At 62.6% G+C, this 53857-nt stretch carries 49 protein-coding genes; 26 read left to right on the forward strand and 23 right to left on the reverse strand.

The features are described 5' to 3' along the window. The first annotated feature begins 243 nt into the window (after positions 1–243). The 9 genes from ACQZ2L_RS23930 to ACQZ2L_RS23970 all read left to right on the forward strand — a co-directional run bounded on the left by ACQZ2L_RS23930 (position 244) and on the right by ACQZ2L_RS23970 (position 11715). Positions 244–1887: an acetolactate synthase large subunit gene (locus ACQZ2L_RS23930; RefSeq protein ID WP_101321786.1), complete on the forward strand. Its 1644-nt coding sequence runs from the start codon at positions 244–246 to the stop codon at positions 1885–1887. 231 nt (positions 1888–2118) lie between these two features. Next, positions 2119–4056: a flavin monoamine oxidase family protein gene (locus ACQZ2L_RS23935; protein WP_430328136.1), complete on the forward strand. Its 1938-nt coding sequence runs from the start codon at positions 2119–2121 to the stop codon at positions 4054–4056. Positions 4057–4200: 144 nt separating this feature from the next. Beyond that, positions 4201–5097 (forward strand): nitrilase family protein, encoded by an 897-nt coding sequence (locus tag ACQZ2L_RS23940; protein ID WP_430328137.1) that lies wholly within the window; start codon positions 4201–4203, stop codon positions 5095–5097. A gap of 9 nt (positions 5098–5106) precedes the next feature. After that, positions 5107–6267, forward strand: a complete 1161-nt coding sequence (locus tag ACQZ2L_RS23945; RefSeq protein WP_430328138.1) for a hypothetical protein — start codon at positions 5107–5109, stop codon at positions 6265–6267. Beyond that, positions 6264–7256: an asparaginase gene (locus tag ACQZ2L_RS23950; protein WP_430328139.1), complete on the forward strand. Its 993-nt coding sequence runs from the start codon at positions 6264–6266 to the stop codon at positions 7254–7256. The genes ACQZ2L_RS23945 and ACQZ2L_RS23950 overlap by 4 nt, the downstream gene beginning before the upstream one ends. A 100-nt stretch (positions 7257–7356) precedes the next feature. Then, positions 7357–7911, forward strand: a complete 555-nt coding sequence (locus ACQZ2L_RS23955) for a UPF0149 family protein (protein WP_103438313.1) — start codon at positions 7357–7359, stop codon at positions 7909–7911. A 144-nt stretch (positions 7912–8055) separates the two neighbouring features. Further along, on the forward strand, positions 8056–8685 hold the full coding sequence (locus ACQZ2L_RS23960; RefSeq protein WP_430328140.1) for a glutathione S-transferase family protein: 630 nt from the start codon (positions 8056–8058) through the stop codon (positions 8683–8685). A gap of 30 nt (positions 8686–8715) precedes the next feature. Next, positions 8716–10746, forward strand: coding sequence for a pyridoxamine 5'-phosphate oxidase family protein (locus ACQZ2L_RS23965; protein ID WP_430328141.1), 2031 nt, complete (start codon positions 8716–8718; stop codon positions 10744–10746). Positions 10747–10815: 69 nt separating this feature from the next. Continuing rightward, entirely contained in the window at positions 10816–11715 is a 900-nt protein-coding gene (locus ACQZ2L_RS23970; RefSeq protein ID WP_430328142.1) for a LysR family transcriptional regulator, read from the forward strand. Here ACQZ2L_RS23970 and ACQZ2L_RS23975 read toward each other — a convergent pair. The 10 genes from ACQZ2L_RS23975 to ACQZ2L_RS24020 all read right to left on the reverse strand — a co-directional run bounded on the left by ACQZ2L_RS23975 (position 11708) and on the right by ACQZ2L_RS24020 (position 24913). Beyond that, positions 11708–12580, reverse strand: a complete 873-nt coding sequence (locus tag ACQZ2L_RS23975; RefSeq protein ID WP_430328143.1) for an aldose 1-epimerase — start codon at positions 12578–12580, stop codon at positions 11708–11710. The two genes, ACQZ2L_RS23970 and ACQZ2L_RS23975, sit on opposite strands and share 8 nt — an antisense overlap. A gap of 29 nt (positions 12581–12609) precedes the next feature. Continuing rightward, positions 12610–13536: an EamA family transporter gene (locus ACQZ2L_RS23980; RefSeq protein WP_430328144.1), complete on the reverse strand. Its 927-nt coding sequence runs from the start codon at positions 13534–13536 to the stop codon at positions 12610–12612. Between the two features lie 54 nt (positions 13537–13590). Further along, positions 13591–14871 carry a TRAP transporter large permease gene (locus ACQZ2L_RS23985; RefSeq protein ID WP_101321779.1) on the reverse strand — a complete coding sequence of 427 codons (1281 nt, stop codon included), beginning with the start codon at positions 14869–14871 and terminating at the stop codon, positions 13591–13593. After that, positions 14872–15399 (reverse strand): TRAP transporter small permease, encoded by a 528-nt coding sequence (locus ACQZ2L_RS23990; protein WP_314876267.1) that lies wholly within the window; start codon positions 15397–15399, stop codon positions 14872–14874. 62 nt (positions 15400–15461) lie between these two features. Continuing rightward, positions 15462–16433 carry a TRAP transporter substrate-binding protein gene (locus ACQZ2L_RS23995; RefSeq protein ID WP_430328145.1) on the reverse strand — a complete coding sequence of 324 codons (972 nt, stop codon included), beginning with the start codon at positions 16431–16433 and terminating at the stop codon, positions 15462–15464. 56 nt (positions 16434–16489) lie between these two features. Beyond that, positions 16490–17374 carry a glucurono-1,5-lactonase gene (locus tag ACQZ2L_RS24000; RefSeq protein ID WP_430328146.1) on the reverse strand — a complete coding sequence of 295 codons (885 nt, stop codon included), beginning with the start codon at positions 17372–17374 and terminating at the stop codon, positions 16490–16492. Positions 17375–17402: 28 nt separating this feature from the next. Beyond that, positions 17403–18209, reverse strand: coding sequence for an NAD-dependent epimerase/dehydratase family protein (locus tag ACQZ2L_RS24005; protein ID WP_430328147.1), 807 nt, complete (start codon positions 18207–18209; stop codon positions 17403–17405). Positions 18210–18392: 183 nt separating this feature from the next. Next, positions 18393–19631 (reverse strand): OprD family porin, encoded by a 1239-nt coding sequence (locus ACQZ2L_RS24010; protein WP_430328148.1) that lies wholly within the window; start codon positions 19629–19631, stop codon positions 18393–18395. A 574-nt stretch (positions 19632–20205) separates the two neighbouring features. After that, the gene (locus ACQZ2L_RS24015; RefSeq protein WP_181108957.1) at positions 20206–21456 is read right to left on the reverse strand and encodes a ribonucleotide-diphosphate reductase subunit beta; all 1251 of its coding nucleotides are present in this window, start codon (positions 21454–21456) and stop codon (positions 20206–20208) included. Positions 21457–22033: 577 nt separating this feature from the next. Then, positions 22034–24913: a ribonucleoside-diphosphate reductase subunit alpha gene (locus tag ACQZ2L_RS24020; RefSeq protein ID WP_430328149.1), complete on the reverse strand. Its 2880-nt coding sequence runs from the start codon at positions 24911–24913 to the stop codon at positions 22034–22036. A 731-nt stretch (positions 24914–25644) separates the two neighbouring features. On the opposite strand from ACQZ2L_RS24020, the gene ACQZ2L_RS24025 reads away from it, so the two are divergent. Both ACQZ2L_RS24025 and ACQZ2L_RS24030 read left to right on the forward strand, forming a co-directional pair. Further along, positions 25645–26349 (forward strand): response regulator transcription factor, encoded by a 705-nt coding sequence (locus tag ACQZ2L_RS24025; protein ID WP_103438301.1) that lies wholly within the window; start codon positions 25645–25647, stop codon positions 26347–26349. Then, the gene (locus ACQZ2L_RS24030; RefSeq protein WP_430328168.1) at positions 26346–27956 is read left to right on the forward strand and encodes an ATP-binding protein; all 1611 of its coding nucleotides are present in this window, start codon (positions 26346–26348) and stop codon (positions 27954–27956) included. Before ACQZ2L_RS24025 ends, ACQZ2L_RS24030 begins: the two co-directional genes overlap by 4 nt. Here ACQZ2L_RS24030 and ACQZ2L_RS24035 read toward each other — a convergent pair. Then, positions 27953–28654, reverse strand: coding sequence for a 4'-phosphopantetheinyl transferase family protein (locus ACQZ2L_RS24035; protein WP_430328150.1), 702 nt, complete (start codon positions 28652–28654; stop codon positions 27953–27955). The genes ACQZ2L_RS24030 and ACQZ2L_RS24035 overlap by 4 nt on opposite strands. A 40-nt stretch (positions 28655–28694) precedes the next feature. Beyond that, on the reverse strand, positions 28695–29486 hold the full coding sequence (locus ACQZ2L_RS24040) for a dienelactone hydrolase family protein (RefSeq protein WP_430328151.1): 792 nt from the start codon (positions 29484–29486) through the stop codon (positions 28695–28697). 135 nt (positions 29487–29621) lie between these two features. On the opposite strand from ACQZ2L_RS24040, the gene ACQZ2L_RS24045 reads away from it, so the two are divergent. The 4 genes from ACQZ2L_RS24045 (at position 29622) to ACQZ2L_RS24060 (ending at position 33987) form a co-directional block, all read left to right on the forward strand. Beyond that, complete coding sequence (locus ACQZ2L_RS24045) at positions 29622–30227, forward strand: outer membrane protein (RefSeq protein ID WP_314876256.1); 606 nt, start codon at positions 29622–29624, stop codon at positions 30225–30227. Between the two features lie 121 nt (positions 30228–30348). Further along, positions 30349–31026, forward strand: coding sequence for a response regulator (locus ACQZ2L_RS24050; protein ID WP_101321766.1), 678 nt, complete (start codon positions 30349–30351; stop codon positions 31024–31026). Further along, positions 31023–32369, forward strand: a complete 1347-nt coding sequence (locus tag ACQZ2L_RS24055) for an ATP-binding protein (protein ID WP_430328152.1) — start codon at positions 31023–31025, stop codon at positions 32367–32369. Before ACQZ2L_RS24050 ends, ACQZ2L_RS24055 begins: the two co-directional genes overlap by 4 nt. 292 nt (positions 32370–32661) lie before the next feature. Then, positions 32662–33987 (forward strand): dicarboxylate/amino acid:cation symporter, encoded by a 1326-nt coding sequence (locus ACQZ2L_RS24060; protein ID WP_430328153.1) that lies wholly within the window; start codon positions 32662–32664, stop codon positions 33985–33987. Positions 33988–34160: 173 nt separating this feature from the next. Here the strand turns inward: ACQZ2L_RS24060 and ACQZ2L_RS24065 are convergent, their stop codons facing one another. Both ACQZ2L_RS24065 and ACQZ2L_RS24070 read right to left on the reverse strand, forming a co-directional pair. Next, positions 34161–34664: a SprT family zinc-dependent metalloprotease gene (locus tag ACQZ2L_RS24065; RefSeq protein ID WP_430328154.1), complete on the reverse strand. Its 504-nt coding sequence runs from the start codon at positions 34662–34664 to the stop codon at positions 34161–34163. A gap of 121 nt (positions 34665–34785) precedes the next feature. Beyond that, entirely contained in the window at positions 34786–35385 is a 600-nt protein-coding gene (locus tag ACQZ2L_RS24070; protein WP_101321762.1) for a Yip1 family protein, read from the reverse strand. Positions 35386–35670: 285 nt separating this feature from the next. Here ACQZ2L_RS24070 and ttcA point away from each other — a divergent pair, with 285 nt between their 5' ends. Further along, positions 35671–36495, forward strand: a complete 825-nt coding sequence (ttcA, locus tag ACQZ2L_RS24075; RefSeq protein ID WP_101321761.1) for a tRNA 2-thiocytidine(32) synthetase TtcA — start codon at positions 35671–35673, stop codon at positions 36493–36495. Between the two features lie 3 nt (positions 36496–36498). After that, positions 36499–37170, forward strand: a complete 672-nt coding sequence (locus ACQZ2L_RS24080; RefSeq protein WP_314876251.1) for a DNA-3-methyladenine glycosylase I — start codon at positions 36499–36501, stop codon at positions 37168–37170. A gap of 159 nt (positions 37171–37329) precedes the next feature. Here the strand turns inward: ACQZ2L_RS24080 and ACQZ2L_RS24085 are convergent, their stop codons facing one another. Genes ACQZ2L_RS24085 through arsC form a run of 3 tightly spaced genes read right to left on the reverse strand, consistent with a single transcriptional unit; the run spans position 37330 to position 38688 of the window. Next, positions 37330–37740: a DUF2069 domain-containing protein gene (locus ACQZ2L_RS24085; RefSeq protein WP_430328155.1), complete on the reverse strand. Its 411-nt coding sequence runs from the start codon at positions 37738–37740 to the stop codon at positions 37330–37332. Further along, positions 37733–38338: an NAD(P)H:quinone oxidoreductase gene (wrbA, locus tag ACQZ2L_RS24090; protein WP_430328156.1), complete on the reverse strand. Its 606-nt coding sequence runs from the start codon at positions 38336–38338 to the stop codon at positions 37733–37735. The genes ACQZ2L_RS24085 and wrbA overlap by 8 nt, the downstream gene beginning before the upstream one ends. Beyond that, positions 38335–38688, reverse strand: a complete 354-nt coding sequence (gene arsC, locus ACQZ2L_RS24095) for an arsenate reductase (glutaredoxin) (protein WP_430328157.1) — start codon at positions 38686–38688, stop codon at positions 38335–38337. The genes wrbA and arsC overlap by 4 nt, the downstream gene beginning before the upstream one ends. Before the next feature lie 87 nt (positions 38689–38775). On the opposite strand from arsC, the gene ACQZ2L_RS24100 reads away from it, so the two are divergent. Continuing rightward, positions 38776–39243: a TlpA disulfide reductase family protein gene (locus ACQZ2L_RS24100; RefSeq protein ID WP_101321757.1), complete on the forward strand. Its 468-nt coding sequence runs from the start codon at positions 38776–38778 to the stop codon at positions 39241–39243. 72 nt (positions 39244–39315) lie between these two features. Here the strand turns inward: ACQZ2L_RS24100 and ACQZ2L_RS24105 are convergent, their stop codons facing one another. From ACQZ2L_RS24105 to ACQZ2L_RS24125, 5 genes are all read right to left on the reverse strand, one after another. Next, on the reverse strand, positions 39316–39549 hold the full coding sequence (locus ACQZ2L_RS24105) for a ubiquitin-like protein (protein WP_430328158.1): 234 nt from the start codon (positions 39547–39549) through the stop codon (positions 39316–39318). Between the two features lie 108 nt (positions 39550–39657). Further along, positions 39658–40062: an META domain-containing protein gene (locus ACQZ2L_RS24110; RefSeq protein WP_430328159.1), complete on the reverse strand. Its 405-nt coding sequence runs from the start codon at positions 40060–40062 to the stop codon at positions 39658–39660. Beyond that, positions 40059–40496 (reverse strand): hypothetical protein, encoded by a 438-nt coding sequence (locus ACQZ2L_RS24115; RefSeq protein WP_430328160.1) that lies wholly within the window; start codon positions 40494–40496, stop codon positions 40059–40061. Before ACQZ2L_RS24115 ends, ACQZ2L_RS24110 begins: the two co-directional genes overlap by 4 nt. Before the next feature lie 31 nt (positions 40497–40527). Beyond that, positions 40528–41517 (reverse strand): 2-hydroxyacid dehydrogenase, encoded by a 990-nt coding sequence (locus tag ACQZ2L_RS24120; protein ID WP_430328161.1) that lies wholly within the window; start codon positions 41515–41517, stop codon positions 40528–40530. Positions 41518–41602: 85 nt separating this feature from the next. Beyond that, positions 41603–44359 (reverse strand): response regulator, encoded by a 2757-nt coding sequence (locus ACQZ2L_RS24125; RefSeq protein WP_430328162.1) that lies wholly within the window; start codon positions 44357–44359, stop codon positions 41603–41605. Positions 44360–44580: 221 nt separating this feature from the next. On the opposite strand from ACQZ2L_RS24125, the gene ACQZ2L_RS24130 reads away from it, so the two are divergent. From ACQZ2L_RS24130 to ACQZ2L_RS24160, 7 genes are all read left to right on the forward strand, one after another. Continuing rightward, positions 44581–45294: a response regulator transcription factor gene (locus tag ACQZ2L_RS24130; protein WP_430328163.1), complete on the forward strand. Its 714-nt coding sequence runs from the start codon at positions 44581–44583 to the stop codon at positions 45292–45294. Between the two features lie 2 nt (positions 45295–45296). Continuing rightward, entirely contained in the window at positions 45297–46679 is a 1383-nt protein-coding gene (locus ACQZ2L_RS24135) for a HAMP domain-containing sensor histidine kinase (RefSeq protein ID WP_430328164.1), read from the forward strand. A gap of 90 nt (positions 46680–46769) precedes the next feature. After that, complete coding sequence (gene cysM / locus ACQZ2L_RS24140) at positions 46770–47669, forward strand: cysteine synthase CysM (protein WP_430328165.1); 900 nt, start codon at positions 46770–46772, stop codon at positions 47667–47669. Further along, positions 47666–49024 carry a 23S rRNA (uracil(1939)-C(5))-methyltransferase RlmD gene (rlmD, locus tag ACQZ2L_RS24145; RefSeq protein WP_430328169.1) on the forward strand — a complete coding sequence of 453 codons (1359 nt, stop codon included), beginning with the start codon at positions 47666–47668 and terminating at the stop codon, positions 49022–49024. Before cysM ends, rlmD begins: the two co-directional genes overlap by 4 nt. 99 nt (positions 49025–49123) lie before the next feature. Further along, positions 49124–51364, forward strand: coding sequence for a GTP diphosphokinase (relA, locus tag ACQZ2L_RS24150; RefSeq protein WP_101321749.1), 2241 nt, complete (start codon positions 49124–49126; stop codon positions 51362–51364). Between the two features lie 102 nt (positions 51365–51466). After that, positions 51467–52300 (forward strand): nucleoside triphosphate pyrophosphohydrolase, encoded by an 834-nt coding sequence (mazG, locus tag ACQZ2L_RS24155; RefSeq protein ID WP_430328166.1) that lies wholly within the window; start codon positions 51467–51469, stop codon positions 52298–52300. 26 nt (positions 52301–52326) lie between these two features. Then, the gene (locus ACQZ2L_RS24160) at positions 52327–52866 is read left to right on the forward strand and encodes a DUF2058 domain-containing protein (protein ID WP_101321747.1); all 540 of its coding nucleotides are present in this window, start codon (positions 52327–52329) and stop codon (positions 52864–52866) included. Positions 52867–52970: 104 nt separating this feature from the next. On the opposite strand, the gene ACQZ2L_RS24165 is transcribed toward ACQZ2L_RS24160, so the two are convergent. Then, entirely contained in the window at positions 52971–53150 is a 180-nt protein-coding gene (locus tag ACQZ2L_RS24165; protein ID WP_101321746.1) for a hypothetical protein, read from the reverse strand. Positions 53151–53464: 314 nt separating this feature from the next. On the opposite strand from ACQZ2L_RS24165, the gene ACQZ2L_RS24170 reads away from it, so the two are divergent. Next, positions 53465–53857, forward strand: a 393-nt coding sequence (locus tag ACQZ2L_RS24170; RefSeq protein WP_430328167.1) for a toxin VasX, incomplete at its 3' end; no start/stop codon positions are given.

Consider the following 53857-nt stretch of genomic DNA (forward strand, 5'->3'; position numbering starts at 1 on the left):
CGGTCGGAAAGGGCCGCAACGCGGCCCCAGCAATCTCAAATCCGCACGCAAATCCCGCCCCCTCGACATCCCCCACCACCAAGGTGCGACAATATTGCACTTTGATGACGTGACTTTCCCCTGCACCCTCAACGTCAAGACTTAACCCACGGGCACCTTGCGCCTGTGCAAAGACTCTTTCAGCACCCCTGTGCTGACCGTCCTGGATGTCCCTGCGTCCAATTACTTGAGGTAACAAGCAAGATGGCTAAGGCCGCCGATGTCGTTGTGCAATGCCTGGAAAACGAAGGTGTCGAGTATGTATTCGGCATCCCTGGTGAGGAAAACCTCGACCTGCTCGAATCCCTGCGCAAGTCGAAGATCAAGCTGGTACTGACTCGCCACGAGCAATCCGCAGGCTTCATGGCCGCCACCTATGGCCGTCTGACCGGCAAGACCGGCGTCAGCCTGTCGACCCTTGGCCCAGGCGCGACCAACCTGGTGACCGCCAGTGCCTACGCCTACCTCGGCGGTATGCCGATGATGATGATCACCGGCCAAAAGCCGATCAAGAAGTCCAAACAGGGCCGCTTCCAGATCATCGATGTGTGCGGCATGATGGCGCCCATCACCAAGTACACCCATCAGTTCGCCTCGGCCGACAACATCCCTGCACGCATGCGTGAAGCCTTCCGCCTGGCGGAAGAAGAAAAGCCCGGCGCAGTGCACCTTGAGCTGCCAGAAGACATCGCTGCCGAGCAAACCGACAGCATGCCGATCCCGCCAAGCCTGAGCCGCCGTCCACTGGCTGAGCACAAGGCCGTGGAAGCCGCTGTCGAGAAGCTGCAGAACGCGCGCAGCCCGATCCTGGTGATCGGCGCCGGCGCCAACCGCAAGATGACCGCCAAGGTCCTCAAGCAACTGATCGACAAGACCGGCATCCCGTTCATCACCACTCAAATGGGCAAAGGCGTGGTCGACGAGCGCCACCCACGCTTCCTCGGCAACGCCGCGCTGTCGTCCGGCGACTTCGTCCATCGCGCCGTCGAAGCTGCCGACCTGATCATCAACATCGGCCACGACGTCATCGAGAAGCCACCGTTCTTCATGGTCCGTGGCGGCACCGAGGTCATCCACATCAACTTCCGTTCTGCCGAAGTCGATGCGGTGTACTTCCCGCAGATCGAAGTGATCGGCGACATCGCCAACGCCGTCTGGCAGATCGGCGAAGCTTTGACCGATACCAGCCACTGGGACTTCACCCGTCTGCTGACCATCCGCGAAGCCAACGAAGCACAGATCGCCGAAGGCGCCGACGACGACCGCTTCCCGGTCTACCCGCAGCGCCTGGTTGCCGACATCCGCCGCGCGCTGCCGTCCGAAGGCATCGTCGCCCTCGACAACGGCATCTACAAGATCTGGTTTGCCCGCAACTACAAGGCGCACAAGCCCAACACCGTCCTGCTCGACAACGCCCTGGCAACCATGGGCGCCGGCCTGCCATCGGCGATGGCCTCGCACCTGGTCTACCCGGATCGCCCGGTGATTTCTGTGTGCGGCGACGGCGGCTTCATGATGAACAGCCAGGAACTGGAAACCGCAGTACGCCTGGGCATGCACATCACCGTGGTGATCCTGCGTGACGACGGCTACGGCATGATCCGCTGGAAGCAGGCCAACATGGGCTTCACTGACTACGGCCTGGACTACGGCAATCCCGACTTCGTCAAATACGCCGAAGCCTACGGTGCCAATGGCCACCGCGTAGAAAGCGCCGAAGGCTTCCTGCCGCTGCTCGAGCACTGCATCAAGACCCCAGGCGTGCACGTGATCGACTGCCCAGTCGATTACAGCGAGAACGACCGCATCCTCAACAGCGAGCTGCGTGAGCGCGCGCTGGCGGTGTAACGCTTAGGTCAAATCAGGGCCTATATGTGCAAGGCCGCTTCTGCTGAGTAAGTGCAGCCCAACAGCTGTATTTATCTTTGCAGGAGCGGCTTTGTGCTGATCTTAGCTTGCAGCTTAAATCGCACCCCCAGGCCCCACTATAAAATGCTGACCGCGTAGTAATTACATCCCGCCAAGTAACGCCGCTCTAGCCTCAAGCTTGCCCTTCAATTACTTCGAAGGACTGAGGCAATGACCATTGGATCTACTCACAACCATCCCGCAGATCTTGCCGTAGAGCCAGCGCTCCCAGCTCAACCCTGGGCTGCACGCTTCCCCAATCCACCAGACCTGTGTTTTGACTATCGCCGATTGGTTGAGCAGCACGGGGGTGTCGCTCAGGCAACGGCGAAGGATCAGCGCATTTGTATCGTCGGTGCAGGCGTCACCGGGCTCACCGTGGCCAGAGAGCTGCTGCGCTGCGGCTTCAGCAATATCACACTGATCGAACAGGCCCAGCGCGTCGGTGGCAGGCACTTGACGTTACCCAGTGCGACTGAGGCAAACCCGCGACCCTCGACCCCTTTCGAAATGGGTGCCATGCGCATGCCATTCTTCAACCGCACCGGTGAGTCGCCCAAAGACGGCCGTTCGCTAATGGCGTACTACTCCAGTCTGTTCGATCTGCATCTCTCGGACTTTCCAAATCCGGGCACTCCCTGGGTAACGGGTACAGGTATTTACCTGGAAGAAGGGCAGTTTGACGGCAGTGCTGAGCCAACGTTGTTGGTCTGGCGCAACCCAACCGGCGAATCGCCGCCCCCTACTGCTCGCTTGCAAATTGTCCACGGCAAGTGGAAGCGTTTTGCCGAGCAACTGGCCGAGCGCGTTGCCCAGGTTTACGGGACCGTCGCCTGGGAAGAATTCTGGGCTGCAACTGTTGCTCGCTACCATAAACTGTCCTTTCGGGATCTGGTTCGGCTGCCAGCTTTGGAGCTATGGCGTGAAGATAACCCAGGGGACTTTGGCGGGCTGGGCATGGATGCCGATGAGTCGGCGATCTTCTATTCCATCGGTATCGGCGATGGCAGCTGGGGCGCGTTTTATGACGTCTGCTGCCTGTACCCGTTACGCACAGCCATCTTTGGCTTTAGTAGCCACCTCCAATTAGTTCACGGTCGGGTAGATGAACAGGGTGTACCTCTTGCTGCGCCTTGGTTGGGCCGGCCCGCACTGCCCGACAGCAGCGAGCTGATGTTTCAGGGGCCGCGCTATCTCGGCTTGGCGGCGCTGGATGAGTGTCTGTTGTTCATGCCCATCGAGCAGTCCGATAAATCCTTATATACCCATCTCGCTGCGCGTGAGGATGGCCTGCTTACCGACAGCGCCGTCTGTGGGCTGAGCAAGTTGGCTAATGGCCGCATCAGAGTCGATTACCGCTGGCATCACAGCAGCCCTCAAAACGAGCAGTTACGAAGCGGTGACCATGACACCGTGATCGTTACCCTTCCGTCATGGTTGATCGAGACCAATATCAAACTCCAGGGGTTCAGCTCTGCAGAGTTACCCCAGCGCATCATCAAGGCCTGGAAGACTGCTCACTGGGAGACCAGTTGCAAGGTCTACGCGCCACTGAGTAAGCGCTTCTTCGACGAGGGCTGCAAGATCCCACAGATCCTGGTCACCGACAGCTTCGTCCACGATGTCTACGCATATCGCTACAACGCTCACTACGCTCAGGACTGCATTCTGCTGAGCTACACCTGGGAGGACGATGCTACCAAATTGGCGGCTTTCACCGATGTTGAGCTTGGGCACAAGTGCCTGGCCGAGCCCGACAGAATTCTGATGCGCTGCACAAATATCCAGCAGCTGATATCGCCCTACGTTGACGCCAGCAACATTCAGATTCAGCGTTGGGTAACAGATCGTAACGCGCTGGGCTGCGCCAAGCTGTACCGCGCCGGCACCTACTACGACGCAGTTAGCTTGATGAAGTACAACCGCGACCTTGCTGCTGGTTCCGGGCTGTATCTGGTCGGGGAATCGTTTTCGGTCGATGCCGGCTGGACTGAACCATGCCTGCGCACTGCCATCGACGCGGTGATCAATATCTGCGAACGCAGCGGTGCAGTATTCAACGGAGGCTTCACCCTGGCGGATTATCCGCATTACCAACTGCAAAAATGAGCCGGAGCGGGGCAGGGACCCTGTCTGCTTCCTGCCTACGCTGTGGATTTTTCCTACCTTTTTGCCGGAGCCGGCTGGCTGTCGGAAACTTTGCTATCCCCGCTTTACTGGCCTCCTTCCCATAACCACAACAAGGAAGCCACCATGCCCCATACCCCGAATGCCGTCAGCCCGGTACGCATCGCTGTGATCCAGTACGACCCGCAAGTGGGTCTCGAACACTGTGACGGCAACTTGAGCAAAGGCCTGGCGTTGGCTCGCCAGGCCGTGCGCGAGGGTGCCAATCTCATCGTGCTGCCTGAGCTGGCCAACACTGGCTACACCTTCCATAGCCGTGCCGAGGCCTATGCCCATGCCGAGCCGCTGGACGGCGGTCGTAGCCTTGACGCATGGAGCAGCTTCGCCCACGAGCATCAGGTCTATTTGGCTGCAGGCTTCGCCGAGCGTGATGGCCTCAAGCTGTATGACAGCGCCGTGCTGTTCGGCCCCGATGGCCTACTCGGGCACTACCGCAAGGCGCACCTGTGGAATCAGGAGAAGCTCTGGTTCACCCCGGGGAACCTCGGCTTCCCGGTATTCGAGACCCCTATCGGCCGCATCGGCTTGATGATCTGCTGGGATATCTGGTTCCCTGAAGTGCCCAGGCTCATGGCGCAGCAGGGCGCGGATATCATCTGCAGCCTGAACAACTGGGTGTGGACGCCGCCGCCGTTGTTCGATGATGCCGGGCGCTGCATGGCGTCCTACCTGACCATGACCGCAGCCCACGTCAACAACGTCTATATCGCCGCGGCCAACCGCATCGGCAAAGAGCGTGGCGGGCGATTCCTCGGTTGTTCGTTGATTGCCGGCACCAACGGCTGGCCCATCGGCCAGGTTGCCGATGCCGAGGCTGAGTGCATCGTCTATGCCGACGTCGACCTGAGTACTGCGCGTAGTGCGCCGATCTGGAACAGCCTCAACGACCTGCCTCGCGACCGCCGTACCGACCTCTACGATGCGACTCTCGGTTATCGCCTGCATCCAGCGCTGCCGCGCTGAGGAGGGGTGATGAACCGTACTCTATCGGCATCGCCCAGCGGTGCCCTGGAACTACTGCTGATCGGGCTGGCCGGCACCTTGGCGACCCTGTTGGTGATCGGCGAGTGGCCCGCTTACGCGCAGGTTGCGTCGACCCTAGAGCAGCCCATCAGTTACCTGCGCTGGATTGTCGGCGACATCAGTGAAGTCGCTTTCTACAAGCATGAGTTGCCAGCGCTTGGCCTGTTGCTCGGTGCCGGCATTGGTCATTGGGCTCACCGAGACGGGCGCCGCTGGCAGGGTTTCGCCATCTGCTACGGCACCGGTTTATGGCCATGGCTGCTGCTCAGTTCGCTGCTGGGGTTGCTGCTGAGCCATGTGCTGTGGGGGTGGACGCTGGCCAGCGGCGACTGGCAACCCACCTTCGTCGCCTTTGTCTCTTTGCCGGCGGCGATGGTGCTGCTGTTCGGGGGTGGTTGGCGGGTAGCGCTCAGTGGCGCACTGCTGGGCGCGGTGTTGGTCACGCCTGCCAGCCTGCTGCTGGTGAACTATGTCTGTTACCCGCTGCAGTTGCCGGTGGTGGTAGGCAACGTGCTTGGCATGGCGCTGGCCAGCGTAGGGGCGTTTGTCCTGTACAAACGCTTCCCGCGCCTGCTGGGCGAACGCCGCGATTCTGCTCTGAGCGATGCTCCGACAATCAGCGCAAAACCCGACCATGGCGTGCTCTGGACGCTGCGCCGGGTGCTGGCTGATTTCAGCGAAGCACCGTTCTTCGGCAATGAGTGGGCCAGCCTTGGCCTGCTGCTTGGGGTTCTGCTGGCTCATGTACTGGCGCCCGCAGCCGCGGCGTATGGCTCACTGCTGGTATTGGAAATGGTCGCAGCCCAGGCGCTGGCGTCGCTGCTGGGCGTGTTGCTCTGGCGGCGACAGTGGATGACACGCGGCTGGTATCCGACCTACATTCCTATTGTCTCGGTGGTGCCAGCCGCGCTGCTGACTCTGGGCGGTAGCTGGCAGGTCATGCTGCTCAGCGCCAGCCTCGGCGCACTTTTCGCGCCGCCGCTGGCGGTCGCGATCAGTGCTCGGTTGCCGAGCCATATGCACGGCTATATCGGTAACGTGCTGTCGATGGCGATCTGCACGTTGGCGATAGTGCCGTTGCTCAGTTTGATTGCAGGAGAAGCAGGATGACTCACATCAGCAAGCGAGCTTTACTCTCGATTGGCAGCCTGGGGGGCACCGTCAGCATGCAGGCGGCGGCACCTGGGCAAGGCGTCACGCCAACGCTCGACTGCCTGGGCCTGTTGGCCGCAGTCCCGCAATTGGCGGAGCTGGCCGAGCTGCGAACGGCCACCCTGTGCTTGCTGCCAAGCGCGTCACTGGGCTTTGCGCAGCTGTTCGGAGTGCTCGCCTGGGCGCAAGCTGAGGTAGAGCAGGGCGCCCAGGCCGTGGTCATTACCCAAGGCACCGATACGCTTGAGGAGACGGCTTATTTCCTCCACCTGCTGTGGTCATCGCCAACCCCGCTGGTGCTGACCGGCGCGATGCGCTCGGCCAGCCAGCCGGGCGCCGATGGGCCAGCCAATCTGCTCGCGGCAGCTCAGGTCGGGTTGGCAACAAGCAGTCGCGGGCGCGGTGTGCTGGTGGTCATCAATGATGAAATCCACAGCGCCGCCAAAGTCCGCAAGGTCGCCAGCGTGGCGATGGCGGCCTTTGCCTCGCCCGGTGATGGTTGTGATGGTTATCTGCTGGAAGGCAAGCCGGTCTATCGCCAGCCTGGTGCTGCCCGTAGTGTCTTGCCGTTACCCACCAATCGTGACCATACCGTCGCGCTGCTGGAAGCGAGCCTGGATGCTGATACTCGTCTGTTGGAGGCGCTCCCCAAGCTCGGCTATGCAGGGTTGGTGGTAGCCGGCTTCGGCGCCGGACATGTGTCGGCAAGCTGGGCCGAGGCGCTGCAGAGGATCGCCGAACAGATACCGGTGGTGATCGCCACGCGCACCGGCAGCGGGCCGACGGCCACTGCCACCTATGGCTTTGTCGGCGGCGAGATTGACCTGCGCGGCAAAGGGATGCTGATGGCAGGGCGCTTGTGCCCGCGCAAATGCCGGATTCTGCTCTGGCTGTTACTCGGCTGTGGTCTTGAACAAACCCTCGAGGAGCATCTGAGTCAGTACTGAGCGACGCCGGCTGTGGCGGCACTCACTGCAACCTGCCACGAAAGCCGGCTAGCTATGCTAGGGTGCCTGCATATCCCGTAGTGCAGGAATTCGCCGAACCATGCTGCCCCGTCTTGAAGAAAAAGAACTCGCCCGCCTCGAAGATTTGCTGATCACCTACGGCAACGATTTCTCGGTACTGAACCTGGCCGAACTCAATGGTTTTTTCACCGCGCTGGCCAGTTCCCCGGTCAAGGTCAACCCCGAGCAATGGTTGCCCGCAGTCAGCGGTGGCAAGGTGCCGAAGTTTAAGCGTCCTGCTCATGAAGAAGCCTACACCGCTCTGATGTTGCGCTATTGCAACGACGTGGCCGCGGAGCTGGCCGAACAGCTGGATGAATTCGAGCCGTTGTTCGAAGAGAGTGAAGGCGAAGAGGGCGTAGCTATCATTCTGGAAGAGTGGTGCTTCGGCTACATGCGTGGCACGCAAGTCGCACAGTGGGGCGAGCTGCCCCCAGAGCAGGACGCCTTGCTCAAGGCCATTTCCTTGCATGGCCTGGAAGACAACTTCGAACTGCTCGACTCGATGAGCTTCGATGAGCTTCAGGCCTGCGTGCCACTGGTGATCGACGCCGCGCGCGGCCTGTATCGCTATCAGAAGCAACATCGCCACTGAAACCCAAGGCGAGCGGCTGGCCCGTGATCAACTGAACGATTATTTCGCCTGGCGAAATTATGGATTGTCACGGGCACTGATTCTATTGGCTGGCGGATGGGCGCAGGATTACCTGCATCGCCCACCCACCCCGGAGTCAGGACCATGCCAACCCCTATCAAGCTCTACAACTTCCCCAAGTCCGGCCACGCTCACCGCATCGAGTTGATGCTGTCGTTGCTTGGTCTGCCGACTGAACTGATCTTTGTCGACCTGGCCAAGGGCGAGCACAAGCAGCCCGCGTTTCTCGCCATCAACCCGTTTGGCCAAGTACCGGTTATCGACGACAACGGCACGGTCATCGCTGACTCCAATGCCATCCTCGTTTACCTCGCCAAGACCTATGACCAAGGCCACTGGCTGCCCGAGCAACCACTGGCTGCGGCCAAGGTGCAGCGCTGGCTGTCGGTTGCCGCGGGGCCGTTGGCCTTTGGCCCCGCTGCGGCGCGGTTGATTACAGTCTTCGGCGCCTCGTTCAATGCGGAAGAAGTGATCGGCCGCGCGCACAACCTGCTCGCAGTGATCGACCAGGAGTTGGCCACACAACCCTTCCTCACCGGCACCAGCCCAACCATCGCCGACGTCGCCAACTACTCCTATATCGCCCACGCGCCTGAGGGCAACGTGTCGCTGGAGCCGTACGCCAACGTCCGCGCCTGGCTGGCCCGCATCGAAGCGCTGCCCGGCTTTGTCGCCATGCCGCGCACTGCCGCCGGCCTGCACAGCGCCGACTGATCTGGCCCATGCCCTGCGAGGGACGCCGTCATGCACACGCAATCCAATGATCCGAGCTCGCCTTGGCATGCCGGCGAGAGAGCCTTGCAAGAAAAAGCCGGCGTCGCCGAGCGGATGGCCGTGTTCGGGCAAAAGGTCATTCGTGACTACATGCCCGACCAGCACCGCCAGTTCTACCAGCAACTGCCGTTCATGATTGCCGCCAGCGTGGACCCTCAGGGTCGGCCGTGGGCGACCTTGATCGAAGGGGCGGACGGCTTTGTCAGTTCGCCGGATCCGCGTCAGCTGCGCCTGGCCGCCAAGCTTGCCAAGGATGATCCAGCCGCCGCTGGGCTGGCCGCCGGGCAGGCGATTGGCATGCTTGGCATCGAGCTGCACACGCGTCGGCGCAACCGTATCAACGGCGTGATTCAAACGGCACTGGCTGGTCAACTCGACGTGCAGGTCGAGCACGCTTTCGGCAACTGCCCGCAATATATCCAGCTGCGTAACTATCGGCGTGTCGAAGGGCGCGCGCAGCCCCGCGAGGACGCGACCTCGCTGGACGCATGGGCCACAGCGCTGATCGAAGCTGCCGACACCCTGTTCGTCGCCAGCTACGTCGAGCATGCCGGCGGTCAGCGCTCGGTGGATGTTTCCCACCGTGGCGGGCGGGCCGGCTTCGTCAAGGTCGAGGGCAATCGCCTGACCATCCCGGACTACGCCGGCAACCTGCACTTCAATACCCTGGGCAATCTACTGGTCAATCCACGCGCCGGCTTGCTGTTCGTGGATTTTGCCAGTGGCGACGTGCTGCAGCTGTCCGGGCGCACCGAGCTGCTGCTGGACAGCCCGCTGACCGAGGCATTCGAAGGCGCCGAGCGGCTGTGGGTACTGGAAGTCGAACAGGTGGTGCGACGCCCCGCGGCGGTGTCGCTGCGCTGGGACTTCGAGGCCTATGCGCCAACCAGCCTGGCCACCGGCACCTGGACTGAAGCGCAGCAGCGCCTGCAACAGGCTCAGCGCCAGCAGGATTGGCTCGCCTGGCGAGTGAGCAGGATCGAGCAAGAGAGCCGTGATATTCGCTCGTTCTATCTACAACCCGCCGACGGTTCAGCGATAACCTTCGCGCCTGGGCAGCACATCCCGCTGCGCTTACCGCTTGATGCGCAATCCACGGTGATCCGCACCTACAGCCTGTCCAGCGCGCCCTCGGACGGCTACCTGCGCATCAGCGTCAAGCAGCAGGGCGCAGCGTCGCGCTATCTGCATGAGCAGGTCGGTGTTGGTGATGTGCTGCACGTGCGCCTGCCGATGGGCAGCTTCAAGCTCGACAGCAGCAGCGAGCGGCCATTGGTGCTGATCGCGGCAGGGGTCGGCATTACACCGCTGCTGGCGATGCTGCGCGAGCAGCTGGCGCTCAGTGCTACGCGGCCTGTGCATCTGTTCCAGGGCGCCCGCAGCCTGGCCGAGCTGCCATTTGGCCAAGAGCTAAGGGCATTGCACCAGCAGGCCGGTGATCGCCTGCATCTGTACCGAGCGCTCAGCCAGCCCGAAGCCCCAGCGGTACTTGGCCAGGACTTCGAGATAGCCGGTCGGCTTGGCATCGAGCAGATCAAAGCGCGCCTGGCGCTGGATGACTATGACTTCTACGTTTGCGGCCCGGCCAGCTTCACCCAGGATATTTATGACGGCCTGCGCCGGTTGAGCGTGACGGACGCGCGCATCCATGCCGAGGCCTTTGGCCCGTCGACGCTGACCCGTCACGGCGACGGTGCTCAGCCTGCGCTGCAGCAGCCACCCGCAGCCACTCAGCCAGTACCGGTGCATTTTGCCGGCTCGGCCAAGGAGGCGCGCTGGACGCCTGGCTCCGGCAGCCTGCTGGAACTGGCCGAGCGCCGCGGGCTGACGCCGGAGTTCAGTTGCCGTGGCGGTTCCTGCGGCACCTGCAAGACGCGCATCGTCAGTGGCCAGGTGCACTACCCGCAGCCACCCGCTGAGTTGCCCGAGAGTGGCAGCGTGCTGATCTGCTGCGCTGTACCGGCAGATGACGGCGGCCAGCCGCTGGTGCTTGATCTTTGATCGATGCGCCCTTGTGATCAGCCGCCCGCCCCGGGAATAATCGCAGCAGGATACACACGGGGGCGGGGCATGGATCAGATCCATCTGATGAAGGTGCTGATTGCGGTGGGTGAGCTGGAGAGCTTTGCCGCAGCGGCGCGCAAGCTCGGCCTGTCGCCGGCGGCGGTAACGCGGGCAGTCAGTGCCCTGGAAGAAGCGCTCGGGGTCAAGCTGTTGCAGCGCACCACGCGCAATGTGCGCCTGACCGAAGCCGGCAGCCGCTACCTGGAGGACAGCCGCAACATCCTCGCCAGTATCCACGAGGCCAACGAGGCGGCAGCCGGGATCAACGCCGCACCCAAAGGCAATCTGTCGGTAACGGCGCCGTTGCTGTTCGGCAAGGCCTTCGTCATGCCGTGCATCGTTGACTACTTGCAGGCTTACCCCGAAGTGGACGTGTCCGCCTACTTTCTCGATCGAGTGGTCAATCTGGTGGAGGAGGGCATGGACGTTGCCGTGCGCATCGGGCCATTACCCGATTCGGGGTTGAAGGCTGTGCGCGTCGGCCAGGTGCGCCGGCTGTTGTGCGCTTCGCCTGAATATCTACAGCGCCACGGCACACCGCAGCATCCCGCCGAGTTGGCCGAGCATACGATGATTGCGGCCAGCGGCGTGTCACCGCGGCTGGACTGGACATTCGGCCCTGAACAGGCGCCTGTGCAGGTGCGGGTCAAACCCCGGCTGACAGTGACCAGCAACGATGCGGCAATCGTCGCCGCCACGGCGGGGCTGGGTATCGCGCGGCTGCTCTCGTATCAAGTGGCAGCGGAGCTGGCGGCGGGGCGCCTGCAGGTGGTGCTTGAGGATTACGAGCAAGCGCCGTGGCCGATCCATGTGCTGCACCGCGAAAGCAAATACGGCTCGACCAAGGTCCGGGCGTTCATCGATCGGCTGGCCAGCAACCTGCGGGCGCACCATTACCTCAATTGAGTGCTTGGTACTGCATTCTGAAACCCAGGCTGACGTGCTCGCCCTTGCGTAGCAGGCGCAAGCCGGGGCGCCCAGGCAAATGATGTGCATTGATCGGATGGCTGACTGGTTCGAAGCAGAAGAACGGCTGGTCCTGCGGACAGAACAACAGGTAATGGTCGGCTCCGCTGGCGCTGCAGTGTAACTGATAGCCGGCTGCCGGCTGGACAATCGTGCACTCGCCTTGCCAGCCGCTGAAGGCATGATCAACCACTGTCGCTGGCAGCTCACTCAATTGCTCGAAGCGCCATTCAGGCGGGATTCCGACTTGGCGCGACGGCAAGCAACCCTCATCGCCGATCCATACTTGACGCGCCGGGGCCAGCAACAAGGTGTCAGCATAGCGGGGCAGATACGGGTGCAGCCCAAGACCATGCCAGCAGGGCAATTCATCCAGATGGATGACCTGCAGATCCAGGCTCAGGCAGCCCTCGGCAAGGCTGACATGCAGCACCGCCCGATAGGCAAAAGGCAGCTCGCTGTTCAGCGTCAGGCACGCATGATCAGCACCTTTATGCGTCACTTGCCAGGGCTGCTGCCAGGCGCTGCCATGGATCGCATAAGGCGAATGCTCGGTGTTCGCTGGCAATGCCAGCCAGCCATCGGGGCGGGCGAAGCCGCCGCCATCGATCCGGTTCGACCACGGCACCAGCGGATAACACCCCAGGCGCCGCGGAGAGCCGCTGTCCAGCGCCGCTTGATCACTGTGGCGCAGCAATGCCTGGCCACTGCCTTTGACCTGCCAGTTGACCAGGCTGGCGCCTAGTTGCGGGGCCAGGCTCAGGCGTGTCAGGCGGTCTTCAAGATGCAGTTCGAACAAAGCCATTTAGCACGCTCCAGGTGCAAACACGATGATCAGGCCGAGCGCCGATAGGTCAGCAGCACAATCCCGCAGACCACCACCGCGCCGCCGATCAACTGCATGCCGCTCAGGCGTTGATCGAGCAAGGCCCAGGCCAGCAACAGCGTGGCGATCGGCTCGATGTTCATTACCGGCGCGTTCTGCGCCATGTTCAGCCGCGGCACGCAGACGAACAGCAAAGTAAACGCCACGCCATACAGCACCACCAAGCTGGCCAGAGCGATCCAGCCGGCGCTGCTGCTAGGCAGTGACAAGCCCGCCGGCACCCAGCCGCCGACCCCGGCCACCAGCATGCTGGCGAACACGATCATCAGGGTCAGCAAGCTACGCACCGGCCCGCGCACGCTGGCCAGCTTGTGATCGGTGATCCACAAGGCGCAGGCAAATACACACGCAGCGCAGAAGGCCAGGCTCACGCCGAGGGTCCAGTCCGGGTTGGCCTCGGCGCTGTCGGCCAGGCGTGACGGCACATCCAGCGCCAGCACCAGGCCGAGCAGGATCAGCCCCATCAGCAGCACGGTGCGCCGGGTCGGCCGCGGCCCGCCGAGGGCCCAGCTGAGCAGTGCCAGCAGAATCGGGAAGGTGTTGCCGACCAGCAGCGCCAGCGCCACCGGGATCCGCGCCACCGCTGAGTACAGGCACAGGCTCTGGGTGGCAATCAGCAGGCCCAGCAGCAGTTGCCAGCGCCGCGAACCGGCGGGCAGGCCCAGCGACTGGCGCTGCCACAGCACCAGTGCCGCCAGCGCCAGCAGGGTGATCCCGGAGCGACACAGAATCGCCAGCAACACGCCGGTGTCGTTATCAAAGGCGATCCGCGCGGCGATGTGGTTGCCGGCAAAAGCACAAGCCAGCAGCGCCAACAGCGCCACCGCCAGCTTGCGCGGAAACAGGGAGGTATTCGAAGAGGAGGCGACAGCCATGTGCACAAATCCGTTTGCAGGGGGAGGGCGAGCCCGCAGGCCCGCCTGTCACGGTTACAGCACTACGCTCGGCAGCCACAGCGAGATAGCCGGGATATAGGTCACTGCCATCAGCACCAGGAACAGCGCCACATAGAACGGCAGCAGTGCCTTCACCGTCGCCTCGATGCTGACCTTGCCGATGGCCGAGCCAACGAACAGCACCGCACCCACCGGCGGCGTGATCAGGCCGATACCCAGGTTGACCAGCATGATCATGCCGAAATGCACCGGGTCGACGCCGATGCCAGTGATCACCGGCAGCAGAATCGGCGTCAGGATCAGGATCAGCGGCGCCATGTCCATCACCGTGCCCAATAGCAGCAGCATGAAGTTGATGCACATGAGGATCACGTAACGGTTGTCCGACAGGGTCAGGAACAGCGTGGTGATCTTCGACGGGATCTGCATCAGCGTCATCACGTAGCCAAAGCTTGCGGCAAAGCCGATCAGGATCATCACGATCGAGATGGTCCGCACCGTGCGGTGCATCAACTTGGGCAGGTCGCGCCACTTGTAGTCGCGGTAGATGAACATGGTCACGAAGAACGACCAGACCACGGCAATCGCCGCCGACTCGGTCGCGGTGAACACCCCGGACAGAATGCCGCCAAGGATGATCACCATCGCCATCAGGCCCCACAGCGCTTCACCGGCGATTTTCAGCGCCTGGCGCAGCGGGATAACCTCACCCTTGGGGTAGTTGCGGCGCTTGGCGAAGATCAGGCACAGGCCCATCAACACCGCGCTCATCAACAGCCCAGGCATGACCCCGGCCATGAACAGCGAGGCAATCGACACCGTGCCGCCGGCCGCCAGTGAGTACAGCACCGAGTTGTGGCTGGGCGGAGTCAGCAATGCCTGCACCGAGCCACTGATGGTCACCGCCGTGGAGAACTCACGCGGATAGCCCTTGCGCTCCATTTCCGGGATCAGCACCGAACCGACCGATGCAGTGTCGGCCACCGACGAACCGGAGATCGCGCCAAAGAAGGTCGAGGCGGTGATATTGACCAGCGACAGGCCGCCACGGACAAACCCCACCAGCACCCCGGCAAACGCCACCAGCCGCCGCGACATGCCACCCTCGGCCATGATCGCGCCGGCCAGCACAAAGAACGGAATCGCCAGCAGCGAGAACTTGTTAACCCCGCTGGCGACCTGAATCATCATTGCCTGCAGCGGAATATCGATCCACCAGGCCCCGACCAATGCAGCCAGGCCCAACGCATACGCCACCGGCATGCCCAGCAGGATCAGGGCGATGAAGCTGCCCAACAAAATGAACGCATCCATTTATGCCGCTCCTTCGCTTTCTTCGACGACATCGAAGCGCATTACCTGGCGATGGCTCTGATCGCCGTAGAAGAGTTTTTCCAGTACGAACAGCAGAGTGATCGCCCCGCCGACCGGGATCGGCGCATAGGTCATGCCCACACGGATCGACGGCAAGGTGGCGAGAAACTGGTTCCAGGTGGTGATGCACAGCTTGATGCCATAGAAGGTCATGAACGCGCAGACCAGCAGCATCAGTACCTGCACCAGCAATGCCGCCGCCTTGCGCCGCGCTGGCGGCAGGCGATCGGTCACCGTGGTCACGGCCATGTGCGCACCCGCCCGATAGCTGGCGGCCGCGCCGATAAAGGCGAACACCACCATCAGCAGGATCGCCACCGGCTCCGGCCAGCTCGAACCGCTGCCGAGCACGTAACGGGCGAAGATGCCCCAGGGAATGATCAGCGTCATGGTCAGGATCGACAGCCCCGCCACCCAGATGCAACCGCTGTACAAGGTATCGTTGACACGCAACACAAGTGTTTTCATAAAGCACCACCGAGGCTGCACGTTGCCGTGCAGCCGCATCTAGCTGGGGAGGGAGCCGCAGGTCATTGGACTTCGGCGATACGCTTCATCAGGTCGGCGTATTGCGCGCCGTACTTTTCCCGTACCGGCGCGGTAGCGTCGAAGAACGGCTTCTTGTCGACTTCGATGAACTCGACCCCGGCGGCCTTGAGTTTCTCTTCACTGGCGGCCGACTTGGCGTCCCACAACGCACGCTCTTCCATCTGCGCTTCACGGGCGACTTTCTTGACCAGGGTCTGCTGCTCAGGGGTGAGCTTGTCCCAGGTGCTCTTGGACATCACCACCGGCTCAGGCAGGATCAGGTGGCCGGTCAGGGTGAAGTACTTGGCACTCTGGTAGTGGTTGTGCTCGAGCAGGGTCGGCGGGTTGTTTTCCGCGCCATCGATCACCCCGGTCTGCAAGGCGCTGAAGATCTCGCCGGTGTCCATGGCGATACCGTTGCCGCCCATCGCATTCATCATGTCGATGAACAGCGGGTTGCCCTGCACGCGGATCTTCATGCCCTTGAGGTCTTCGATCTTGCGCACCGGTTTTTTCGTGTAGATGCTGCGCGTGCCGCCATCCATCCAGGCCAGGGCGACCAGGTTGAATTCGGAATTGGTGATCTTGTCGAGGATCTCCTGGCCGATCTCGCCATCGATGATCTTGCGCATGTGCTCGTGATCGCGGAATACGAACGGCATGTTGAACACGTTCACATCCGGCACCACCGGGCCGACGATACCGAGGCTGACCCGGGTCATCTGCACCGCACCGATCTGCGCCTGTTCGATGACTTCCTTCTCCGAACCGAGCACACCACCGGCGAACATCTTGAAGGTGATCTCGCCATTGCTGGCGGCTTCGAGCTTCTTGCCCATGTTCTGCTCGGCGACTACGGTCGGGTAGCCGGCGGGATGGATCTCGGCGAACTTGATATCCAGCGCCGAGGCGGTGCCGGAGAGGCTGATCGCCAACGGGAGTACGGCCAGAAGCAGCTTGCGTTTGAAGACCATGGTGACGCTCCAGTGTTGTTATTATTTGGGTATCGCACGGTGTAACGGGATTCGGTTCAGCCGCGCCAGGCGGTTTCTGGCAGGCCCTGCACGCCCGCTTCCAGGGCGAACACGCCACCAGCCAGCGGCTGATCGTGCAGGTCGCCGCCGGGGCGGATCGAGGTCACGAACAAAGTGTCCAGGTTGCGTCCGCCAAAGGCGCACATCGCCGGCTTTTTCACCGGCACATTGAGTGAGCGGTCCAGCCGCCCATCAGGGGTAAAACGGTGCACCTGGCCTGCATCGTTGCCGCAGATCCAGTAGCAGCCGTCGGCATCCACGGCGGCGCCGTCAGGCCTGCCGGGGAAGCCGCGCATATCGACGAACAGGCGCTGGTTATGCGGAGTGCCGGTGTCGATGTCGTAGTCGAACTGCCAGATCCGCTGTACGTCGGGGTGTGAATCGGACAGGTACATGCGCGTGCCGTCCGGGCTGAACGCCAGGCCATTGGGCACGATCATCTGCTCCAGCTGCAGGTGCAGTGGCTGGCCCTCGCCGTCATACCGATACAGCGCACCCAGCGGTGCCGCCTGCTGCATGTTCATCAGCATAGTGCCGGCCCAGAAACGGCCTTGACGGTCGCAGCGGCCATCATTGAAGCGCATGCCTTCGGCGCCATGTTCAACCGCGCTCAGCAGACGGCTGTCGAGCTTGCTCTGGGCATTGGCAGTCAGCGCATAGACGCCATCTTCCATGCCGGCAATCCACTCGCCGTTGCTTGAGCGGGCGATGCAGGCGAGCATCTGCGGCGCTTGCCAGCTTTGATGAGCGCCATCTGCGGCCGTCCAGCGGTGCAGCTGGCCGGCAGGGATATCGACCCAGTACAGCGCCTGCTCGGCAGCATCCCACACCGGGCTCTCGCCGGTGGCATTGCGCGCATCCACGATCAGTTCGTAGTTCACGGTAGACAGCCTCCTTGCGCGTGGTGAATCAGTCGAATGGCCCGGCAGCGACAAACGCGCCACCCTGATACACCATCGCCGGATCATCGGCGGCTGGCGCTGGTTGCGCTTCGACCTTGGCGCGGAACACCTCGGAGGAGTCCTTCGGCTGGTAGCCCAGGTGCGCGGCATGGCGGTTGTCCCACCATACGTCACGGTTGGCCGAGGCGCCGTAGACCACGGTGTGGTCGACCTTTTCGGTGAACAGGCCGCGCTCGATCAATTGGGTCAGGTCGTCATAGCTCAGCCAGGTGCTGAGCATCCGCCGGTTCTGCGGTTCGGGGAACGACGAGCCGATGCGGATGCTGACAGTCTCGATGCCGTAGCGATCGAAGTAGAAGCTGGCAACGTCTTCGCCGTAGCACTTGGACAAGCCGTAGTAGCCGTCCGGGCGCCGCAGGGCATGGGCGTCGATCTGCTGGTCCTGTTTATAGAAGCCGATGGTGTGGTTGGAGCTGGCGAAGATGATCCGCTTGACCCCATGCTTGCGCGCCGCCTCGTAGAGATGGAACACGCCGCAGATATTCGGGCCGAGGATTTCTTCGAAAGGGCGCTCGACCGAAACACCGCCGAAGTGGCAGATGGCATCGACGCCTTCGACCAACTGATGCACGGCGGCCTTATCGGCCAGGTCGCATTCGACGATTTCTTCCTGCGCACTGGTGGCGGGCGCCATCGGTGCGATGTCGGAGAGGCGCAGTACTTCGGCGTAGTCCTTGAGGCGCTCGCGAAGCACTTGGCCGAGGCCGCCTGCGGCTCCGGTGAGCAGCAGGCGCTTGAACGGTGTGATAGTCATGGCAAGCTCGTTTGTTTTGAGTTGTTGTAGGTTGTCGTATGACTGTGCTGGATTATCGGTAGTGATTCGCAAGGTTGTCAATGCTTGCCGTGTCTGTTTTTGTCACTGCCAAAGCCTCCCCGCGACCCCTGTAGGAGCGGGTTCACCCGCGAAGAGGCCCGCACTAATACTCCAATACTCCTGTTACAGCAGCGACAGCGGATAGTTGAAGATCAACCGGTTCTCGTCGAACTCGTTGCTGCTGAAGTCGCGGCGGATGGTGGAGTTGCGCCACTTGATGCTCAAGTCCTTGAACGTGCCGCTCTGGATCACGTAGGCCAGCTCCGACTCACGCACCCACTCCTTGCCATCGGTAACCGCGCCACTGTGCACCTCGCGGCCACTGATATAGCGGTTCATCAGGGTCAGCCCAGGCACGCCGACTGTGGTGAAGTTGAAGTCATGCCGAGCCTGCCACGAACGCTCGTTGGCATTATCGAAGCTGGCGTTGTAGCTGTCGTTGGCCAGGGTGCCGCCGCTGGTGCCGTTGACCCGCATCCAGGTATCGCCACTGACCTTCTGCAGGCCGACATAGAAGGTGTTGCCGCCGACCTTGGCCGAGAACATCGCCGAGTAGGTCTTGTTGTCCAGCTCGCCCGCGCGCTTGGCGCCGTCGTCTTCACCCTGGAAGTAACCTAGGTTGGCGCCCAGGGTCCAGCTGCCGACCGGCTGGCTGTGGCTGACCTGCAGGTATTGCTGCTGATAGACATCCTTGAGCACCGCATTCCACAGACCGAACAGCGTGCGGTCCTGGTTGAACTTGTACTCGCCACCGACGAAGTTGAAGCGGTCCGACGCAGCGCCGCCGTAGATCATGTCGTCCATGCTGGCGTCGTTACGCGGGCTGTTGCCCCGGAACTGGCCGCCGTACAAGGTCAGCCCGGCGATCTCGTTGGACGTCACCTGACCACCGCGGAACGTCTGCGGCAGCGAACGGCCGTCGTCCGAGCGCAGGATCGGCAGCACCGGCATCCACTCGCCGATCTTCAATTCAGTCTTCGAGATCCGCGCCTTGCCCGCCACCGCCAGGCGGCCATAGTCATCTGCCGGCCGGCCATCGTCATGCCGCGGCAGCAGCCCGGTGCCGTAGGTGCCGCCACCGCCATCAAGCTTGACCGACCACAGCCCCAGCACATCCACGCCAAAGCCGATCGGCCCCTCGGTGAAGCCCGAGCGCGCATCGAGGATAAAGCTCTGGGTCCATTCCTCGGCCTTGCTCTGCGGGTTGGCCGGGTCGACGAAGTTGCGGTTGATATAGAAGTTGCGCAGGCCCAGCGTGGCCTTGGCGTCCTCCATGAAACCTGCGGCAACGCTCACCTGCGGCAATGAACCGAGGGCAGTTGCGCTGAACAGCGCGAGGGGAAGGTGTTGGCGGATTTTCATTATTGTTGTGCTCCCTGAGGGTGAAACTTTCCGTATGCCAGGCGCATGCAAGCGGCCAGCGGCAGTGGCGGGGTATTGGCGAGGCCGGTCAGGCCAAACGGTTTCGAGCCTGCGCGCGAGGGCTAGCTGCCGCGGGCAGTGCTGGGCTGAAGAGGACGGAGAAGGCGAACAGCGTGGGGGAGGGCTGAGATCGTCATAGGGGCTTCACTGGATTGTTGTTTTTGTTGTGTGTTGTCGTACGACTTTACGGATTATTAACGGCGGGGAAAAAGCTTGTCAATGGGGGGATAGGCGGGATTAAGCGGCGAGGTCAAGGATAATACGCGCCCGAAGGCTCTGTTGCGGGGTGTTTGGGGTTGCCGAAGACATCGTATGACGGGCTGAAAGCGGGGGCCGCTGCGCGCCCCTTTCGCGACACAAGGCCGCTCCTACAATAGACCGTGCAAGCCCGTTAGATACGGGTGTACTCGATCTGTGTAGGAGCGGCCTTGCCGGGGCGCCGGACCGGTCGGAATGGGCCGCAAAGCGGCCCCGGCAATCTAACTGACAGCCCTGTTAGAGGGCTTCACCAAGATCAATCCCAGCTCAACGCCCCACCAGTCTGATACTCAATCACACGCGTCTCAAAGAAGTTCTTCTCTTTCTTCAAGTCCATGATCTCGCTCATCCACGGGAACGGGTTGGTGGTCCCTGGGTACTCTTCTTTCAAACCGATCTGAGTCAGACGACGGTTGGCGATGAACTTGAGGTAGTCCTCCATCATCGCGGCGTTCATGCCCAGCACGCCGCGCGGCATGGTGTCGCGAGCGTATTCGATCTCCAGCTGGGTCCCTTGCAGGATCATCTGGGTGGCTTCTTCCTTCATCGCCGCATCCCACAGGTGCGGGTTCTCGATCTTGATCTGGTTGATCACGTCGATACCGAAGTTCAAGTGCATCGACTCGTCACGCAGGATGTACTGGAACTGCTCGGCAACGCCGGTCATCTTGTTGCGACGGCCCATCGACAGGATCTGGGTGAAGCCGCAGTAGAAGAAGATGCCTTCCAGAACGCAATAGTAGGCGATCAGGTTGCGCAGCAATTCTTTGTCGGTCTCTGGGGTGCCGGTGTTGAATTCCGGGTCGGAGATGGCGCGGGTGTACTTCAGGCCCCAGGCAGCCTTCTTCGCGACCGACGGGATCTCGTGGTACATGTTGAAGATCTCGCCTTCATCCATGCCCAGCGACTCGATGCAGTACTGGTAGGCGTGGGTGTGGATCGCCTCTTCGAAGGCCTGGCGCAGGATGTACTGGCGGCACTCCGGGTTGGTGATCAGGCGGTACACGGCCAGGGCCAGGTTGTTGGCAACCAGCGAGTCGGCAGTGGAGAAGAAGCCGAGGTTGCGCATGACGATGCGGCGTTCGTCTTCGGTCAGACCGTCCTGGTCTTTCCACAGGGCGATGTCGGCGGTCATGTTGACCTCTTGCGGCATCCAGTGGTTGGCGCAGCCGTCGAGGTACTTCTGCCAAGCCCAGTCGTACTTGAACGGTACCAGCTGGTTGAGGTCGGCGCGGCAGTTGATCATGCGCTTCTCGTCGACCGCAACGCGGGCCGCGGAGCCTTCCAGTTCAGCCAGGCCTTCGGCGATGTCGAGGTCGTCCAGGGCAGCCTTGGCACGCTTGACCGCGTCCGAGTCGGCAGCCGTGGCAGCACGCGCTTCAAGAGCGGCGGCGCCACCGGCGCTGTCGAGCTTGTCGAGGGTGGCGGCAGCTTTGGCCTGCGCCGGGGTGCTGTTTTTTACGGCAAGTTCGTCGTCTTCTTTGTCGAATTCGTCCCAGCTCAGCATGTCATGGCTCCTGCTAGAGGGTTGCGCGCGGCAACCGGTTGGATTTTCAAGTGATGCCTGTACAGCGCAATGCCCACAAGGCGTTACGGCGGGCGCTGAGAGCGTGCTCTCGTCACATTTAAAGGTGTCTGGCTCAGCACATGGCCTGTCCTCGAACGAGGGGCCAGGGCGCTGGAAATCTTGTCGTCAACTCGCCCTTTCGGGGGGCGCGAAGTATACCGGAAACGAGGCTGGATCGGGGCGCCTCGGGCGCTACAGATGGTAATTGTTTGACCCGCAGAGCACGCCTGTGTTCACTCGATTCCGGCTGCTTGTTACGGGGTGTGAGTCTAGCGCTAAATACGATTTGTTCCTACATCTTGTGCTGCTTTATTTTGCCGCACACTGCATATGGTGTTTTGTCTTGATCAAGATCAAGCAGGCGGATTGCCTGTAAGCGCCTGATGGCAGGGCGCAATCGGGCGTGGCAAGAGCCTCGCCAAGCCTGACTCAAGCGCTGCCGAGCAGGCAAAAAAAACCGCAGCCATTACCGAGTAGGCAATGGCTGCGGTGGTGTCAGCTCAGCGCTGCGCCGGCCTTATTGGCAAGCTTCGCAATCCGGCTCGTCGATCGCGCAGGCCTTCGGCACAGGTGCTGGACCTGCGGCCTGGACCGGGGCGCTGTCGCCGCCGCTGGAAACGGCGTTGAGCTTGCCGGTGTTGATGGTCGACTTCTCGGTGCTGGTCGCGGCCAGGGCGCGGAGGTAGTAGGTGGTTTTCAGGCCACGGTACCAAGCCATGCGGTAGGTCACGTCGAGCTTCTTGCCCGAAGCGCCGGCGATGTACAGGTTCAGCGACTGCGCCTGGTCGATCCACTTCTGGCGACGGCTGGCGGCATCGACGATCCACTTGGTGTCGACTTCGAACGCGGTGGCGTAGAGGTCTTTCAGCTCTTGCGGGATACGCTCGATCTGCTGCACCGAACCGTCGTAGTACTTCAGGTCGTTGATCATGACCGAGTCCCACAGGCCGCGAGCCTTGAGGTCGCGCACCAGGTACGGGTTGATCACGGTGAACTCGCCGGACAGGTTCGATTTCACGTACAGGTTCTGGTAGGTCGGCTCGATCGACTGCGATACGCCAGTGATGTTGGCGATGGTCGCGGTTGGCGCGATGGCCATGATGTTCGAGTTACGAATACCTTTTTGTACGCGAGCACGTACCGGTGCCCAGTCGAGGCTCTCGTTGAGGTCGACGTCGATGTACTTCTGGCCACGGGCCTCGATCAGGATCTGTTGCGAGTCCAGTGGCAGGATGCCTTTGGACCACAGCGAACCCTGGAAGGTCTCATAGGCGCCGCGCTCGTCAGCCAGGTCACAGGAGGCCTGGATGGCGAAGTAGCTGACCGCTTCCATCGACTTGTCGGCGAACTCGACGGCAGCGTCGGAGCCGTAGGCGATGTGCTGCAGGTACAGTGCGTCCTGGAAGCCCATGATGCCCAGACCGACCGGACGGTGCTTGAGGTTCGAGTTACGCGCCTGCGGTACCGAGTAGTAGTTGATGTCGATAACGTTATCGAGCATGCGCACGGCAGTATTGACGGTGCGTTGCAGCTTGGCGGTATCGAGCTTGCCGTCAACGATGTGGTTCGGCAGGTTGATCGAGCCCAGGTTGCAGACCGCGATCTCGTCCTTGTTGGTGTTCAAGGTGATCTCGGTGCACAGGTTCGAGCTGTGGACCACGCCGACGTGCTGCTGTGGCGAGCGCAGGTTGCATGGGTCCTTGAAGGTCAACCATGGGTGGCCGGTCTCGAACAGCATCGACAGCATCTTGCGCCACAGGTCTTTGGCCTGAATGGTCTTGAACACCTTGATCTTGTTGTACTCGGTCATGGCTTCGTAGTACTCGTAACGCTCTTCGAAGGCCTTGCCGGTCAAATCGTGCAGATCAGGTACTTCGTTCGGCGAGAACAGGGTCCACTGGCCGTCATCGAAGACACGCTTCATGAACAGGTCAGGGATCCAGTTGGCGGTGTTCATGTCGTGGGTACGACGACGATCATCACCGGTGTTCTTGCGCAGCTCGATGAATTCTTCGATGTCCAGGTGCCAGGTTTCCAGGTAGGCGCAGACCGCGCCCTTGCGCTTGCCACCCTGGTTGACCGCAACGGCGGTGTCGTTGACCACTTTGAGGAACGGCACGACGCCCTGGGATTTGCCGTTGGTGCCCTTGATGTACGAGCCCAGCGCGCGCACCGGGGTCCAGTCGTTGCCCAGGCCGCCGGCAAATTTCGACAGCATGGCGTTGTCGTGGATCGCGTGGTAGATGCCCGAGAGGTCATCCGGCACGGTGGTCAGGTAGCAGCTCGACAGCTGTGGACGCAGGGTACCGGCGTTGAACAGGGTCGGGGTCGAGGCCATGTAGTCGAACGACGACAACAGGTTGTAGAACTCGATCGCACGGGCTTCCTTGTCTTTCTCTTCCAGCGCCAGGCCCATGGCCACGCGCATGAAGAACACCTGCGGCAGCTCGAAGCGCACGCCATCCTTGTGGATGAAGTAGCGGTCGTACAGGGTCTGCAGGCCGAGGTAGGTGAACTGTTGGTCGCGCTCGTGGTTGATCGCCTGGCCCAGACGCTCAAGGTCGAAGTCGGCCAGTGCCGGGTTCAGCAGCTCGAACTCGATGCCCTTGGCAACGTAGGCAGGCAGGGCCTTGGCGTACAGCTCGGCCATCTCGTGGTGGGTGGCGCTTTCGGCAACATTGAGGAAGCTCAGGCCTTCGGCACGCAGGGTGTCCATCAGTAGGCGGGCGGTGACGAACGAGTAGTTCGGCTCACGCTCGACCAGGGTACGGGCGGTCATCACCAGGGCGGTGTTGACGTCCTTCAGGGCGACGCCGTCGTACAGGTTCTTCAGGGTTTCGCGCTGGATCAGCTCGCCATCGACTTCAGCCAGGCCTTCGCAGGCTTCGCTGATGATGGTGTTGAGGCGGGCCATGTCCAGCGGTGCCTTGCTGCCGTCGGCCAGGCTGATGCGGATCGACGGGTGCGGCTCGACCACGGCATCGCTGTTGGCGCGGGTAGCACGCTCTTTGGCGCGCTGGTCGCGGTAAATGACGTAGTCGCGGGCGACTTTCTGCTCGCCGGCGCGCATCAGGGCCAGTTCGACCTGGTCCTGGATTTCTTCGATGTGGATGGTGCCACCCGACGGCATGCGACGCTTGAAGGTTGCAGTGACCTGCTCGGTCAGACGCGCAACGGTGTCGTGGATGCGCGACGAAGCGGCGGCAGTGCCGCCCTCAACTGCAAGGAACGCCTTGGTGATGGCCACGGTGATCTTGTCGTCGGTGTAGGCGACGACAGTGCCGTTACGCTTGATCACACGCAGTTGGCCAGGCGCAGTGGCAGCCAGATCCTGGTTCGAATCAGCGGCCTGCGGCGCTTGGGCCTGCGGGTTCTCGCGAGTTGTGTCGGTTTGCATCGGTGGGTGTCTCCACAGTTTCAATAGTGTTCGGGCGTGTTATCCACGCCCACCGTTCCATCCGCCAGTTGGCTTGCTCGAGCGGGGAACCCACGCGCACGTGGATCCGCCAGCTCGGGCGCGCCGACTTCGGGACAGACTCAGGAATAAGGGGCAATAGCTTGCCGCTCCCTGGCCGAAGTCAAAGGTTCTGCGTTACAACGCAAAATCTGTTGCTGCCGGGGTCACCAGGCTATGCCTGCAACACCCGTACCCGAACAAGGCCTCGTGCAAGGCTTGCCTCGGTCTGCCTGCGCAGGAGCGCTTTGGCTGCTTGTATTGCCATAAGTTCAGGTCGAAAAAACGCTTGAATTTCGTCGCTGACTTGTGTTCTCGATTTCGGCTCAACCCCAACATGTAGTGGTTCGCCGCGATAGGGATACAAGATAATGCGGTCTGAGGGTGTTTGCAAGGCGACCGCCTGTGGATAACGTGTGTACAGATTGTGTGTGATTCGTGGGTATCGGCTGTAGGCCTTGTCCTCACGGCTTTTCACTTTTTTTCCGCACCGGAATGACCCGTTGCAGAATGTTACTGCTGTGCGGCGCATCACGCTAAATCGTTCTGGTCTGTCTCGGACCAACGGCACCGGCGGAGCTGATTGGCAGGCGCGGATGTGCGACGTAGTATCCATGGACAAGGCTACATTCAGGTGACCAGCGGCAGCTCACCCATAACAACAGAGGCCAGGCATGGACCAACCCAGCAACCGCATCCTTATCGTCGAAGACGATCAGCGTCTCGCCGAACTGACCGCCGAGTACCTGCAGGCCAATGGCTTCGAGGTTGCGGTCGAGGCAGACGGCGCGCGCGCGGTGCGGCGCATTCTCGACAGCCAGCCGGACCTGGTGGTGCTGGACCTGATGCTGCCCGGGGAAGACGGCCTGAGCATCTGCCGGCGGGTACGTGGCCAGTATCACGGCGTGATTCTCATGCTGACCGCCCGCAGCGATGAGCTCGATCAGGTTCAGGGGCTGGACCTGGGCGCCGACGACTATGTCTGCAAGCCGGTGCGGCCGCGGCTGTTGCTGGCGCGTATCAATGCCTTGCTGCGGCGCAGCGACAGCCCTGACAGCAAAGTGCAGGCGCTGCGCTTTGGTCCGCTGCAGATCAACAACAGCCTGCGCGAGGCCTGGCTCGATGAGCAGCCGATCGACCTCACCGGCGCCGAATTCGACCTGCTCTGGCTGTTGGCCAGCCATGCCGGCCGGGTGCTGTCGCGCGAGCAGATATTTACCGCCTTGCGCGGCGTCGGCTACGACGGCCAGGACCGCTCGATCGATGTGCGTATCTCCAGGATTCGCCCCAAGATCGGTGACGACCCGATTCATCCACGCCTGATCAAGACCTTGCGCAGCAAGGGCTATCTGTTCGTGGCTGAGGCGGCGCCGGCCTGATGAAGTCGATTTTTCTACGTATCTATGGCGGCATGCTGGCGGTACTGGTGCTGGTTGCTGTGCTCGGCGTGGTCAGCCTGCACCTGGTCAACCTGGTGCGCGCCGAGCAGCATCGCGAGCGCCTGGCGCAAGGCACGTTCAGCCTGATGGCCGACAACCTCGCGCCGCAGAACCCCGTCGAGCGCCAGCGCTCGCTGTTGATGTGGGAGCGCCTGCTTGGCGTGCCGCTGGATGTTCAGCCAATGGCCGCGCTGACCCTCGACGGCGGCCAGCGCGCGCGGCTGTACCGCGACCTGGTAGTGGTCGACAAGACCGGCCCGCATGCCGCACGCGTGTTGCGCCGGATCGGCCGCGAAGACCAACTGCTGGTGGCCGAGGTCAAGCAGATCAGCGAGCAGTTGGCGCGGGCCACGGTGTACTTGCTGGCTGATGAACTGGTGCGCTACCCGGTCAGCGAACAGCCGCAGCGGCTGGCGCAATTAAGGCAGAGCAAAGGCTTTGGCTTCGATATCGGCCTGCAACGGTTGGAGCGGGCGGCGCTGGATGACGACCAGCGCCACCGGGTCGAGGAGGGCGATACGGTGATGGCGCTGGGCAAGGACGGTGATTCGGTGCGGGTGTTCTCCGGCGTGCCCGGTTCACCCTGGGTGCTGGAGATCGGCCCGCTGTACCAGCTCAATCCCTATCCGCCACAATTGCTGATTCTGATCGCGTTTCTCGGTTTGTGCCTGATCGGCCTGGTGGTGTACCTGCTGGTGCGCCAGCTGGAGCGGCGCGTGTCCGGCCTGGAAGCCGCCGCCACGCAGATCGCTCAGGGCAGCCTCGATACCCGCGTGCCGGCCGGCGGCGCCGATTCGGTAGGGCGCCTGGCGGCGGCATTCAATGGCATGGCCGAACACCTGCAGCGCTCGCTGAACATGCAGCGCGAGCTGGTCCGGGCGGTGTCGCACGAGCTGCGCACACCAGTGGCACGGTTGCGCTTTGGCCTGGAGATGCTTGAAACCGCCAGCACCGATCAGGCGCGGGCCAAGCACCTGGCGGGGATGGACGGCGATATCCAGGACCTGGACAAGCTGGTCGACGAAATGCTCACCTACGCGCGTCTCGAACAGGGCGCGCCGGCCTTGCAGTTTCAGGCCGTCGACCTGGATGCCCTGCTGGCGCGGGTCATCACCGAGCTGGCGCCGCTGCGCCCGCAGATAAATGTGCTGCGTGGCCTGTGCCAAGGCGCCGATGAGGACGGCGCCTGGGTCGAAGCCGAGCCGCGCTATCTGCACCGTGCGCTGCAAAACCTGGTTGCAAACGCCATGCGCCACGCCGAGGGCGAGGTGCGCGTGAGCTATCACTTGGGCCAGCAGCGCTGCCGGATCGATGTCGAGGACGATGGCCCGGGCGTGCCGGAAAGCGTCTGGGAGCGCATCTTTACTCCATTCACCCGGCTGGACGACAGCCGCACCCGGGCCTCGGGCGGGCATGGTCTGGGCTTGTCGATCGTGCGCCGGATCATCTACTGGCACGGTGGGCGGGCGGTAGTTGCGCGCAGTGAAGGCTTGGGTGGGGCGTGCTTCAGCCTGAGCTGGCCGCGCCAGCAGGAAGCTGAAGACTAGACGCTGACCAGGCTCAACAGCTGCCCGTGGTTGACGCAGAACTGGCCATTCAGCTCGACGCCGTGGCGCCATTCGGGCGACAGATCAGTCAGCAGGCGCAGGCGCGCCAGGCCGTCTGCAGACCATTCCAGCAGCTCTGCATGCTCGAAATAAAAGCGCTGCTGGGTCAGTGGATAGAGCGTCTTGAACAGGCTTTCCTTGAGCGAAAAGGTCAGCGTCACGGCCAGTGCCAGCTGGCTGCGGTCGAGCCGTTGCAGCTCGGCCGGGGTGAGGATTTCTTCGGCGAGGCGTTCGGCGCGAGCTTCATCCAGCAGCGTTTCCTGATCCAGGCCGATGCCTCGGCAACTGGCAGCGTCGGCGACCACGGCGGCGGCCCAGCCTTTGCCGTGGGTGATCGAGCCGCGAATGCCTGCCGGCCAGATCGGTGAGCGGTCGGCATGGGTCGCGGGCACATAGTCACGACCGTCCAGTTGCTGCAAGGCGGCGCGTGCGCAGACGCGGCCGGCCAGGTACTCGGCCTGGCGCTTGGCTACGGAACGCTGGAGGCTGGCGCTGGGCTCGATGCCGGCGCGCTGGAAGTCGTCGGCAGCAAGCCTGGCCGGGTCGAACGCACAACTGACCAGCACCGCGCCGGAGATCGGACGCGGTAGGGGCCAGTGGTGTTGCAATGGGTCGCAGCAGGTCGGCAGTCGGTTCATGGCGCTATTGTGCCAGAGCTGGCCACTGCCAGCGCAGCGGTCACTTGAACAGCTTGTCCAGAAACGCCTGCATATCTGCCCAAGAGCTTTTGTCGGCCGCCTGGTCATAGCCGATATCAGGCCCGCCATGCTCGCCGTGACTGAGGCGGTCGGCATCGGGGTTGCTGAAGCCATGCTTGGCGCCGGCGATGCTGACAAACTGATAGTCGGCCTTGGCCTTGTCCATCTCTTCTTTGAAGGCCGCGACCTGCTCCGGGGTGACCATGCTGTCTGCCGCGCCGTGCTCGACCAGCACTTTGGCCTTGACGCTGCCGGGGCTGGCCGGGGTCTGCGTGACCAAGGCACCGTGGAAACTCACCACCCCGGCCAGCGCTTCGCCACGCCGGGCCGCGTCGAGCACGACCTTGCCGCCAAAGCAGTAGCCAATCGCGGCGAGTTTGTCAGGGTCGGTTTTCGGTTGAATCTCGAGCAGTTTCAGGCCTGCATTGAAACGCTTGGCGGCGGCATCCGGGTTCTGCAATGCAGCCTTCATGAACGCCATTGCATCGGCCGGGTGCTCGGTGTGCTTGCCATCGCCATACATGTCGATGGCAAGTGCGCTGTAACCCAGCCCCGCCAGATCGCGGGCGCGGCGCTTGGCATAGTCATTGAGACCCCACCACTCGTGCACTACCACGACGCCCGGCCGTTTGCCGTCAATAGCATCGTCATAGGCGTAATAGCCAACCAGGCGCTTGCCGTCGGCATCCTGATAAGGGATTTCGCGGGTCTGCACCGCTGCTTGAGTAAGGCTGGCGCAACTCAACAAGGCCAGGGCAAACAGATAACGCATGGTCGCAACTCCTTTCAGGCGAGGGGAGCGCAAGCTGTTCAGCGGCGGTTCAGGCAGGGTTCAGCCGCGGTTCAGGGCGCCTTGCTTACTCTAGCTTCCAGACCGAAACAGCGCATCCAACTGGAGTAAGAACCCATGAAAACAGTCAATACCCTGCTTGCAGCAATGGCCGTATGTGCCGCCGGCTTCAGCGTTCAGGCCAATGCCGACGACACCTTCGCCAGCCTGACCTACGGCCAGACCAGCGACAAAGTACGCAAGTCCGGCCTGCTCTCGCGCAGCACCGACAACCTCAATACCGATGGCGTGATCGCCAAGGACGGCACCTGGGGTGTGCGTCTGGGCAAGATGAACAACGAAGGTCGCTACTACATGACCTACGACAACGTCTCCGGTGACCACAGCGGCCTCAAGCTGCGCCAGGAAAACCTGCTCGGCAGCTACGACCTGTTCCTGCCGGTGGGTGACACCACCAAACTGTTCGGCGGTGCCAGCCTGGGCCTGACCAAGCTGACCCAGGAATCCTCCGGCTACAGCCGCGACACCAACTACGGCTACGCTGCAGGCCTGCAGGCCGGCGTCATCCAGGAAGTCACCGACAACGCCTCGGTCGAACTGGGCTACCGCTACCTGCGCACCAACGCCAGCACCGAGCTGGTCGAACACGGCGGGCCGAAAATCGGCAGCATGAGCCTGACCAGCAGCGCTCAGACCTACCTCTCGGCAAACTACAAGTTCTAAGGCGTGCTGGTACTCTGTACCGGCGTTCGCAACGCTCAAGGCTGCTGGCTCGCCAGCGGCCTTGAGCCGTGCCTGCGCCAGAGAGGCAAGACAGCATCGTGATGGTCATAAGGAGAAGGGCATGAAACTGCTGGTGGTCGAGGACGAGGCGCTGCTGCGCCATCATCTGCACACGCGCCTGAGCGAAACCGGCCATGTGGTCCAGGCGGTCGGCAATGGCGAAGAAGCCCTGTACCAGGCCGAGGAGTTCGCTTTTGACCTGGCCATCATCGACCTCGGCTTGCCGGGCATGAGCGGCCTTGACCTGATCCGCCAGCTGCGCAGCCAGGGCAAGAGCTTCCCGATCCTGATCCTCACCGCACGCGGCAACTGGCAGGACAAGGTCGAAGGCCTGGCCGCAGGCGCCGATGATTATGTGGTCAAGCCGTTCCAGTTCGAAGAGCTCGAAGCGCGTCTCAATGCCTTGCTGCGTCGTTCCAGCGGCTTCACCCAGTCGACCATCGCGGCCGGGCCACTGGTGCTCGACCTCAACCGCAAGCAAGCCAGCCTTGACGATCAGCCGCTGGCGCTGACCGCCTACGAATACCGCATCCTCGAATACCTCATGCGCCATCATCAACAGGTGGTGGCGAAAGACCGCCTGATGGAACAGCTCTATCCAGGCGATGAAGAGCGCGACCCGAATGTCATCGAAGTGCTGGTCGGCCGCCTGCGCCGCAAGCTCGAGGGCGAGCACGGCTTCAAACCGATCGATACCGTGCGCGGCCTGGGCTACCTGTTCACCGAGCGCTGCCGATGATCCGTTCGCTGCGCGTGCGCCTGATGCTGGCGGCGGCGCTGCTGGCGCTTTTGTTCATGCTGGCGCTGCTGCCGGCCTTGCAGAAGGCCTTCAGCCTGGCCCTGCAGGAGTCGATCGAACAGCGCCTGGCATCCGATGCGACCACGCTGATCTCCGCCGCGCGTATCGAGCAAGGCCGCCTGCAGATGCCCGATCTGCTCCCCGATGAGCGCTACAACCTGCCTTATACCGGGTTGATCGGCTACATCTTCGACCGCGACGGCAAGCTGGTCTGGCGTTCGCGGGCTACCGCCGACCGCCACATCAACTATCAGCCGCGCTATGACGGCCGCGGCAACGAGTTCGCCCGCATTCGCCAGGACAACGGTGAAGAGTTCTTCGTCTATGACGTGGAAGTAAAACTGCTTGGCGGCAAGAGCGCCGCCTACAGCATCGTAGCCCTGCAACCGGTACGCGAGTATCAGGACACCCTCGAAGGCCTGCGGGAGAAACTCTACCTGGGCTTCGGCGCTGCCTTGCTGGCCTTGCTGGTGCTGCTGTGGGCCGGCTTGACCTGGGGCCTGCGCTCGCTGCGCCGGCTGAGCGTAGAGCTGGACCAGGTCGAGAGCGGTGCTCGCCAGGGCTTGAGCGGCGAACACCCCCGCGAGCTGTTGCGCCTGACCGGCTCGCTCAACCGCCTGCTGCACAGTGAGCGCGAACAGCGCCAGCGCTACCGTGACTCCTTGGACGATCTTGCGCACAGCCTGAAAACGCCGCTGGCGGTGCTCCAGGGCGTGGGCGAGAGCATGGGCCACGGCAGTGGCGAGCGCGAGCAGGCGCGGGTGCTGCAGAGCCAGATCGAGCGCATGAGCCAGCAGATCGACTACCAGTTGCAGCGCGCCAGCCTGCGCAAGAGCGGCCTGGTACGTGACCGTGTCCAGCTCGCGCCGCTGCTCGAAAGCCTGTGCAACACCTTGGCAAAGGTCTATCGCGACAAGCATGTGGCGATCACCTTGGTGGTCCCTGCGCAGGCTGAAATCCCCATGGAGCAGGGCGCCGCGCTCGAGCTGCTGGGCAACCTGCTGGAAAACGCCTACCGGCTGTGTCTGGGTCAGGTGCGGGTGACCTTGAGCGAGACCCCCGACCGCCTGCTGTTGTGCATCGAAGACGACGGCCCGGGCGTGCCGGCCGATCAGCGCGAGCGCATCCTCCAGCGCGGCGAGCGGCTGGACCGCCAGCATCCGGGGCAGGGCATCGGTCTGGCCGTGGTCAAGGACATCATCGACAGCTACGACGCCCAGCTGAGCCTGGACGATTCGCCGCTGGGCGGGGCTGCCTTCAGGATCGTCTTCAAGCGCGGCTGACCCCGCGCCCGGGCGGATTCCCGCCAACCCGCCCGTTCATTTCCCGCGAACGGGCGGAAATCCGCCAGCTCAGGCTCGTATTGCTGCCCTGTCCTTGGGCATGCCACCCCCTCTAGATACAGGCTTTGCACCTCATTCGGGCACTTTGGCATCGCCCTTGCTATTCACTTGGCAGAGGCCTGCAAAGGCAGCTCGAACACAACGACAAATCCCTCCGGGTGCAGGAGGGTTAGCGCTTTAGGTGCCCCCGCCCTGGGAAGGGTGGAAACCGGCACACTCGAGGAAATAAGCCATGACGACTCGTCAGCCGCTGTACAAATCGCTGTATATCCAGGTGTTGGTTGCCATCACCGTCGGTATTCTGCTCGGTCACTTCTACCCTGAAACCGGCGTTGCGCTCAAACCCTTGGGTGACGGCTTCGTCAAACTGATCAAAATGGTCATCGCCCCGATCATCTTCTGCACCGTCGTCAGCGGTATCGCTGGCATGCAGAGCATGAAATCGGTCGGCAAGACCGGCGGCTACGCGCTGTTGTACTTTGAAATTGTCTCGACCATCGCGCTGATCATCGGCCTGGTTGTCGTCAACGTGGTCAAGCCAGGCGCTGGCATGCACATCGACGTCACCACCTTGAACGCTAGCAGTGTCGCTGCCTATGCCGCCGCCGGCGCGCAGCAGAGCACTATCGGCTTCCTGCTCAACATCATCCCTAACACCGTGGTCGGTGCCTTCGCCAACGGCGACATCCTCCAGGTGCTGATGTTCTCGGTGATCTTCGGCTTCGCCCTGCACCGTCTGGGCAGCTACGGCCGGCCATTGCTGGACATGATCGATCGCTTCGCCCACGTCATGTTCAACATCATCAACATGATCATGAAGCTGGCTCCGATCGGTGCCTTCGGTGCCATGGCCTTCACCATCGGCCAGTACGGCGTCGGCTCGCTGGTGCAGCTGGGCTACCTGATGGCCTGCTTCTACATCACCTGCCTGGCGTTCATCCTGATCGTCCTCGGTGGTATCTGCCGCGCGCATGGCTTCAGCGTACTCAAGCTGATCCGCTACATCCGTGAAGAGCTGATGATCGTCCTCGGCACCTCGTCCTCGGAATCGGCACTGCCACGCATGCTGGCCAAGATGGAGCGTCTGGGCGCGAAGAAGTCGGTGGTAGGTCTGGTAATCCCGACTGGCTACTCGTTCAACCTTGACGGTACTTCGATCTACCTGACCATGGCTGCTGTGTTCATCGCCCAGGCGACTGACACGCAGATGGACATCAGCCACCAGATCACTCTGCTGCTGGTCCTGCTGGTTGCTTCCAAAGGCGCTGCTGGCGTCACCGGTTCGGGCTTCATCGTCCTCGCCGCGACCTTGTCCGCTGTTGGCCACCTGCCGGTTGCCGGCCTGGCGCTGATCCTCGGTATCGACCGCTTCATGTCCGAAGCCCGCGCCCTGACCAACCTGATTGGTAACGGCGTAGCGACCATCGTGGTTGCCAAGTGGGTCAAGGAGCTGGACGAAGACAAGCTGCATGCCGAACTGGCTTCGGGCGGCTCGCCGCTGACCGACACCCGTCCAACCGACGACCTGGGTGTAGCTGAAGGTCCAGCGCGCTCTTAAGTCGTCAGGCAATAAATCTGGGGCTGCTTCGCAGCCCTTTCGCGACACAAGGCCGCTCCTACAGGTGACCGCGCTAGCCCATCATGCGCGGCCGTCTGTAGGAGCGGCCTTGCGTCGCGAAAGGGCCGCGCAGCGGCCCCAAATTCGCCCAACCCCCGCAAAACCCACCAGCTTCACTCCACCCGCGTCAACCCGCTATACACCAGCACCTGCCGACAGCGCTTGCACAGATACCGCCGCCCCTGGCGCACCATCTTGTGCCGCACCGCCGTAAAGGCAAAATCACTCTCTGGGCATGGGCACTGATAGATATAACGCGTCGCCGTACGCCGTTGCACCGCATAGTTGTGGCAGCGATTGGGCGGCAGTTCGTAAACCCCGCGCATGATCAACTGCCACTCTTCGCCATGGGCCTGGATACTGTCGCCGAACAACTGATGGGCAACCAGATGCGCCACTTCATGGGCCACAGTCTGGCGCAGAAAATCCTCGTGGTTTTCCCGGTACAACTGCAGATTGAAGCGCAGCAGGTTTTCATGCAGATGGGCAACGCCGGCCTTCTGGCCGCGCAGCTTGAAGCTCACCTGTGGGCGGATGAAGCTTCGTTTGAAGAACGCCTCGGCTTGCTGATAGCAGGCTTCAACGCGGGATTCGAGCAACTCGGGCATGGCGGTCAAGGTTCTCCTCAGCCGCGCATTATGCCGCAACCCCCCAGAGGCTGCCGAGCCATCGGTCAGCACACAGTCAAAGGCCGCCTTACGGCGGCCGGTGACTTGATGCCCCAGTGTTGGTCTGGATCTAGTTGGTATACACAGGCCCCACGCCCAGGCCCCAGATAACTACCGTGGCCGCCATGATCGCCACCAGCACCACCAGGCCTACCGCCAGCACGGAGCTGGAGAACAGGAAGCCTTCATCGGCAGGGATGTTCATGAATGTCGGCAAGCCCACGTACAGCAGGAACACCGTGTAACTGATGGCCGCCGTGCCGATCACCATGCCCAGCCACAGGTGTGGGTACAGCGCCGCCAGCCCAGCGACGAACAACGGCGTCGCGGTGTAGGTGGCAAACGCGATGCAGCGTGCCATCGATGGTGTGGCGTCATAGGTGCGCGCCATCCAGTGGATGAAAGCGCCCATTACCGCGACGCCGATCAGCATCGCCAGGTACGACATCACGCTCATCCAGAACGCGCTTTCCACGGTTAGCATGACCGCCGGTCGGTCACCGATCACCCAGCCGACTTGGGTGGTGCCGATGAACGCTGAAACGACGGGGATGGCCGCCAGAATCAGGGTATGGGTCAAGTACATGTGGCTGATCGATTCTTCCTCGCCACGAATCTCCTGCCACTCTTGGTCGGGATGGGTAAACAGCCCAAGAACGTGATGGATCATACCGGTCACTCCTATGGTCGTTGCCTGACGCACCCCAGATGGAGCACATGCGGCCCGCGGCCAGGCACCGAAGCAAGCGGTAATATGGCCTTAAGTCGCAGTATAGGAAGCACATCCCCGCGCAATAGGCGCTTTTTAGAGCAAATCGCGCTGTCGCCGCAGTTGTTGATTCCGTTGCAGTCTTTGGTCGGCCTGGCGCGGTTAATTGTCGTGAAAGCCTTCGCCCGCGCCGGCTTTATGCGTAAAATGCTCGGCTTTTGTCACACCTCGCGGATTCCAAGCGCTATGGGCACCCTCTCGGTCAACCAGAACAAACTGCAAAAACGCCTGCGTCGTCTCGCCGGCGAAGCCATCACCGACTACAACATGATCGAAGATGGCGACAAGGTCATGGTCTGCCTGTCCGGCGGCAAGGACAGCTACACCATGCTCGATGTTCTGCTGCACCTGCAGAAGGTGGCGCCGATCCAGTTCGAGATCGTCGCGGTGAACATGGACCAGAAGCAGCCAGGCTTCCCCGAGCATGTCCTGCCGGCCTACCTGAAGACCCTGGGCGTCGAGTATCACATCGTCGAGAAAGACACCTATTCGGTGGTCAAGGAGCTGATCCCGGAAGGCAAGACCACCTGCTCGCTGTGCTCGCGCCTGCGCCGCGGCACGCTGTACACCTTTGCCGACGAAATCGGCGCGACCAAGATGGCCCTCGGTCATCACCGCGACGACATGGTCGAAACCTTCTTCCTGAACATGTTCTTCAACGGCTCGCTCAAGGGCATGCCGCCCAAGCTGCGCGCCGATGATGGCCGCAACGTAGTGATCCGGCCGCTGGCCTACTGCAGCGAGAAGGACATCCAGGCCTACTCGGACATGCGCGAATTCCCGATCATCCCGTGCAACCTGTGTGGCTCGCAGGAAAACCTGCAGCGCCAGGTGGTCAAGGAAATGCTCATCGACTGGGAGCGCAAGCACCCAGGCCGCACCGAGAGCATCTTCCGCGCGATGCAGAACGTGGCGCCGTCGCAACTGGCCGACCGCAACCTGTTCGACTTCACCAGCCTGAAAATCGACGAAACCGCGGCGCCGCGCTTTCTCGATGTGGTGAACATCTGACCCATGCGTGATTATCAGTGGCTACATGAGTTCTGCCTGAATCGCTTTGGCTCGGCCAAGGCCCTCGAAGCGTTCCTGCCGCAACCGCGCACCCCGGCGCAGTTGCGCGACATCAGCGACGACCGCTACCTGTCGACGCTGGCGCTGCGGGTATTTCGCGCAGGCCTCAAGCACAGCCTGGTAGATGCCAAGTGGCCGGCCTTCGAGCAGGTGTTCTTTGGCTTCGATCCGGAGAAGGTGGTGCTGATGGGCGCTGAGCATCTGGAGCGGCTGATGCAGGACACGCGCATCATCCGTCACCTGGGCAAGCTCAAAAGCGTGCCGCGCAACGCGCAGATGATCCTCGACATCGAAAAACAGCACGGCAGCTTTGCCAGCTTCATCGCCGACTGGCCGGTGACCGATATCGTTGGCCTTTGGAAGTACCTGGCCAAGCATGGCAATCAGCTCGGCGGTCTGTCGGCACCACGCTTTCTGCGCATGGTCGGCAAGGATACTTTCATCCCCACCGACGACATGTCAGCCGCGCTGATCGCCCAGGGCGTGATCGACAAGGCGCCGACCAGCCAGCGTGACCGTGCGCTGGTGCAGGAGGTGTTCAACCAGTGGCATGCCGAAAGCGGCCGCCCACTGTGTCAGCTCTCGGTGATGCTGGCGCACACCGTCAACCACTAACCCAGTCGTTACACGGTCCCTGTTGGAGCGGCCTTGCCGGGGCGCCGGACCGGTCGGAAAGGGCTGCGTAGCGGCCCCAGGATTTGTGCTGCACCGCAAAATCGCCGGGCGCGCTGCGCACGCCTTTCGCGACACAAGGCCGCTCCTACAAAAAGCGGATCAGCATTCGCCCGCGAGGCGTCGCTCGTGCTGAAACTTCCAGCGCACGTACAGCAGTGCGCTGACGAACAGGCTCAGGCTCACCAGGGTTTCCATCCAGCCAAACAGTGCCCGCGCTGGGTCGAACGCCGCCAGCACGCCTTTGATGAAGTAGATATTGACCACGAAGCAGGTCCACGCATGGGCCCGGGCGCTGCCCATCAGCATGCCTGGCAGCACCAGCAGCAGCGGGATCAATTCGACCGCAAGGATCACCTCGACCCGCGCCCCGTGCAGGTTGGCAAACCACAGGTTGTTGACCAGCAGCAGGGCGATCAGGCCCACCAGGCAAGCCAGGCTCAGCGCGCGGGTCAGGCGCAGTCGCGGCGCCAGCCAGGCCAGCGCCGGCAGTGGCTTGGCACGCTTAGCCACGCGCGCCACCCAAGGCCTTGGCCGTGTTCGCCAAGCGTTGCCCGAGTGCCCGGCACAGGGCGATCTCGTGGCTGTCCAGCTCGCGCTTGCCGTCGGCGCCGGCATGATGACTGGCGCCATACGGGGTGCCGCCACCGCGGGTTTCCAGCAGCGCCGACTCACTGTAGGGCAGGCCGGTGATGAGCATGCCGTGGTGCAGCAGCGGCAGCATCATCGACAGCAGGGTGGTTTCCTGACCGCCGTGCAGGCTGGCAGTGGAAGTGAACACGCCCGCCGGTTTGCCGACCAGTTCACCGCCCAACCACAGGCTGCTGGTGCCGTCGAGGAAGTACTTCAGCGGCGCCGCCATGTTGCCGAAGCGGGTCGGGCTGCCGAGGGCAATCCCGGCGCAGTGGCGCAGGTCGTCCAGGCTGGCGTACAGCGCACCGCTGGTTGGGATATCGGGAGCCACAGCTTCGCATTCGGTGGAAATCGCCGGCACGGTACGCAGGCGCGCTTCCAGGCCAGCCATCTCGACGCCGCGGGCAATGTGCCGGGCCATCTCGCTGGTGGAACCGTGCCGGCTGTAATACAGCACCAGGATATAGGGCTCGCTCACGGCAGGATCTCCAGCACTTTTTCCGGTGGACGGCCAATCACAGCCTTGTTACCCGCTACCAGAATCGGCCGCTCGATCAATTTGGGGTGGGCAACCATGGCCTCGATCAGCTGTGCTTCGGTCAATGCCGGGTTGGCCAGCTCAAGAGCTTTGTATTCGTCTTCACCGCTGCGCAGCAACTGCCGCGCACTGATGCCAAGCTTGCCCAGCAGCGCCGTCAGGGTAGCGGCATCCGGTGGCGTCTCCAGGTAGCGCACGATGTGCGGAGCAAGGCCGCGTGCCTCGAGCAGCTCGAGTGCGCCACGGGATTTCGAGCAGCGCGGGTTATGATAGAGAGTCAGATCAGTCATGACGGGTCGCATCCAGCTGGGTGTGGCGGCTATTCTAACCGCTGCGGCTGAATTACAGGTTTGAAATACTTCGAGAAGGATTGACCCATGGCAAAGCGTTTGGCGGCGGCACTGGCCATCACAGCAAGCCTCTTGCTCGGCGGTTGCGGTGCCGATTATGGCGTGGACCAGCACGGCAATACGGTAAAGGCCGAGCAGATCGAGGGGCAGTGGCTCGTGCTCAATTACTGGGCAGAGTGGTGTGGCCCGTGCCGTACCGAAATCCCCGAGCTGAATGCCGCCGCCAAGCAGTGGCAGGCTGACGGCATCAAGGTGATCGGGGTCAATTACGACGGGTTGCAGGGCGACGATCTCAAGCAAGCGTCGCAAACCCTGGGCATCGACTTCACCGTGCTCGCCCAGGACCCGGCCGAGCGCTACGAGCTGCCGCGCAGCGAAGCCTTACCGGTGACTTACATCATCGACGACAAGGGCAAGGTGCGTGAACAGCTGCTTGGCGAGCAGACCCTGGACGGGCTGCAGGCCAAGATCAAGGCACTCAAAGGCGGCGCGTGAAGGTCAGGCGGGACCGCCAGCGCGGTCCCGCCCAGCCCCTGCATGCTTGCCCCCTGCGCGGCAATCGATCGCTCACTTCTTGCTCTGGAGGTGTGGTAACAGGTCAAGCTTGGCGCCAGATTGAACATTGGAATCACTGAGCGTCTTGGCATTATCAAGTTGTTTACCGGCGAAAAGCAGTCGTTGTTCCTCTTGCGAGATACCCTCACTCTGTTGGATCTTCGCCTTTACAGCCTGAATCGTGTCGGATGGCTGAACTTCCAAGGTGAATGTTTTACCTGTGAGGTTTTTGACAGTAATTTGCATGACACCGCCCTCATTTTGTATGAGCGATGATTATCAGACGGCGCCGAAGGCACCCTCAACTGGCAAAAATATCAGGTTCCAATCACTGCGCTGGTTGCAGGCTGCTGTTCAACCTTCTTCAGGCCAGAAGCGCAGCGGCTTGCCATCAGCCGGCCAAAAACGGATCTGCTCGATCGCCGACACGTCCCAGCGTTGCACAGTCTCCAGCGCCTGCAGGAAGCGCTGTTCCTGCTCCATCAGCGCGGGCGCGCAGAGCTTGCGGGTCTTGCCGATCTTGCCGAAGCTGAGCTCGTCGCCCTTGAGGGTGTACGGTGCAAACCAGTGGTTGCAGCCGGCATTGCCGTAGGCGCGGCCGTCTTCACCCAGGGTCAGGGTCAGGTTGCTGTAATCCATCAGCGGGCGCTCACCGATCCACTCCAGCACATAGCTCTGGTCCTGGCGCAGCGCAGACGGCTGCGAAGCGCAGCCCAGCAAGCTGCCGGCAATCAACAGCGCGCTCAACAGGGTTTTCACTGGGCGGCCTCCTGGCAGCGCGGGCAGATGTGTTTGTCGCCCTTGCTGGCCCAGCCCAGTGCCGCTACGCGCTCGCTGGCGGCAGGCTTGTGGCCTTTGCTGCCGAGCTTGGCGTCCACGGCGAATTCGAAGTCGAGCACGGCTTCACAGCTGTCGCACTTGATCTGCCAGTTGAGAATCGCCAGCTCCTTGAACGCCGGGCCGCTAGCCACGGCAACCCACTGGCCGCTCGGGTTGATCAGGTGGCGCACGCTTTCGACGGTCAGGCGCATGCTCAGGTCCTTGCTGCCCTTGAGCGTCACCAGCAGGACATCGTCCTTCTGGATCGAACCACCGTTACCGGTCACCTGATAGCGCCCCGGCACCAGCGCGCGGCATTCGATCAGGGTGTGTTGCGGGTTGAATAGGGTGTAGCGGAAATCGTGCTCGACCATGGGTCCTCCAGAAATGCCGCGTATCCTAGCATCAACTTGCGAGCAGATTCTGCGGCTTGCCTGCCGCCCAGCAGATGATGTTGTCCAGGGTGGTGCTGGCGATCGCCTGCAGCGCCTCATGGGTGAGGAAAGCCTGGTGGGCAGTGATGATCACATTGGGGAAGGTCAGCAGCCGCGCCAGCACGTCATCCTGCAGCGGCTGGTCGGAGCGGTCCTCGAAAAACAGCTGGGCTTCTTCTTCGTAGACGTCCAGGCCGAGATAACCCAGCTGGCCACTCTTGAGCGCATCGATCAGGGCCGGGGTGTCGACCAGCGCGCCGCGGCCGGTGTTGATCAACATGGCGCCGGGGTGCAGCGCCGCCAGGCTCTGGGCATTGATCAGGTGGCGGGTGTGCTCGGTCAGCGGGCAGTGCAGGCTGACGATGCGCGCCTGGGCCAGCAGCTCGGGCAACTCCAGATAACGCGCGCCAAGAGCGAGCATCTCTGGGTTGGGGTAAGGATCATATGCCAGCAGTTGGCAGCCGAAGCCGGCCATGATCCGGGCGAAGGCCAGGCCGATCTGGCCGGTGCCGATCACCCCGACGGTCTTGCCGTGCAGGTCGAAGCCGGTCAAGCCGTGCAGGGTGAAGTCGCCTTCGCGGGTGCGGTTGTAGGCCCGGTGCAGGCGTCGGTTTAGGGCCATGATCAGCGCCACGGCGTGCTCGGCCACTGCGTGCGGTGAGTAAGCCGGCACCCGCACCACAGCCAGGCCCAGGCGCGCGGCGGCGGCCAGGTCGACATGGTTGTAGCCGGCCGAGCGCAGCGCGATCAGGCGTGTGCCGCCCGCCGCCAGGCGCTCCAGCACGTCGCTGTGCAGCTCGTCATTGATGAACGCGCAGACCACCTCGAAGCCATCGGCCAAGGCCGCGGTGTCGATTGTCAGCCGCGCAGGCTGGTAATGCAGGTCCAGATTGCTGTCGCTGCACACCTGGCTGAAGCTTTCCTGATCGTAGTGCTGGCTGCTGAACAAGAGAATGCGCATGGCAGAGGTCCTTTGCGGCTGAGCAGAGCAGTGTAGCCAGCCTGGCAGGCAGTGTATTGACCCAGGCCAGCGCACCAGGCGAGGGTCACAGGCTTAACTGAGGCTGCTCGGCTAACCGCTCGATCGCCTGATCGAGCTCATCCAGCGCCTGCATGGCCTGGGGGCTGTCCTGCTTGAGCAGGGTTTCGCTACGCTGGCAGGCTGCGCGCAATTGCGGCACACCGCAGTAGCGCGAAGCGCCATTGAGGCGGTGCACGCGTTCGATCATTGCCTCGCGGTCACCCGCCACCCGTGCCACCTGAATGGCCGCGCGGTCAGCCTCCAGCGAGGCGAGCAACATGCTCAGCATGTCCGCTGCCAGATCAGCCTTGCCGGCTGCCAGGCGCAAGCCTTCTTCGGGGTCGAGCACCTTGAGTTCGCTGCTTTCCGGCAACCGCTCCAGCGGCCGTTCCTGCTGCGGTGGGCCCAGGTTGAGGCCGGTCCATTTCATCACCACCTGAGCCAGCTGACGCTCGCTGATCGGCTTGGTCAGGTAGTCATCCATGCCGCTGTGCAGCAGCGCGCGCTTCTCGTTGGCCATGGCATGCGCGGTAAGGGCGACGATCGGCAGCGGGTTGCCGGTCTGGCCGCTTTCCCACTGGCGGATCTGCTCGGTGCAGGCGCGGCCGTCCATACCCGGCATCTGCACATCCATCAGCACCAGATCAAACGCTTCGTCCTGCACCGCCTCGACCGCCGCATAGCCGTTGTCGACCGCCAGCACTTCGGCGCCGAGGCCCTCGAGCAGGGTCTGCACCAGCAGCAGGTTGGCCGGGTTGTCGTCGACGCAGAGGATCTTCGGCATGCGCTGGGTACCGGGCATACGCACTTCGCTCAGTTGCCGGCGCGGCTGGATCAGCTCCAGCAGCAGCCGGCGCAGCTTGCGCGTGCAGGTCGGCTTGGACAGCAACTGGCCGTGCGGGTTGGGCAGGCTGGGGTGATACAAGCCCTGCTCGGTGGTGGGGCAGAGCACCACGCACAGGCACTGCAGGCGCTCCAGCTGCTGGTTGTACTGGCCGAGCAGCTCGGGCGAAAGGTTGTTCAGGTTGGCGCCGAGTACCGCAAATTCGAACGGTTGCCCGGCCTGATGGGCGGCTTGCACGCCTTGCACCAGTTGCTCGAACGAGGCAAACACGCTGACGCTCAGGCCGCAGTCCTGCAGTTGATGCTCCAGCGCCTGACGGGCCAGCTCATGGCCGTCGACGATCGCTGCACGGCGACCCAGCAGCGCTTGCAGCGGCAGTTCCGAGCCATCGTCGTGGGCCTTGGGCAGGTTGAGGCTGACCCAGAACTGCGAGCCCTCGCCGGGCGCGCTGTCGACGCCGATTTCGCCGCCCATCTGCTCGATCAGGCGTTTCGAGATTACCAGCCCGAGGCCGGTACCGCCGGGCTGGCGCGACAGTGAGTTGTCGGCCTGGCTGAAGGCCTGGAACAGCGTTCGCACGTCCTCTGGAGTAAGGCCGATGCCGCTGTCCTGCACGCTGATGCGTAGCTGCACGTGGTCGCCTTGTTCGTCTTCGAGCATCGCCCGCACGACGATGGTGCCTTCGCGGGTGAACTTGATCGCGTTGCTGACCAGGTTGGTGAGAATCTGCTTCAAGCGCAGTGGGTCACCGACCAGCGACAGCGGCGTATCGCGGTAGACCAGGCTGAGCAGCTCAAGCTGCTTGGCGTGGGCGGCCGGGGCGAGAATGGTCAAGGTGTCCTGGATCAGGTCACGCAGGTTGAACGGGATGCTGTCGAGCACCAGCTTGCCGGCCTCGATCTTGGAGAAGTCGAGGATCTCGTTGATGATCCCGAGCAGGTTGTCGGCCGACTGCTCGATGGTGCCGAGATAATCCAGCTGACGCGGCGCCAGTTCGCTCTTCTGCAGCAGATGGGTGAAGCCAAGGATGCCGTTGAGCGGCGTGCGGATCTCGTGGCTCATGTTGGCGAGGAACTCGGACTTGATCCGGCTGGCCTCCAGGGCCTCCTTGCGAGCCATGTCCAGCTCGATGTTCTGGATCTCGATGGTTTCCAGGTTCTGGCGCACGTCCTCGGTGGCCTGGTCGATGCTGTGCTGCAGTTCTTCATGGGCACTGTGCAGGGTCTCGGCCATGCGGTTGATGCCGGCCGCCAGCTCGTCCAGCTCATGGCTGCCCATGGCCGGCAGGCGCGCTTCGAGGTGGCCGTCCTTGAGCTGCGTGACCGCCTCCTTGATCCGCCTGATCGGGTCGTTGATGGTGCGGCTCATGCGCAGGGCGACCAGCGCAGTCACGATCAGGCAGGCGAGAATCAGCAGCACGCTGGTGAACAGGTTGCGGTAACCGCGCAACAGGGTACCGTCGTGCGACAGCTCGATTTCCACCCAGCCGAGCAGGCGCTCGGCTTCGGCCGGCACGGCGTCGGCCGCCAGGTCGCGGTGATGGCCGAACACCGGCATCAGATAGCGGGTGGCGTCATTGCCAGTGCGTTGCAGCAGTTGCGTGCCGCTGCCGCCGCTGGGCGGCTGGTTGAGCATGCTCGGCCCGGCATGGGCCAGTTGAGTGCGCTGTGGGGTCAGAAACACCACGGCGCGCACGTCACTCTGCTCCAGCGCCTGGCTGGCAATCCTTTCCAGCTGGTCAGTGGCATGGCGGGCGAGAGCGGGCGCCGCCAGCGGGGCCAGTTGTTCGGCAATCATCTTGCCGCGCTGGAGCAACTGGGTGCGCAGCTCGTTTTGTTGCAGCCAGGTGAAATAGATGCCCAGCACCAGCGCCATCAAGGTAGCCGGCAGCAGCGCCAGCAGCATGACCCGGCTTCGGATTCCCAAACGATCGAGCACACTCGCCTCCTGTGATGTGCCTGATGGCCGTCGCCGAGCGGGACGGAATAGTTGCCGAACGTTACTCCGGCTGCGGGCGTAAAGCGATCATTTCAGCGCCCCAGGCGGGCTGGCAGGCTGCGCTTGCAGGCGGAGGTGCTGATGGTTTAGTCGTAATCCAGTTGCCTAGCCTTGAGTTACTGGCCAATAATCGCGCAATTGAGAATCAATGCCAGAAGCCAATGAATCCCGTAGCCATTCAGCACTCGAACATCCTAGCCATCGAAGACGACCCGGTCCTCGGCGCCTACCTGCACGAAGAACTGCAGCGCGGCGGGTTCCAGGTGACCTGGTGCCGCAACGGCCTTGACGGTCTGGAAACAGCAGGCCGGCAGGTGTTCGATGTGGTTCTGATGGATATCCTCCTGCCGGGGCTGAACGGCCTCGATGCACTCGCGCAGCTGCGCCGCCATAGCGCCACGCCAGTGATCCTGATGTCTGCCCTGGGCGCCGAAGCGGACCGTATCACCGGCTTTCAGCGCGGCGCCGATGACTATCTGCCCAAGCCCTTCAGCATGGCCGAGCTGCAGGTGCGCATCGAGGCGATCCTGCGCCGGGTCGAGCTGGAGCGCCGGCGCCAGGCACCGCAACCTGTCGAGCCAAGTGAGCTGCGCTTTGATGAAGCTATCAGCGATGTTTGCCTCGGCTCCAGCTGGGCCGGCCTGACCCCCAGCGAATATCGCCTGCTCGACACCCTCTACCGCAGTCCGGACGAGGTGCTGAGCAAGCCCCTGCTGTATCAGCAAGTGTTGCAGCGGGGTTACTCCCGCCACGATCGCAGCCTGGACATGCACGTCAGCCAGATCCGCCGCAAGCTCAAGGCGGTCGGTTACCACGAGCGGCAGATCGTCACCGTGTGGGGCAAAGGTTACGTGCTTAGTGCCGGCGAGGGCTGAACATGCTTGATCGGCACTCGTTGTTCTGGCGCCTGGCGATTCTGCTGGTGGGCTTCTGTCTGTTGATGATCGGCCTGAGCTACAGCTGGGGCCGCTACATGGAAACCCAGAATGCATTTCTCTCCAAGCCCGCCCGGCAACTGCTGCAGGCCTACGCGGTCGAGGCCGAGCAGGCCTGGCACGAGGGTGGCCAGGCCGGTATCGATCAATGGTTGCAAGGTATGCGCGCGCGCGAGCAGGGCTTTGTCGGCGTCATCAACAGCCACCTGCATAGCCTCAGCAGCACCCCGCTAACGGCCGAGCAGACCCAGCGCCTGACCCGTCTGCGCCAGGTCGACTGGCCGATGAGCCGACGCAGTGTCGATCAACCCTGGCTGCGCTTGCCGTTCGCCGACCCCGCCGCGCAGGCCATGCTGGTCATCGAACTGCCCAAGCGGCTCAACCCGGGCCAGTACCTGTGGCTGTGGCGGATCCTGATCAACGGCGTGATACCCGGCCTGTTCACCTTACTCCTGTGCGTGGGCCTGTACCGCATGCTGATCGTGCCCTTGAACCAGCTCCGCGAGCAGGCCAATGCCTGGCGCGCCGACCAGCTCTCGGCGCGGCTGGACGCGACCACCACGGGCCGGCATGACGAGCTGGGCGAGCTGGCGCGTGCCTTCGACCAGATGGCCGAGCGCCTGCAGGGCACAGTGGCCTTGCAACAACAACTGCTGCGCGACCTGTCCCATGAAATGCGCACGCCGCTGAGCCGCCTGCGCGTGGCCGGCGATGGCGAGGCTGACCTTGGGCGCCTGCGTGAGCGCGTCACGCGGGAGGTCGATTGCATGCAGCAGCTGGTCGAAGACACCCTGCAACTGGCCTGGCAGGACGCCGAACGGGCGCCGATGAACCTCGAACCGATCCAGCTGCAGGCGCTGTGGGACATGCTCGCCGAGGACGCCTGCTACGAAAGCGCCTGGCAGCCTGCACGTCTGCGCTGTGAATTGCCGGCCACTTGCTGGGTGCAGGGCAACCTCAACCATTTGGCCCAGGCCGTGGAAAACCTGCTGCGCAATGCCATTCGTCATTCGCCTGGCGACGGCGTGATCACCCTCGGCGGCCGGCGTGAGGGCAGTTACTGGCGGATCTGGCTGGAAGACCAGGGCGGGGGCGTGGCCGAGGATGATCTGGAGCGCATCTTCGCGCCGTTTTCGCGGCTGGATGGTTCGCGCCCCGGCGACGGCGGTTTCGGCCTGGGCCTGAGCATCGCCCGCGGCGCCATTCAACGCCAGGGCGGCACGCTCTGGGCCGAGAACGGCAAGCGCGGCCTGCGCCTGTGCATGCGCTTGCCGGCGCATGTCGAAGCAAGCGAAGCGGCACCTGCACAGACGGTATATAGCTGACAGCTATATCAACCACAGATTGCGTGATATGGCCGGCAAGGGAATGCCGGTATGATAGGCGCCCCTGTCGTTTTGATTGCGAAAGACACCATGACCCTGCAGTACCCAACCATCGCCGATTGCGTCGGCAATACGCCTCTGGTTCGCCTGCAGCGCCTCGCAGGTGCGACCAGCAATACCTTGTTGCTCAAGCTCGAAGGCAACAATCCGGCCGGCTCGGTCAAGGACCGCCCGGCACTGTCGATGATCACCCGCGCCGAACTGCGCAACCAGATCAAGCCCGGCGACACCCTGATCGAAGCGACCTCCGGTAACACCGGTATCGCCCTGGCCATGGCGGCGGCGATCAAGGGCTACAAGATGGTCCTGATCATGCCCGACAACTCCACTGCCGAGCGCAAGGCAGCGATGACCGCCTATGGCGCCGAGTTGATTCTGGTGAGCAAGGAAGAGGGTATGGAAGGCGCCCGCGACCTGGCCGAAAAGCTGCAGGCCGAAGGCCGCGGGTTGATCCTCGATCAGTTCGCCAACGGCGACAATCCGTTGGCCCACTACACCAGCACCGGCCCGGAGATCTGGCAGCAGACCCAGGGCAGCGTCACTCATTTCATCAGCTCGATGGGCACCACCGGCACCATCATGGGCTGCTCGCAGTACCTCAAGGAGCAGAACCCGGCGGTGCAGATCGTTGGTCTGCAGCCCATGGATGGATCGTCGATCCCCGGCATCCGTCGCTGGCCTGAAGAGTATCTGCCAAAAATCTTCGACGCCGCTCGGGTCGATCAGGTGATCGACATGTCCCAGGCCGAAGCCGAACACGTCACCCGTCGTCTTGCCCGTGAAGAGGGCATTTTCTGCGGTGTGTCCTCTGGTGGTGCGGTGGCCGGCATGTTGCGCCTGTCGCAGCAGGTGGAAAACGCCGTGATGGTCGCGATCGTCTGCGACCGCGGTGATCGTTATCTTTCCACTGGCCTGTTCGACGCGACCTGATGACCAAGAAAAGTAAAGGCGGCCTGCGCTTCCAGCCGGCTGGCGGCGATCGTGCTGCGCAAGTTCCCGTGGGCAAAAAGCAGCGCCTGGACATCGAGCGTCTGGCCGGTGACGGCCGCGGCATCAGTTTTCATGAAGGGCGGACCTGGTTCGTCAGCGGCGCCCTGGCCGGCGAAGCAGTCGAAGCGCGGGTGCTTGGCGCCCGTGGCAAGATCGTCGATGCGCGCCTTGAGCGGGTCCTGCAAGCCAGCCCCGAGCGGCGCCCGGCGCCGTGCCGGCACTATGATCGGTGTGGCGGCTGCAACCTGCAGCACCTGCCGCATGCCGAGCAGTTGGCGCTCAAGCAGCGCATGCTCGCCGAGCAGTTGCAGCGGGTCGCCGGGATTCAGCCAGAGCAGTGGGCAGCGCCGTTGTCCGGGCCTGAATTCGGCTACCGCCGGCGCGCGCGGATTGCCGTGCGCTGGGACGTCAAGAGCCGTCAGCTGGAGGTCGGTTTCCGTGCCGAGGCCAGCCAGGCGATCATCGCCATCGACGAATGCCCGGTGCTGGTACAGCCTTTGCAGACGATCCTGCGGCATTTGCCAACGGTCCTGCGCAGCCTGAGCAAACCGCAGGCGCTGGGCCATGTCGAGTTGTTCAGCGGCAGCGCCGAGGCCGTCCTGGTGCGCCATGTGGCGCCGTTGCCGGAAGACGATCTGGCACGGCTGCAGGCCTTCTGCAAAGAGGCGGGCGCCCAGCTATGGTTGCAAGGGGAGGGCGAGCCTGCGCCGGTCGAGGCCGGGCAGACACTCGGTTTCACTTTGCAGCCGTGGCAGATGCAGCTAGCGTGGCGCCCGGGCGATTTTGTTCAGGTCAACGCCCAAGTCAATACGGCCATGATCGAGCAGGCCCTGGCCTGGCTCGCACCGCAGCCTGACGAGCGTGTGCTGGACCTGTTCTGCGGCCTGGGCAACTTTGCCCTGCCGTTGGCCAGGCAGGCCCGCGAAGTGGTGGCGGTGGAAGGGGTGCAGGCGATGGTCGAACGGGCGGCAGCCAATGCCCGTGACAACAATGTGCATAACGCGGCGTTTTTTCAGGCCGATTTATCTCAACCTCTGGCGGGTGCCGAATGGGCCGCCGAGGGTTTTTCTGCGGTACTCTTGGACCCACCGCGCGACGGTGCTTACGAGGTGGTGCAAGGCATCGCCCGCCTCAAGGCCAAGCGCCTGGTGTATGTCTCGTGTAACCCGGCGACGCTGGCGCGTGACGCGCAGGTGCTGGTCGCCCAAGGGTACCGGTTAACAAGGGCCGGGATTCTCGACATGTTTCCTCAGACGGCGCATGTCGAAGCCATGGCGTTATTCGAAGTGGGCTAGCCAACGCTGGCCCTCTTGGTGCGGCTTCCAGGGAATGGTAGGCGCACGGTGATTGTCAGTGCGGCCGTGGGCTGCGCTGTATGGAAAGGTAAAGCAAAGATGGTACAGGTGAGAGTGCACCAGCCGGTCAACAGCGACGGCAGTATCAATCTCGAAGCGTGGCTGGATCATGTGGTGAGCGTCGATTCGGCGCTGGACCGGGTGAACCTGAAAGAAGCCTGCGAGTTCGCCCAGGAAGTCGAGAAGAAGGGCAACCCGGCCAAGCATTCGTGGGCAGACGGTACGTCCAGTTTCCAGGCGGGCCTTGAGATCGCCGAGATCCTCGCCGACCTCAAACTCGACCAGGATTCGCTGGTCGCGGCGGTGATCTACCGCGCGGTGCGTGAAGGCAAGGTCACCCTGGCCGAGGTCGGCCAGCGCTTTGGCCCGGTAGTGTCGAAGCTGATCGACGGCGTGCTGCGCATGGCCGCCATCAGTGCCAGCCTGAGCCCGCGCCAGTCGCTGGTGCTCGGCTCGCAGGCGCAGGTGGAAAACCTGCGCAAGATGCTCGTGGCCATGGTTGACGACGTGCGCGTCGCCCTGATCAAACTGGCCGAGCGCACCTGCGCGATTCGTGCGGTGAAAGCCGCCGATGAAGAAAAACGCCTGCGCGTGGCCCGCGAGGTGTTCGACATCTATGCGCCACTGGCGCACCGGCTGGGTATCGGGCATATCAAGTGGGAGCTGGAGGACCTGTCCTTCCGTTACCTTGAGCCTGACCAGTACAAACAGATCGCCAAGCTCCTGCATGAACGCCGGCTGGACCGCGAGCGCTTCATCAACGATGTGATGAACCAGCTGCAGAACGAGCTGCTGGCCACCGGCGTCAACGCCGATATCAGTGGCCGGGCAAAACATATCTATTCGATCTGGCGCAAGATGCAGCGCAAAGGCCTGGAGTTCAGCCAGATCTACGACGTGCGCGCTGTGCGCGTGCTGGTCCCGGAAATCCGCGACTGCTATACCGCGCTGGGCATCGTCCACACCCTCTGGCGGCACATCCCCAAGGAGTTCGACGACTACATCGCCAACCCCAAGGAAAACGGCTACCGCTCCCTGCACACCGCAGTGATCGGCCCGGAGGGCAAGGTCCTCGAGGTGCAGATCCGCACCCACGGCATGCACGAAGAAGCCGAGCTCGGCGTCTGCGCGCATTGGCGTTACAAGGGCACCGACGTCAAGGCCAGCTCCAACCACTACGAAGAAAAGATCTCCTGGTTGCGCCAGGTGCTGGAGTGGCACGAAGAGCTGGGCGACATCGGTGGCCTGGCCGAGCAGTTGCGCGTCGATATCGAACCGGACCGGGTGTATATCTTTACCCCCGACGGCCACGCCATCGACCTGCCCAAGGGCTCGACGCCGCTGGACTTCGCCTACCGCGTGCACACCGAGATCGGCCACAACTGCCGCGGCGCCAAGATCAACGGCCGCATCGTGCCGCTCAACTACAGCCTGCAGACCGGTGAGCAGGTCGAGATCATCACCAGCAAGCACGGCAGCCCAAGCCGCGACTGGCTGAACTCGAACCTTGGCTACGTCACCACCTCGCGTGCGCGGGCGAAGATCGTCCACTGGTTCAAGCTGCAGGCGCGCGATCAGAACGTCGCCGCCGGCAAGACCCTGATCGAGCGCGAACTGAGCAGGCTCGGCCTGCCTCAGGTCGATTTCGATCGGTTGGCCGAAAAAGCCAACGTGAAAACCGCCGAAGACCTGTTTGCCGCACTCGGTGCCGGTGACCTGCGCCTGGCGCACCTGGTCAACGCTGCCCAGCAGCTGCTTGAGCCGGAGCGGATCGAGCAGATCGAGCTGACCCCGCGCAAGCCCTCTGGCGTGCGTAACGGCAAGCGTGCCGATATCCAGATCCAGGGTGTCGGCAACCTGCTGACGCAGATGGCCGGCTGCTGCCAGCCGCTGCCCGGCGAGGCGATCGTGGGTTATATCACCCAGGGCCGCGGCGTGACCATTCACCGCCAGGACTGTGCCTCGGTGCTGCAACTGAGCGGGCGTGAGCCGGAGCGGATCATCCAGGTCAGTTGGGGCCCGGTGCCGGTGCTGACCTACCCGGTCGACATCATCATCCGCGCCTACGACCGCCCAGGCCTGCTGCGTGATGTGTCGCAGGTGCTGCTCAACGAGAAGATCAACGTGCTGGCGGTCAACACCCGCTCGAACAAGGAAGACAACACCGCCTTGATGTCGCTGACCATCGAAATCCCCGGTCTGGATGCCCTCGGGCGTCTGCTCGGGCGGATTTCGCAGTTGCCCAACATCATCGAGACGCGGCGTAACCGTACCCCTTGAAACCGCGGTGAGCCCTTCGCGGGTGAACCCGCTCCCACAGGTTGATCAAGGCCCTGTGGGAGCGGGTTTACCCGCGAAAAGAGCGCAACCGAAGGACCTGCCATGACTTACACCCTTGAAGACCTGCTGCACCTCATGGCCCGTCTGCGTGACCCGCAGCATGGCTGCCCATGGGACTTGAAGCAGGACTACGCAAGCATCGTCCAACACACCATCGAAGAAGCCTACGAGGTGGCCGACACGATCGAGCGGGGCGACTTCGCCCACCTGCAAGGTGAACTCGGCGACCTGCTGTTCCAGGTGGTTTACTACAGCCAGCTGGCTCGCGAAGAAGGCCGTTTCGAGTTTGCCTGCGTGGTCGACGGCATCACCCGCAAGCTGATCCGCCGCCACCCGCATGTGTTCCCCACCGGCGAGCTGTACGCGCCGCTGGACACGCCGAGCCTGAGCGAAGCCCAGGTCAAATCGCGCTGGGAAGAGATCAAGGCCCAGGAGCGCGCCGAACACAGTGTGCCTGAGCAATTGTCATTGCTTGACGACGTTCCCGCGGCCTTGCCCGCCTTGTCGCGCGCCGCCAAGCTGCAAAAGCGCACGGCCACGGTCGGTTTCGACTGGCCAGACCCGCTGCCAGTGCTGGACAAGGTCCGTGAAGAGCTGGATGAAGTGCTGCAGGCCATGGCCGATAATGACGCCGATGCGCTGGAAGACGAGATCGGCGACCTGCTGTTTGCCACCGTCAACCTCGCCCGCCATCTCAAGCAAGACCCGGAAAACGCCCTGCGTCGCGCCAATCGCAAGTTCGAGCGGCGTTTTCGCTTCATCGAACAGGCCTTGCGCGACAGCGGCAAGCCTATCGAATCCTGTAACCTTGATGAATTGGACGCCCTTTGGGGTGAAGCCAAACGCCAAGAAAAGAACCTGCCCAGCTGCGGCTGAGCTGTTGCATAAGTGAGTGAACATCCATGAGCCTTTCCCTTCGCGACCAATTGCTCAAGGCCGGTCTGGTTAACCAGAAGCAGGTCCAGCAGACCAACAAAGCAGAAAAGAAACAGAAGCGCCTGGAACAAAAAGGCCAGGTAGAGGTGGACGACACCCAGCAGCGTCTGGCCAAAGAGGCCATGGCCGAGAAAGCCAAGCGCGATCAGGAACTGAACCGCCAGCAGCAGGAGAAGGCCGAGCAGAAGGCCCGGGCGGCGCAGGTCAAGCAATTGATCGAAGCGACCCGCCTGCCCAAGTTGACCACCGAGGATTACTACAACTTCGTTGACGACAAGAAGGTCAAGCGAATTGCCGTGAACGCGCTGATGCGCAGCAAACTGAGCAATGGCTCGTTGGCTGTAGTGGCGTTGGGTGGGGGTTACGAGGTGATTCCGCGGGAGGCGGCGGTGAAGATTCAGGAGCGTGATCCTGGGCGGATTCTGTTGCTTAACACGCATGTCGAGGAAGCCGATGAGGATGATCCGTATGCGGCTTACAAGATTCCTGATGATTTGATGTGGTAACACCCGTCACGGGTAGTGTCTTGAGTTACAAAGGGCTGCTTGGCAGCCCTTTTTCATGCGGCGCCTGGTAGCGAAACTGCCAGGCGCGTTGATCGATACAGGGGTTATTGCTGGCGCTGGTTCTCGAGGGTTTCGAGTTCGGCGCGGTATTGCTGGGCTTCGTGTTCCTGATGGAACATGCCGACCAGTTCGCCCTGCTGGTGGACATCCCAGATCCGCACACCGGCGGCCAGGCCTTCATGGGACATTTTCGATTCGTCGCGTTCGGTTACTTGGACTGTCATCGTTGAAAACTCCACTTTGAGTTGGCTGCGGCAGAGTGTCGCAGGACTTAGTTATAGGGTTTATTAGCAGGCTAAGTAAATAAACTCGGCATGAAGGATTTTTCATCGACCTAGGGTCGCGCGCTTTCTGAACAGCTTTACCGGGGCGCCGGGCCGGTCGGAAGCTTGGCTAGCTTTGGCTCCTGTGCGGCGGGATCAGGCGTCCGGCAGGGCAGCACTTTGCCATAGGTAGCGAACTTTCCTACACCCTTATCAGAAACCGTCTAGGTCCCTGAAAAGCATCAGCTCGGTATGGTTGGCAGGCAACAAAAGCCGTGAAAACACGCGGCCCCGCCCCCAGCCCCGTCGGCAACTCATCGATCCTATCGGCGACGCTTGCAGACGCTGATAAGGACGCCACCATGATCAGCATGGACAAGCTCTTCGCTATTAATCGGGCTGCCTGCGAAGCCCTCAGCGTACCGCTAGCCGCAGGCCCAGCAGTCAGCTGCACCCGCAGCTTCACCATTCTGCCGCTGCGCTACGCCGCCGTCGGCGGCAACGCCGGCTTGCGCGAGCGCCTGCCGCAATTGCCAGACAACCTGCATCACGCGCATCAGGCTGGCGCCTTGACTCAGGCTGCCTACGCGATACGGCCACTGCGTGAAGGATTTCTTTACGTCATGGAAGATCGCCGCATCGGCAACCAATTTTTATTTCTTGACCCT

Source organism: Pseudomonas shirazensis (assembly GCF_050496565.1).
GTDB lineage: Bacteria > Pseudomonadota > Gammaproteobacteria > Pseudomonadales > Pseudomonadaceae > Aquipseudomonas > Aquipseudomonas shirazensis_A.

What these genes read in the sequence shown, in the direction of transcription:
- ACQZ2L_RS23930 (WP_101321786.1), top strand. Translation starts at nt 244, where the DNA reads ATGGCTAAGGCCGCCGATGTCGTTGTGCAATGCCTGGAAAACGAAGGT.
- ACQZ2L_RS23935 (WP_430328136.1), top strand. Translation starts at nt 2,119, where the DNA reads ATGACCATTGGATCTACTCACAACCATCCCGCAGATCTTGCCGTAGAG.
- ACQZ2L_RS23940 (WP_430328137.1), top strand. Translation starts at nt 4,201, where the DNA reads ATGCCCCATACCCCGAATGCCGTCAGCCCGGTACGCATCGCTGTGATC.
- ACQZ2L_RS23945 (WP_430328138.1), top strand. Translation starts at nt 5,107, where the DNA reads ATGAACCGTACTCTATCGGCATCGCCCAGCGGTGCCCTGGAACTACTG.
- ACQZ2L_RS23950 (WP_430328139.1), top strand. Translation starts at nt 6,264, where the DNA reads ATGACTCACATCAGCAAGCGAGCTTTACTCTCGATTGGCAGCCTGGGG.
- ACQZ2L_RS23955 (WP_103438313.1), top strand. Translation starts at nt 7,357, where the DNA reads ATGCTGCCCCGTCTTGAAGAAAAAGAACTCGCCCGCCTCGAAGATTTG.
- ACQZ2L_RS23960 (WP_430328140.1), top strand. Translation starts at nt 8,056, where the DNA reads ATGCCAACCCCTATCAAGCTCTACAACTTCCCCAAGTCCGGCCACGCT.
- ACQZ2L_RS23965 (WP_430328141.1), top strand. Translation starts at nt 8,716, where the DNA reads ATGCACACGCAATCCAATGATCCGAGCTCGCCTTGGCATGCCGGCGAG.
- ACQZ2L_RS23970 (WP_430328142.1), top strand. Translation starts at nt 10,816, where the DNA reads ATGGATCAGATCCATCTGATGAAGGTGCTGATTGCGGTGGGTGAGCTG.
- ACQZ2L_RS23975 (WP_430328143.1), bottom strand. Translation starts at nt 12,580, where the DNA reads ATGGCTTTGTTCGAACTGCATCTTGAAGACCGCCTGACACGCCTGAGC.
- ACQZ2L_RS23980 (WP_430328144.1), bottom strand. Translation starts at nt 13,536, where the DNA reads ATGGCTGTCGCCTCCTCTTCGAATACCTCCCTGTTTCCGCGCAAGCTG.
- ACQZ2L_RS23985 (WP_101321779.1), bottom strand. Translation starts at nt 14,871, where the DNA reads ATGGATGCGTTCATTTTGTTGGGCAGCTTCATCGCCCTGATCCTGCTG.
- ACQZ2L_RS23990 (WP_314876267.1), bottom strand. Translation starts at nt 15,399, where the DNA reads ATGAAAACACTTGTGTTGCGTGTCAACGATACCTTGTACAGCGGTTGC.
- ACQZ2L_RS23995 (WP_430328145.1), bottom strand. Translation starts at nt 16,433, where the DNA reads ATGGTCTTCAAACGCAAGCTGCTTCTGGCCGTACTCCCGTTGGCGATC.
- ACQZ2L_RS24005 (WP_430328147.1), bottom strand. Translation starts at nt 18,209, where the DNA reads ATGACTATCACACCGTTCAAGCGCCTGCTGCTCACCGGAGCCGCAGGC.
- ACQZ2L_RS24010 (WP_430328148.1), bottom strand. Translation starts at nt 19,631, where the DNA reads ATGAAAATCCGCCAACACCTTCCCCTCGCGCTGTTCAGCGCAACTGCC.
- ACQZ2L_RS24015 (WP_181108957.1), bottom strand. Translation starts at nt 21,456, where the DNA reads ATGCTGAGCTGGGACGAATTCGACAAAGAAGACGACGAACTTGCCGTA.
- ACQZ2L_RS24020 (WP_430328149.1), bottom strand. Translation starts at nt 24,913, where the DNA reads ATGCAAACCGACACAACTCGCGAGAACCCGCAGGCCCAAGCGCCGCAG.
- ACQZ2L_RS24025 (WP_103438301.1), top strand. Translation starts at nt 25,645, where the DNA reads ATGGACCAACCCAGCAACCGCATCCTTATCGTCGAAGACGATCAGCGT.
- ACQZ2L_RS24035 (WP_430328150.1), bottom strand. Translation starts at nt 28,654, where the DNA reads ATGAACCGACTGCCGACCTGCTGCGACCCATTGCAACACCACTGGCCC.
- ACQZ2L_RS24040 (WP_430328151.1), bottom strand. Translation starts at nt 29,486, where the DNA reads ATGCGTTATCTGTTTGCCCTGGCCTTGTTGAGTTGCGCCAGCCTTACT.
- ACQZ2L_RS24045 (WP_314876256.1), top strand. Translation starts at nt 29,622, where the DNA reads ATGAAAACAGTCAATACCCTGCTTGCAGCAATGGCCGTATGTGCCGCC.
- ACQZ2L_RS24050 (WP_101321766.1), top strand. Translation starts at nt 30,349, where the DNA reads ATGAAACTGCTGGTGGTCGAGGACGAGGCGCTGCTGCGCCATCATCTG.
- ACQZ2L_RS24055 (WP_430328152.1), top strand. Translation starts at nt 31,023, where the DNA reads ATGATCCGTTCGCTGCGCGTGCGCCTGATGCTGGCGGCGGCGCTGCTG.
- ACQZ2L_RS24060 (WP_430328153.1), top strand. Translation starts at nt 32,662, where the DNA reads ATGACGACTCGTCAGCCGCTGTACAAATCGCTGTATATCCAGGTGTTG.
- ACQZ2L_RS24070 (WP_101321762.1), bottom strand. Translation starts at nt 35,385, where the DNA reads ATGATCCATCACGTTCTTGGGCTGTTTACCCATCCCGACCAAGAGTGG.
- ttcA (WP_101321761.1), top strand. Translation starts at nt 35,671, where the DNA reads ATGGGCACCCTCTCGGTCAACCAGAACAAACTGCAAAAACGCCTGCGT.
- ACQZ2L_RS24080 (WP_314876251.1), top strand. Translation starts at nt 36,499, where the DNA reads ATGCGTGATTATCAGTGGCTACATGAGTTCTGCCTGAATCGCTTTGGC.
- arsC (WP_430328157.1), bottom strand. Translation starts at nt 38,688, where the DNA reads ATGACTGATCTGACTCTCTATCATAACCCGCGCTGCTCGAAATCCCGT.
- ACQZ2L_RS24100 (WP_101321757.1), top strand. Translation starts at nt 38,776, where the DNA reads ATGGCAAAGCGTTTGGCGGCGGCACTGGCCATCACAGCAAGCCTCTTG.
- ACQZ2L_RS24105 (WP_430328158.1), bottom strand. Translation starts at nt 39,549, where the DNA reads ATGCAAATTACTGTCAAAAACCTCACAGGTAAAACATTCACCTTGGAA.
- ACQZ2L_RS24115 (WP_430328160.1), bottom strand. Translation starts at nt 40,496, where the DNA reads ATGGTCGAGCACGATTTCCGCTACACCCTATTCAACCCGCAACACACC.
- ACQZ2L_RS24120 (WP_430328161.1), bottom strand. Translation starts at nt 41,517, where the DNA reads ATGCGCATTCTCTTGTTCAGCAGCCAGCACTACGATCAGGAAAGCTTC.
- ACQZ2L_RS24130 (WP_430328163.1), top strand. Translation starts at nt 44,581, where the DNA reads ATGAATCCCGTAGCCATTCAGCACTCGAACATCCTAGCCATCGAAGAC.
- ACQZ2L_RS24135 (WP_430328164.1), top strand. Translation starts at nt 45,297, where the DNA reads ATGCTTGATCGGCACTCGTTGTTCTGGCGCCTGGCGATTCTGCTGGTG.
- cysM (WP_430328165.1), top strand. Translation starts at nt 46,770, where the DNA reads ATGACCCTGCAGTACCCAACCATCGCCGATTGCGTCGGCAATACGCCT.
- relA (WP_101321749.1), top strand. Translation starts at nt 49,124, where the DNA reads ATGGTACAGGTGAGAGTGCACCAGCCGGTCAACAGCGACGGCAGTATC.
- mazG (WP_430328166.1), top strand. Translation starts at nt 51,467, where the DNA reads ATGACTTACACCCTTGAAGACCTGCTGCACCTCATGGCCCGTCTGCGT.
- ACQZ2L_RS24160 (WP_101321747.1), top strand. Translation starts at nt 52,327, where the DNA reads ATGAGCCTTTCCCTTCGCGACCAATTGCTCAAGGCCGGTCTGGTTAAC.
- ACQZ2L_RS24165 (WP_101321746.1), bottom strand. Translation starts at nt 53,150, where the DNA reads ATGACAGTCCAAGTAACCGAACGCGACGAATCGAAAATGTCCCATGAA.